The organism is Microcoleus sp. BR0-C5 (assembly GCF_036705045.1).
In the GTDB taxonomy this organism is placed as follows: Bacteria; Cyanobacteriota; Cyanobacteriia; order Cyanobacteriales; family Microcoleaceae; genus Microcoleus.
On the sequence record NZ_JAUBTR010000022.1, the window covers coordinates 1 to 41875 of the forward strand.

General features: G+C 46.1%; 30 protein-coding genes. 14 read left to right on the plus strand and 16 right to left on the minus strand.

The window, feature by feature from the left end:
* Nucleotides 1–195 (plus strand): hypothetical protein (locus tag QUB08_RS12885; RefSeq protein ID WP_333225078.1); only part of this gene is annotated, 195 nt, incomplete at its 5' end.
* A gap of 179 nt (nucleotides 196–374) precedes the next feature.
* On the opposite strand, the gene QUB08_RS12890 is transcribed toward QUB08_RS12885, so the two are convergent.
* Nucleotides 375–860: a hypothetical protein gene (locus tag QUB08_RS12890; protein ID WP_333225079.1), complete on the minus strand. Its 486-nt coding sequence runs from the start codon at nucleotides 858–860 to the stop codon at nucleotides 375–377.
* A gap of 415 nt (nucleotides 861–1275) precedes the next feature.
* On the opposite strand from QUB08_RS12890, the gene QUB08_RS12895 reads away from it, so the two are divergent.
* A complete protein-coding gene (locus tag QUB08_RS12895) occupies nucleotides 1276–3207 on the plus strand; it encodes an ATP-binding protein (protein ID WP_333225080.1) in 1932 nt (643 codons plus the stop codon).
* 252 nt (nucleotides 3208–3459) lie between these two features.
* Nucleotides 3460–3990 carry a hypothetical protein gene (locus QUB08_RS12900; RefSeq protein WP_333225081.1) on the plus strand — a complete coding sequence of 177 codons (531 nt, stop codon included), beginning with the start codon at nucleotides 3460–3462 and terminating at the stop codon, nucleotides 3988–3990.
* 115 nt (nucleotides 3991–4105) lie between these two features.
* On the opposite strand, the gene ilvD is transcribed toward QUB08_RS12900, so the two are convergent.
* On the minus strand, nucleotides 4106–5791 hold the full coding sequence (gene ilvD, locus QUB08_RS12905; protein ID WP_333225082.1) for a dihydroxy-acid dehydratase: 1686 nt from the start codon (nucleotides 5789–5791) through the stop codon (nucleotides 4106–4108).
* Between the two features lie 420 nt (nucleotides 5792–6211).
* On the opposite strand from ilvD, the gene QUB08_RS12910 reads away from it, so the two are divergent.
* Both QUB08_RS12910 and QUB08_RS12915 read left to right on the plus strand, forming a co-directional pair.
* Entirely contained in the window at nucleotides 6212–7054 is an 843-nt protein-coding gene (locus QUB08_RS12910) for a pentapeptide repeat-containing protein (RefSeq protein ID WP_333154369.1), read from the plus strand.
* A gap of 115 nt (nucleotides 7055–7169) precedes the next feature.
* Complete coding sequence (locus QUB08_RS12915) at nucleotides 7170–8033, plus strand: sulfite exporter TauE/SafE family protein (RefSeq protein ID WP_333225083.1); 864 nt, start codon at nucleotides 7170–7172, stop codon at nucleotides 8031–8033.
* Nucleotides 8034–8126: 93 nt separating this feature from the next.
* Here QUB08_RS12915 and QUB08_RS12920 read toward each other — a convergent pair whose 3' ends face one another.
* Complete coding sequence (locus tag QUB08_RS12920) at nucleotides 8127–8927, minus strand: hypothetical protein (RefSeq protein ID WP_333225084.1); 801 nt, start codon at nucleotides 8925–8927, stop codon at nucleotides 8127–8129.
* A 330-nt stretch (nucleotides 8928–9257) separates the two neighbouring features.
* On the opposite strand from QUB08_RS12920, the gene QUB08_RS12925 reads away from it, so the two are divergent.
* Together QUB08_RS12925 and QUB08_RS12930 are read left to right on the plus strand one after the other, a co-directional pair.
* Nucleotides 9258–9584, plus strand: coding sequence for a hypothetical protein (locus QUB08_RS12925; protein ID WP_333077206.1), 327 nt, complete (start codon nucleotides 9258–9260; stop codon nucleotides 9582–9584).
* Nucleotides 9585–9643: 59 nt separating this feature from the next.
* Nucleotides 9644–10183, plus strand: coding sequence for a GIY-YIG nuclease family protein (locus QUB08_RS12930; RefSeq protein ID WP_333225085.1), 540 nt, complete (start codon nucleotides 9644–9646; stop codon nucleotides 10181–10183).
* Between the two features lie 382 nt (nucleotides 10184–10565).
* Here the strand turns inward: QUB08_RS12930 and QUB08_RS12935 are convergent, their stop codons facing one another.
* From QUB08_RS12935 to QUB08_RS12955, 6 genes are all read right to left on the minus strand, one after another.
* Nucleotides 10566–11888, minus strand: a complete 1323-nt coding sequence (locus QUB08_RS12935) for a response regulator (protein WP_333225086.1) — start codon at nucleotides 11886–11888, stop codon at nucleotides 10566–10568.
* 106 nt (nucleotides 11889–11994) lie between these two features.
* A complete protein-coding gene (locus QUB08_RS12940) occupies nucleotides 11995–16125 on the minus strand; it encodes an ATP-binding protein (protein ID WP_333225087.1) in 4131 nt (1376 codons plus the stop codon).
* A 72-nt stretch (nucleotides 16126–16197) separates the two neighbouring features.
* Entirely contained in the window at nucleotides 16198–16683 is a 486-nt protein-coding gene (locus QUB08_RS12945; protein WP_333225088.1) for a DUF6887 family protein, read from the minus strand.
* Nucleotides 16670–16909 carry a DUF6888 family protein gene (locus QUB08_RS32150; RefSeq protein ID WP_445300915.1) on the minus strand — a complete coding sequence of 80 codons (240 nt, stop codon included), beginning with the start codon at nucleotides 16907–16909 and terminating at the stop codon, nucleotides 16670–16672. The genes QUB08_RS12945 and QUB08_RS32150 overlap by 14 nt, the downstream gene beginning before the upstream one ends.
* Nucleotides 16910–16983: 74 nt before the next feature.
* Nucleotides 16984–17235: a hypothetical protein gene (locus tag QUB08_RS12950; protein WP_333225089.1), complete on the minus strand. Its 252-nt coding sequence runs from the start codon at nucleotides 17233–17235 to the stop codon at nucleotides 16984–16986.
* A 7-nt stretch (nucleotides 17236–17242) separates the two neighbouring features.
* Nucleotides 17243–22360 carry a PAS domain S-box protein gene (locus QUB08_RS12955; protein WP_333225090.1) on the minus strand — a complete coding sequence of 1706 codons (5118 nt, stop codon included), beginning with the start codon at nucleotides 22358–22360 and terminating at the stop codon, nucleotides 17243–17245.
* 229 nt (nucleotides 22361–22589) lie between these two features.
* On the opposite strand from QUB08_RS12955, the gene QUB08_RS12960 reads away from it, so the two are divergent.
* A complete protein-coding gene (locus QUB08_RS12960) occupies nucleotides 22590–26402 on the plus strand; it encodes a sugar-binding domain-containing protein (protein WP_333225091.1) in 3813 nt (1270 codons plus the stop codon).
* Nucleotides 26403–26453: 51 nt separating this feature from the next.
* Here the strand turns inward: QUB08_RS12960 and QUB08_RS12965 are convergent, their stop codons facing one another.
* The 5 genes from QUB08_RS12965 to QUB08_RS12985 form a co-directional block, all read right to left on the minus strand.
* Entirely contained in the window at nucleotides 26454–26699 is a 246-nt protein-coding gene (locus QUB08_RS12965; protein WP_333124564.1) for an HNH endonuclease, read from the minus strand.
* A complete protein-coding gene (locus QUB08_RS12970; RefSeq protein WP_333225092.1) occupies nucleotides 26696–27136 on the minus strand; it encodes a KGK domain-containing protein in 441 nt (146 codons plus the stop codon). Before QUB08_RS12970 ends, QUB08_RS12965 begins: the two co-directional genes overlap by 4 nt.
* Before the next feature lie 205 nt (nucleotides 27137–27341).
* Nucleotides 27342–29777 carry a dynamin family protein gene (locus tag QUB08_RS12975; protein ID WP_333225093.1) on the minus strand — a complete coding sequence of 812 codons (2436 nt, stop codon included), beginning with the start codon at nucleotides 29775–29777 and terminating at the stop codon, nucleotides 27342–27344.
* Between the two features lie 140 nt (nucleotides 29778–29917).
* Nucleotides 29918–30856 carry an Rpn family recombination-promoting nuclease/putative transposase gene (locus tag QUB08_RS12980; protein ID WP_333225094.1) on the minus strand — a complete coding sequence of 313 codons (939 nt, stop codon included), beginning with the start codon at nucleotides 30854–30856 and terminating at the stop codon, nucleotides 29918–29920.
* Nucleotides 30857–30962: 106 nt separating this feature from the next.
* Nucleotides 30963–32096, minus strand: a complete 1134-nt coding sequence (locus QUB08_RS12985) for a J domain-containing protein (protein WP_333225095.1) — start codon at nucleotides 32094–32096, stop codon at nucleotides 30963–30965.
* On the opposite strand from QUB08_RS12985, the gene QUB08_RS12990 reads away from it, so the two are divergent.
* Nucleotides 32080–32259, plus strand: coding sequence for a hypothetical protein (locus QUB08_RS12990; RefSeq protein WP_333225096.1), 180 nt, complete (start codon nucleotides 32080–32082; stop codon nucleotides 32257–32259). The genes QUB08_RS12985 and QUB08_RS12990 overlap by 17 nt on opposite strands.
* A 102-nt stretch (nucleotides 32260–32361) precedes the next feature.
* Here QUB08_RS12990 and QUB08_RS12995 read toward each other — a convergent pair whose 3' ends face one another.
* Nucleotides 32362–32712, minus strand: coding sequence for a four helix bundle protein (locus QUB08_RS12995; protein WP_333225097.1), 351 nt, complete (start codon nucleotides 32710–32712; stop codon nucleotides 32362–32364).
* A 182-nt stretch (nucleotides 32713–32894) separates the two neighbouring features.
* The gene (dnaK, locus tag QUB08_RS13000; protein ID WP_333225098.1) at nucleotides 32895–35003 is read right to left on the minus strand and encodes a molecular chaperone DnaK; all 2109 of its coding nucleotides are present in this window, start codon (nucleotides 35001–35003) and stop codon (nucleotides 32895–32897) included.
* A gap of 277 nt (nucleotides 35004–35280) precedes the next feature.
* On the opposite strand from dnaK, the gene QUB08_RS13005 reads away from it, so the two are divergent.
* The 5 genes from QUB08_RS13005 to QUB08_RS13025 form a co-directional block, all read left to right on the plus strand.
* Nucleotides 35281–35535, plus strand: coding sequence for a hypothetical protein (locus tag QUB08_RS13005; RefSeq protein WP_333225099.1), 255 nt, complete (start codon nucleotides 35281–35283; stop codon nucleotides 35533–35535).
* A complete protein-coding gene (gene vapC / locus QUB08_RS13010; RefSeq protein WP_333225100.1) occupies nucleotides 35532–35942 on the plus strand; it encodes a type II toxin-antitoxin system tRNA(fMet)-specific endonuclease VapC in 411 nt (136 codons plus the stop codon). The genes QUB08_RS13005 and vapC overlap by 4 nt, the downstream gene beginning before the upstream one ends.
* Before the next feature lie 74 nt (nucleotides 35943–36016).
* A complete protein-coding gene (locus QUB08_RS13015) occupies nucleotides 36017–36808 on the plus strand; it encodes a Uma2 family endonuclease (RefSeq protein WP_333225101.1) in 792 nt (263 codons plus the stop codon).
* 104 nt (nucleotides 36809–36912) lie between these two features.
* Complete coding sequence (locus tag QUB08_RS13020; protein WP_333225102.1) at nucleotides 36913–40338, plus strand: helicase-related protein; 3426 nt, start codon at nucleotides 36913–36915, stop codon at nucleotides 40336–40338.
* Between the two features lie 333 nt (nucleotides 40339–40671).
* Nucleotides 40672–41875 (plus strand): hypothetical protein (locus QUB08_RS13025; protein WP_333225103.1); only part of this gene is annotated, 1204 nt, incomplete at its 3' end.

The window sequence follows — 41875 nt, forward strand, 5'->3', positions numbered from 1 at the left end:
GAACCGTCGTCCACAATCCTTGCAAAGATAGGTCTGAATCTTTTGTCCAGTGGATTGGTCTTTGCCGTTCTTGACAACGTTCTTGACAACGTTCTTGACAACGTTCTTGACAACGTTCTTGACAACGTTCTTGACAACGTTCTTGACAATATGTGCACTCTCGCAATATACACAGTTCATGGCTCTGTAACCTAAAGGACACAAACATTATACCAATCACGGTGATTCAGGGCAGTGCCGAGGTAACGAGGGTTGGCAACAGTTTCGCCATCACTGTCGGTATAGAAGTGATTCAGTCCCACATCTATTCTGATAGCTTTACCAGTGGAAATAGTTTCCTCTTTCCGCTCCACGTTGATACAAAAGTGAGCGTATTACCCATCAGCACGACGCACAATTCTGATTCGTTTTATCTCACCTGGCGCATAAAAATGCAAGTCTCGACTACCGATTAACTTGAACTTTCCAGCAGCAAAACCATCTTTGAGTGTCAAACATCTTTTGTCGGTACAAATTTCCCAACCCGAAGTTTTATACTCAACGGATCGAGTATGTTTCTTGAACTGCGGGTATCCTTTTTTCCCTGGTTTCTTAGCTTTACAATTAGCAAAAAAACGTTGAATAGCAAAAATGGTACGTTCCGCCGAGGCTTGACGTGCCATCGAATTAAGTTTACCTGCCCATTCAAACTCTTTTGCCATGATGGCGCATTGTTTATATAGGTCTACTAACTTAACTCCTTGATTTTCTGTCCAATACTTTAGAGTTTTATTTCGGACAAATTGAGCTGTTCTGATCATCTCGTCGATGATCCGATATTGCTCTGCTTTGCCCTTTAACTTAAACTCTAATACTATCATGGGAATAGTTTACCACTTCTACAAATACTTTTACTTGCAAATCTGTACACTCAACAATTCTTCATAGTTTGACGAATTAAAGCCGTCCTATAAGGACGGGGCTTTAGACCCAATTATTTGGTAACTCGGCGTAAAAAAAAACGAAGTATGTTAAAAAAATAAGTGAATACAGAGAATGTTTCTACTGAGGCAACTCAATATATGGGCGCTATATTAACAGAAACCCAGTTTTTTAACACCAGTGCCTCCTGGAAGCTCCGAAAGTAGAAACCAGAAACCGGGTTTCTTAGGCAAGGTAAGAGCGTCCTAATTTACAAAAATTATCACATTAAATATCAATGCGGTGATCTCAAATCAGCCGCGAGTTAAGTTAGACTGAATTGTCAGTGCGTGAATTATTCACAGGTTAGCATCTATGCAGCTCAAACATTTGAATCAGCCTTCACAAGAACTCTCTACCTCTTGCGAGCATAACATCAAAGAGACTCAACCACCAAAGCCCAATTATTTCGGTCACATAGCCCGTTCCTTCCGCAACCTCAGTATTCACGACAAAATCTGCCGTGGCTACGCACTGGCTCTTTGTGTTGCTATTGGGGGAACGACTGTCGGGATGTTGGTGGGCACTCATTACTATCGAAAAACTAATAATCAAGTACACATCGATCGCGAAAGTCAGCTTTTAAATAAGTTGCAGGTGGCTTTGCTGCGGATACAAAACAGCCAAGAGTGGCTGATTTACGGGCTCGACAAGCCAGAAATATTTGACAGGAAATACCAAGAACTACAAAACAATATCTACAGTTTTAAATTTTCCCTATCAGAACTTAATAATCAGAAACACAGGGACGAACAGATAGAAGGTTTACAAAGTTTTAAACAAACTTACGGTTCGCTACTGTCTAATTACATTGACCAGCTAGAAGTAGTTAATAAAAAAATAAGTAATTTGCCCAAAAAAGCCGATCGAAAAAGTGTTAAACGCAAGTTGCTGTCTAACTTGGAGCGAGATAAAATTGGGTTGCAACTAGATAGGGCGGTCAATGATATAGCAGAAATTATCGATCGCGCCGCATTGCAAGAAGATGCAGGGCGGGAGGATCTGCTGCGAGCCCAGGCGCTGCGGGTGCAAATAATTTTGGGTAGCATGGCACTGTCGATCGTCGTTGCAGCACTGCTGGCGGGCTTCACCAGTCGGGCGATCGCCAAACCCCTCGCCGCTGTAACTAAAATCGCTCAGCGAGTGACTGAAGAATCTAATTTTCAGTTGCAAGTACCAGTTACCAGCACCGATGAAGTAGGAGTATTAGCAGCTTCCCTGAATCAACTGATTCAGAAAGTAAATCAGTTGCTCAAAGAATTGAAATCTGAACAAGAAAGCCAGATACTTCAAAATGAGAAAATGGCAACTTTGGGGCGGATGTTAGCCGGTGTTGCTCACGAAGTTAACAACCCAATCAATTTTATCTATGCCAATATCGATCCGGCCAGAAATTATGTTGAAGATATTTTAGATTTGCTCAAAACTTACGAAACAGAAATTTCCAACCCGCCTGCCGCAGTGCTGGCGAAAGGCGAAGAAATAGACATCGATTTTCTCAAAGAAGATTTGATCAAAATATTGGACTCAATGCAAGTAGGCGCTGAAAGAGCAAAAGCTATTATCTTAAGTTTGAAAGATTTTTCTCGCCTCGATGAGGCAGCCCCTCATCCCGTCGATTTGCACGCCTGCATAGACAGCAGTTTGCTGATTCTCAACAGCCGCATTAAACAAGGCATTGAAGTGGTGCGACATTACGGCAATATTCCGAATGTGGAAGGCTATATGGGTTTGCTTTACCAGGTATTTGTGAACCTTCTCAACAATGCACTAGATGCTGTGGAAGAGAAAGCAAAAATTGAGAAAGCCAGCTCAGCGGAGGCGAAAAAACAATCGGCTTCGGACTCACTCCAGGAAGCACCGAGTTTTTCGCCGAGGATTGTGATTGCTACAGAATACTTGGACGACGACTCAGTGGTAGTGCGAATTTCTGATAACGGTACGGGAATAGCACCAGAGAGTCAAGAAAAAATGTTTGAAACATTCTTTACTACTAAACCGAGAGGTGTAGGTACTGGTTTGGGATTGGCAATTGGTCGCGAAATTATCGTCAAGAAACACCGGGGGACAATTAACTTTTGGTCTGAGGTGGGAAGGGGGACGGAATTTGCGATCGCCCTGCCGATTAAGCATGAGGGTTTCAGGCAAAATACGCTCTTACAACCTCCAGTTGCTCGCGAATATAATTCCCTAGGCAACGAGAACGTGCCCACCAATCCCCAAAAAAGAGGAACTGTAAAAACTTAAAAATCCTCAGTTTTTATCCCTGTTTAAAAAACAATGCAACTGCCAGCAAGCTCCCCACTCTGATGTCCGAATTCATTCCCCATCTAAAATCTCAAATCTCAAATCTAAAAGGGTATGAGATTGCTTACTGAGTGGCTGTCGCTACCCCACCCACTGAGTGATCATACCAAAATAAAAACTATTTTCCATCATCTTGAAAAACAGGATTTGCTATAATTTAAAGTTGAGCAATCACTGTACGGAGCGAAAATTATGGGACTATTTGACCAAATTTTGAGCGCGATCGACAATCCCAACCAACAAGCAAACCCCAATCAGTTGGGCAACATTCTCGGTGCGGTAGAACAGTTGAGCAGCAACCAGGGCGTCAATACGGGCACGACTCAGCTAGCAATGTCGGTTTTGGGCGGATACGTGCGATCGGCATTACAAGACGTGCGATCGCAGTCAGGAGACGCACAAGCTCAACAAGTTGTCAACCAATTTAGCGGCACAAATCCCAATCCGCAAGCGGTACAGAGTTTGTTCGGCGCAGGCCAACTCACGCAGATAGTGAACGATATCGCCCACAGAACCGGTTTGAATAACGCCACAGTGCAGGCGATGATACCTGTTTTGGTGCCGCTCATACTGAATTTGCTACAAACCGGCGGCAACGCCCAAAATCCAGTCCAAGGCAGCAATCCCGTTTTGAATACATTTTTAGATTCAGATGGAGACGGTGATGTAGATATTACTGACGCCATGTCGATGGCAGGCCGCTTTTTGAATCAGCCCCGTTAATTTGGGAATTTTGTAACCGCAGATATCAGCGGATGGACACAGATGAACGCAGATAAAATTGTATCTGCGTTCCGAAGCGTTTATCTGCCGACCTCTGCGGTTAAAATTTCCTACTTTAACCCAAACCTAAATCAGTCACAGCACCGATACTGCTAGAAGAAACCAACTTAGCATATTTAGCCAAAACGCCCCTAGTATAGCGAGGTTTAGGAGGCTGCCAAAGAGCGCGCCGCTGCTCCAATTCTGCATCAGAAACATTGAGCTGCAACAAGCGATTTTGAGCATCAATCGTAATCGAATCGCCCTCTTTTACCAGAGCAATTGTCCCGCCAACTTGCGCCTCTGGTGCAACGTGACCGACAACCATGCCGTAAGTTCCGCCAGAGAAGCGGCCGTCAGTAATTAATCCTACAGAATCGCCCAAACCGGCGCCAATAATTGCCGAAGTTGGTGCTAACATTTCGCGCATTCCCGGCCCGCCTTTGGGCCCTTCGTAGCGGATGATAATCACATCTCCGGCTTGAATTTTGCCGGCTAAAATTGCATCCAAACAATCTTCTTCAGATTCAAATACCCGCGCCGGACCGGTAATTTGCGGTTTTTTAACGCCTGTAATTTTAGCAACTGCTCCTTCTGTTGCCAGATTTCCCCTGAGAATTGCTAAATGTCCTTGGGCGTACATCGGATTATTCCAAGGACGGATGACATCTTGGTCGGTGCGGGGTTCGGCGGGAATATCTGCTAACACTTCGGCAACAGTTTGACCGGTAATTGTCAGCGCGTCTCCGTGCAGCAAACCCTGTTCTAGCAGCATTTTCATTACTTGAGGAATGCCGCCGGCTTTGTGCAAATCGGTTGCTACGTATTTGCCGCTGGGTTTGAGGTCGCACAGCACTGGCACTTTTGCTCGAATAGTTTCAAAATCGTCGAGGGACAGTTCAACTCCGATCGCATTGGAAATGGCCAATAAATGCAGCACAGCGTTGGTTGAACCGCCGACTGCCATGATGACGGCGATCGCATTTTCAAAGGCCTTGCGTGTCAAAATCTGGCTCGGTAACAACTGTTTGCGGATCGCTTCCACCACAACTTTTGCAGATTCGGCAGCGCTGTCAGCTTTTTCGGCATCCTCAGCAGCCATTGTCGAAGAATAAGGCAAACTCATGCCCATCGCTTCAAAAGCGCTCGACATCGTATTTGCTGTAAACATTCCGCCGCAAGAACCCGCACCCGGACAAGCTTTGTGTTCCACTGCATTGAGTTCTGTTTCGTCAATTTTGCCCGCGCTGAATTGGCCGACTGCTTCAAAAGCGCTGACAACGGTTAAATCCCGTCCGTTGTGGTGTCCTGGTTTGATCGTGCCACCGTAAACAAAAATAGCAGGAATGTTCATGCGGGCGATCGCAATCATCGCCCCCGGCATATTTTTATCGCAACCGCCGACAGCCAGCAACCCGTCCATACTTTGGCCGTTGCAAACAGTTTCTATCGAATCCGCAATCACATCTCTCGACACCAGAGAATATTTCATCCCTTGAGTTCCCATCGAGATCCCGTCGCTGATAGTAATCGTACCGAACATCTGTGGCATGGCGCCTGCTTCCTTTGCACCCGCAATAGCCCGCAAAGCGAGCTCGTTCAATCCCATATTGCAGGGCGTAATCGTGCTGTACCCGTTGGCAATCCCCACAATCGGCTTAGTGAAATCGCCGTCACCAAAACCGACTGCCCGCAGCATTGCCCGGTTGGGCGCGCGCTGCACGCCCCCAGTCACAGCTTGGCTTCTCAAATTTTCAGGCATTTTAAAATTTCCTTTCTCTGTTGACAGTTGACAGTTGACAGTTGACAGTTGACAGTTGTTCAGTTGTCAACTGCCAGCTCGCCCCAAAACGGATACAAGTTTCCGATAATCGTCGTGGTGAGCCCATAATTTTAGACCAAATTTCCGGCTCCCAGATGAATCTGTGGAGCAAATCTAAAATCTCAAATCTACAATCGACTGACTCAGTGCCCAGTGCCGATAGTTTTACCCTATTGTTGATTTTCTCAGAAGCCTTGATATTTGTCAGGCCCTTTAGGAGCGAGTAGCACAGCATTGCCAGGAAAACAGTGCAAAGATTCTACAGATAGTACAGCGTGCAGAGTGAATACCGTAGTTATCTGGGATGATGTGGTAACACCCATCACTCTAACGTTTAAAAAAAATTGCGAGGCGAATGACATGGAGGCCGATCGAATTCTGAGGCAATATGCGGCCGGAGAAAGAAATTTTCGAGAGATTAACCTCGTCGGGGCAGACTTAAAAGGGGTAAACCTCAGCGAGGCTAACTTTACCCGATCGAATTTCCAAGACGCAAACCTCAAAGGCGCTAACCTGACGGGAGCGAACTTGCGCGAGGTGAAATTGGCAGGGGTGGACTTGACGGAAGCCAACCTCAGCGAAGCAAATCTCATCGGTACCGATTTGAGCCGTGCCAATCTCAGCGGGGCTAACCTTATGGGAGCCAACCTGCGCGGCTCAATGGCGAGAGAAGTCAACATGACCAAGGCTAATTTGACCGAAGCTAATTTGACCGAAGCCAACTTTACCGAAGCGAATTTGTTTGCGGCCAACTTAACCGACGCTAGCATGATTCGCATTAATTTGATGAAGGCAAATTTGAGTTGGTCAACTCTCAAAGCGGTAAACCTGACAAATGCCATCCTCAGCGAGTCGCTTTTAGAAAGAGCTAATCTGACTCAGGCAATTCTCAGCGGGGCGATGGTGAGCGGGGCCAACTTGGCTGGTGCAGACTTGCGCCAAGTAACGATGGTTGGAGCTAATCTCACCGACGCTAATCTGAGCAATGCTAATTTGAGAGTTGCTAATGTGAGTTGGTCAACGCTGGCAAGAGCTAATTTGAGCGGTGCTAATTTGTACCGGGCAAAGCTGTGCTGGTCTAATTTTAGCGGGGCGGTTTTGGTGGAAGCGGTTTTGATTGATGCTAATCTCAATCGAACTAACTTCCGCGATGCAGATTTGAGGCGGGCAATTATGCCCGATGGCACGACTAATGATTCTTAAAATTTGATTGTTGATTGTGGACTGTTGACTGTGGACTGTTGACTGTGGACTGTTGACTGTTAACTGTTAACTGTTAACTGTTGACTAATGACTACTGACTACTGACTAATGACTAATGAGTATCACTGAATTATTGATGTTGGGTGCGGCGGGAATTTTTGCGGGAATTCTAGCTGGATTTTTGGGTATCGGCGGCGGTACGGTGCTCGTGCCTTTGTTGGTGGCTCTCAATTACGCTCCGGTGGAAGCGGTTGCTACTAGCGGTTTGTCGATCGTCATTACAGCTATTTCTGGCAGCATCCAGAATTGGCGCATGGGCTACCTCAACTTGAGCCAAGTCGCAGGCATCGGATTTCCCGCCGTCATCACAGCACAAATCGGTGCTTATTTGGCGGGGATATTTCCGCCTTACTTGCTGTTACTTACTTTTGGGCTGTTGCTGTGGGTGAATATTTATTTGATTGAAGTTCGCAAGCGCCTGACAGCTAAGAAGAAAGCGGAAGCAGAACAAGGGGAACTAGGAGGAGAAGCCGGACAAGGAGACAATGCTCAATTACCAATTACCAATCACGAATTACCCAATAATTCAAATATTTTATTCAATCCAACTTTTGCTAAAATTGCCACCGGCAGTGCGGCGGGTTTATTAGCGGGTTTGTTCGGTGTAGGCGGCGGTGTAATTATGGTTCCGCTGCAAATTTTGCTGTTAGGAGAAAGCATTAAAACCGCAATTCAAACCAGCTTGGGCGTCATCGTCATCACGGCAATTTCGGCGACGGCGGGACACGCGGCGCGCGGGAATGTTTTGTGGGTTGTGGGGTTAATTCTGGGCGGCGGCGGTTTGTTGGGCGCGCAGGTGAGCACGCGGTTTTTGCCGAGATTGCCCGATCGTATTGTTAGTTTAGCTTTTCGATCGCTCTTGGCAGTGTTATCGATTTATGTTTTCTGGCAAGCTTGGCAAAAATTTAGTAACGGGTAATGGGTAATTGGTAAGGTGCGCGGCCCGGCGCACCCTACAAAAGACTGCGGGAAGATGCCCGCGCTGCACCCTACGAAAAACGAATAAGTAAGACTAATTTGCTGATAGTTTCTTCACGGCGCGAGTCAGACGCTGCAAATAAGGCTTGACAATTTCTTGATTTTGCCTCTGCAACTCGGACACTTGCTGCTGCAAATGCTGAATCTCGGTTTGCAGCATCCCTGCATCTATTGTGGGTCGATCGAGCAAGTCCTGCAATTGCTTGAGAGAACCTTGGATTTGATCCAAGTCTACTTCGTTCGATCGCTCCTGTAACTGAGCCGTAATAGTTTTAACTTCAGTTAACTGTTCGCCCATCAATAAAAATCGGACGTTGACATTTTCCCAATCATGCTCTCTGAGGGCGCTATTTTCCAAAATGCGGAGTTTTTGCTGCAAATCGGACAGTTGCGTGTGGAAATCCTGAGAATCTGCAGGCAGCGCCTGGGCTTGGCGTTCGAGGGAGGCTACGGCAGCTTGTACCTCGGCGATGACGCCGGATTCCAAGCCCAGGAGTTTTTGCTGCAAGTCGGAGACAGCGGTGTAGAGTTCCGCAGGTTCTCCAGGTAGTATCTGAACTTGCTGCGAGCGACGTTCTACTGCGGCTTGTACGTCTGTAATCGCAGAATTTGCCTTTTGTTGCATTTGTTGCTCGAAACGCTGGCGATTGGCGAGATTTAGCGAGAGTGCTGCGGTTAAGGGGGCGGCAGCGTAGACAATTTGGCCCGACAATCCTGCAGCAATCGTGCCAATAGCGGAACCAGCAACAGAGGCGTATTCTACCAATTCTAGCCAGTCCGGCTGGTTCGGGGCACTTCTGGAAGCTGGGAATGATGCTTTTTCAATCTTCTGCATAGCCTTTTAGTCGTAGTCGGATAGATGGCGATACCGACATGATAAAAGCGATCGGCAAATAAATCAGGGCTAGTGGTCAAAATTTCCTGATTGTGGTATTTTTATTTACCGAAAGCATCCAGGATACAAGCCCCCGACTTTATCCGTGGGGTCAATGCTTCAATTCTTTAATCTAAAATCTAAAATCTAAAATCTAAAATCGATTGACCTCCTGCCGCATACTTTCTGCCTTCAAAACGGCCAATCTCAGGTAAAATTCAGGATTAAGTCGATCGCTCAAAACACTTAACCGATAACCGTTAACCGCCGTCTGTCAGGAGTATACAGAAAATGGGTCTTAAGATTATTGAAAGCTACGATAGCAGTTTTGTCCTCGAACCCGATGCTAAAACTGCACTGTTCGGTTTATTAACCGGTGAAAGCTTTGTCAAACAAGTAGCGCTACAATTGCAATGCTCGCGCATTGAGTTTGCCGAGTTACTTTTTCAGCCAGTCCCTTACAGCAGCGAGACGCCGAAGGGAATGCCTGCGGAATTTGAAAAGTATCACGAATCGAGCGATTTTGCGATCGTCAACGTCCCGCCTAATTTCATGTTCCAAGCCAAAATATTTAAACCCAGCCGCCTCTGTGCAATCTATCGAGTTTTTAAGAGTTAGGTAAAGGCTGGTTAATCTGTGGTTAGATCTATAATCTAAAATCTAAAATCTAAAATCGGATGACAGAAGACATTCAATCTCTCGCCAGCTTAGAATTCATTCCCTACATAGACTCCGAGGGAAAATTGCCCGATTTTCTCCAGGGAAAAATCGGCGTTTACGCGATTTTTGACAGCGAGAAAGTGCTGCAATTTGTCGGCTATTCTCGCGACATTTACCTCAGCCTAAAACAGCATTTGGTACGCCAAACCCAATATTGCTACTGGCTGAAAGTCCAAACTATTGACAAGCCCAGCCGCACCATCCTAGAAAGCATTAGAGAAAGTTGGATTGCCGAAAACGGTTCCCAACCCCAAGGTAACGGTGCCGATGCTGGCAAGTGGAACGATCCCATCGACACCAAAACTGTAATGACTGCCCAAGAAACGGCAAATTATGAAGGTATCTTCGCCGATGAAATTGCAAAAGATAAATTGTTGAAAAATGTCGCGCGGCGCGTGGAAAATGAAATTTTTGCGCTGCTGAAAGCTCGCGGCGTAACTGAAGAAATCCGGTTTAATCCCAAGCTGAAAACTAGCGGATTGCTGGATTTAAAGTAAATACGCTCTCTGGTCAATTCCCCACAATCAGCCCCTGTTTGTAATGAGGAATTCTATCAAATCCCGTAGCATGGGAATTAATATTACCCACAGCTTTCGAGACTGCGCCGTGCCCATTGGTCTCAACTTAAGCTTTTAGTCCGCCAGTCCTCCCACTCACCCGGCAGTCCGCCAGGGAATGAATTCCCTGTCTAATAGCAAAAGTCCTCTAAAAGAGGACTGGATAATTTATTAGTCCTCTTTTAGAGGACTTTCGCTTTGAGGCAGGGGTTTCAACCCCTGACGGACTGACGGACTATCGGTTTTACCTTAAACAGATGCTCGCGTACAATCTATCTCATATATTCTCTGGGTCTGTTAAAGTTTAAAATGTTGAAATTTATTAAAATTTAACAGATATCGGAATCTGCACAATTAACTTGGTTCCTCGGCCCGGAGCAGAAATACAACTTATTTGACCTTGATGTTTTTCCACTACAATATCGTGACTGATTGCCAACCCTAATCCAATACCGCGGCCTACAGGCTTCGTAGTAAAAAATGGGTCAAATATCTGGTGGCGCACTTCCTCACTCATCCCACAACCGTTATCGGCAATGTGAATAACAACGGATTTATAGTTGTGAGTGGCTAATTTTGAATCTTGATTGTGCAGGGCCGATTCTGACTCACAACTTACGGAAGTGCTGATGGTAATTTTTCGGGGAGACGGTTGATTTTCCAGGGCATCAATAGCATTAGTTAACAGGTTCATGAACACCTGATTTAACTCACTGGCGTAACAGGTGACTCTGGGCAGTGGGCTGTAGTTTTTAATAACCTCTATCTCACCAGCTTTGTTTGTTCCCTTTAGCCGATGTTGCAAAATAACTAAAGTATTGTCAATGCCTTCATGAATATCGACTCGCTTGTACTTTTGTTCGCCAAGGCGGGTGAAGTTCCGCAAAGACGTCACAATTTCGCTAATCCGAGAAGCACCCTCTGTCATCGACTTCAGCAGTTTTGGATAATCCTCTGCGATGAATTCGGGTTGAACCTCATCTAATTCGCTGATAATTTCTGCAACGGGGTGCGGGTAGTAATGTCGGTACAATTCGAGGAGGCGAAGCAAATCTCGTGCATAGTCCGCCGCTAGAGCAATATTACCGTAGATAAAGCTGACGGGATTGTTGATTTCGTGAGCAATTCCTGCCGCTAGCTGACCTAAAGAAGCCATTTTTTCCTTCTGTATTAACTGAGCTTGAGTTTTCTTTAGTTCAGTTACGCTTTGTTCGAGTTGCTTGGCATAGGATTGTGTTTGCTGGAACAACTGGCGCTGCACGAGTTGATTTGAGACGCGGGCGATAACTTCTTGTTCGTGAAACGGTTTTGTGATATAATCTATACCACCAACTTCAAAGGCTTTGACTTTATCTAATACTTCATTCAAAGCACTGATAAAAATAATTGGAATGTCCTTGGTTGTGGGAGAAGCTTTCAATGCTTGGCAGACTTGGTAGCCGTCCATACCGGGCATCATGATGTCGAGCAAAATCAAGTCAGGAGGAGTTAACTCGATCGACCGCAGCGCTAGTTTGCCGTCGGGTGCGGTGCGTGTTTTGTACCCTTGCTGCGAGAGTATTTGAGCTAAAAGTTGCAAATTAGCCGGAATATCATCAACAATTAAAATATTCCCTTTTAAGACGGGAGTTGGTTCGTAATTCATATCTAGTTCGGTAAAATAACCTTTATAGGTTTGTAGTGAGTACGATCGTCCTAGCGGGTTTTATGAGGACGGTCATACTCACTACGAACCGGGTATAATATCATTTCTATTTCGTTTCGGGATGGATGAGAGCTAGTATTTGATTGAAATGAAACTCGTTAGCCAATGCGGCTAGGGCGCTAGCTAAAGCGTCATTGCGATCGCGAATTTGCTCAATTTGGATCAGAATTAACTCTAAATCGCACTCAATTGTGGCTTTCTCTAAAGCTGCCAGCCAATCTGCGGGTAAAGCTGCAAGAGTCTCTGGAGTCGGAGCCTCGATTTGAGTTGAATCGGGAACACTCTCCGGTTCACCGTAAATGTAACGCACTCCCAGATGTTTGTGCAGGGTGGCAAAAATTTCTGTATCTCGAAAGGGTTTGTGGATAAAGTCATCGCAATCATCTGATACAGTAACGGTTTTCGCTTCTTCCGCGTTACCGGCACTCACGGCAATAATTGCCGTAGCTTGACCTTTAACGGTGGCTTTAATGCGTTTGGTTGCTTCATGTCCATCCATCACGGGCATCCACATATCCATAAAAATTAAGTGTGGCTCAAAACTCGACCACATTTCAATAGCTTCCATGCCATTGCTGGCTTCTTCGAGTTCAAAGTTAAAGCCAGCGAGGAGTTTGATCAGCAGTTGGCGGTTGTCCGATCGATCGTCCACAATCAAAATACGATAGCGTGGCTGGTTGCGTTCCAGCGCTATCACCCGACGCGGTGGCTGTACGGGTTGAGTCGGGGGGGCATCAACGGCGGTGACGGGGATATCAAACGCGAAGGTGGTGCCGCGTCCTACTTCACTGCGTACAGTAATGATGCTGCCCATCAGCTTGATAAACTGTTGGCTGATAGCCAGCCCCAAGCCTGTTCCTTGCTGAGATTTTGTTCCTGTTTTGGTTTGCACAAAGGCTTGAAAAAGCTTATCTAACTCATCAGCAGCTATGCCGGCACCCGTGTCTTCTATTTCAAAATGTAATTGGTAATTACTGATGGGTAATTGCTGATTTTTACGGTCTATAAATGCACTTACTCTTAACCTAATTACTCCTTGTTTCGTAAATTTAATGGCGTTAGAAAGCAGATTAATCAAAACTTGGCGCAACTTAAGTTGATCGGTTTGCACGTATTCGGGAGTTTCGCTAGAGCAGTCAAATATTAACTGCAATTGTTGCTCCCGTGCCTGGAGTTGAAACATCTCTTCCACCTCGTTCAGCAGGCTGCTTAATTGAAATTTTGTTGGGTTGATTGTAATGCGTCCCGCCTCTATTTTGGCTAAATCTAATATTTGATTGATCAGAGCTAGCAAGTGTTCTCCGCTGCGGTTGATGATACGGATATTTTCCTGTTGTTCGCGAGTGAGGTTGGTAGAGCGCTGCATCAATTGGGAGAATCCCAGAATTGCGTTTAGCGGGGTGCGGAGTTCGTGGCTCATATTTGCCAGGAAAGTGCTTTTGGCAAGGTTGGCGGCTTCTGCGGCCCCGGCGGCTTGTTGGAGCTGTACTGCTTGCTTTTGAGTCGCTTCGAGCAATTGAGCTTGTTGTAAGGCGACTCCCAGTTGAGTGCTAATTTGCAGCCCAATATTGATTTCTGCTTCGCGCCAAGTGCGGGGTGCAGAATTTTGATAGCTGGCGAGCAAACCCCAAAGTTGACTGCCGCAAAATATGGGGAAAATAACGTAGGCTCTAGCTTGAAATTGCTCTAAAAGTTGCAGGTAGCAAGGACTCAAGCCAGCGCTGTATATGTCTTCAATTATGCGGTAAGGAACGCCTCTAGCATACATACCACCTTGATTTCTGTGTAGATAGGTATCCTGCACTGGTTCACCGGAGGCTTGCATAGTTTTGACGGTACAGCGAGAGTCTTCGACGAGAGTGTTTGGCACATTACAATTGTCGGGTTGTTGCATCAGAGATATCCAGCCCGGAGCCATTGACTCGGCAACAAATTCCCCGCTCCAATCAGGATTAAAGCGATAGATACCGACTCGATCGCATTTTAGGGTTTGTCGCAGTTCAGAGGTTGTGGTTTTGAATATTGTGTCAATATCTAAGGATTGGCGGATGCGATCGATCGATCGGGCGATGGCTTGTTCTCCCTGGGCGCTTTCTCGCAAAGCTGACTCGGCTTGTTTGCGCTCGCTAATATCCAAAACAGTGCCGAACAAACGGAGCAACTGCCCTTTTTCATCATAAACAGGTTTCCCTCGGACTTCAATGTAACTGAGGGAGCCATCTCTTCGGAGCAGCCGCAGATCGATTTCAAAGCTTTGCCCCGACATAGCTTGATCGCGCACCATTGCCAGATAGCGCGATCGATCTTCTGGATGAAAACGCTCGATTAATTGTTCGTTTGGCAGCGGTTTTTGAGTCGGATCGAGCTCATAAATGCGATAGAGTTCTTCACTCCAAGTGGTTGTTGCTGTGGCAATATCGTATTCCCAACTGCCAATACGGGCAATTTTTTGGGCTTCCAGCAGTCGGGATTCCGCCAACTGGCGATCGCTAATGTCGCGCGCTACCCAAACAGCGGAGCTATCGGAAAGTGGCGAAATTTTAGCAGCAAACCAAACTTCTTGGTTATTAATCGGGAGACTGTAATCAAAACTAATAGTTTGTTTGGTTTCCAATGCCTGTTTAACTTGAGCGAAATAAATCTCCTCGCTTTCCTCCTGAAAAAATTGTTCTATGAGGGAGTCGAGCTGATTCGTCTGATAGTTGTATTGAAAAATTCCCTTAGTGGGTATAATTTGGATGGTTTTTTCTTCATAGTCAAAAATCAATACAATATCTGTAATCGACTCAAATATTTTCACTACTTGCTCAGTAGAAGTGTAAAGTTTTTGTTCGAGCAATTTGCGCTCGGCAATTTCATATTGTAATAATTCGTTAGCACGAGCTAAGGCGCCGGTACGTTCGACCACTTCGGCTTCTAAAGTGTGATTGTAGTCAGTTAATATTTTTTCCCATTGTTTGCGCTGTGCGATGTTATAAAAAGCATTGATGGCATAAATAATATTTCCGCCTTCGTCAAAAATTGGTGTGGCGCGCACCTCAAAAGGAATAAATTTCCCATCTCGATGAAGTTCTACATCTTCAAGGAATACTGTTTCACCGCGCAGTGCTCGGAATGCGGGCAGTTCTTCCGTTGGATACGGCTGGTTTTGACGGTAGATTTGATAAACTTCTACTGCTTCTTCTAAATTCGAATCGGGGATAGTTTCTACGCCGAGCCAATGCTTGGCAGTTTGGTTGAAGTAAACGACTTTACCGGAGGCATCGTGGATAGATACTCCTGCAGGTATGGCTTCGATAAATTGCTTGAGTTGGCTCTCGCTCTGCGCTAAAGCTTCATTTAAAGATTTTTGGTCTGCAAAAGCCTGTTGCAGTTGCGCTGCCATAAAATTGAAGGAATTGGCGAGTTCTCCGACTTCATCGAAGCGTCTAATTTCTAAAGGTTGATCCCATTCGCCTTTTGCAACTTTTTTGGCGGCGGTATTCAAGCGCATAATTGGCTTTGTTACCCAACGGGAAGTCAACAATCCGATCGCGATCGCCAGCGGCAGTGTACCGGTTAATAACCACAATGTATTGCGCGTATTTGCTTGAATGCGAGCCATGAAATCAGACTCTGGCACCACCACCACAATCAACCAATCCAAGCCCCGGAAATCTCGATAGGGAGTGACACGGACAAACTGCCTATCGCCCTTGTTCGCCAAGGTAAATCGCTGGGTTGTTTGCAGCGTGCGGAAGTTGCCAAATCCGTTGGTGAGTTGTCGAGCAATATCTCGCGTTCGGGCATCCTTGCTGCTGGTGGCTAGCAATGGCGTCGGTTGCTTTTTTGTTGGCGTCACCAAGGGTGTTTCTAGTGTGGATGTGGCAATCAGATTGCCCGATCGATCCATAATAAAAGTTTGTCCTGAAGCCGAGAATTGCAGCCTAGCCAGAAAGGTATTGATTGCCGAGGGCCCATTATTATCGGTGAGGCGATCGCGGGTACGTTCTCCTACTTGTTCGATTAGCTGATGCGCTACATCCTCGACTGATTCCTGACTACTTTTGAAAGAAAGAAAGCCCACTAGCCCAACTACACTTACCGTTTGCAAAACAAAGGGAACAATCAGAACCCCTCGCAGGGGAAGCTTGCTGAAAAGTTTGGCGACTGGGCGGTTGAGGGGATAAATGGGCATGGATGTGAACCAATTGCGCTGATAATCCTATTTTAACTGCTGTAGCGTGCCTTTCCCTCCAATTGGCGCGCCCTACAGGCTCTGAAATGTTCCTCCGGGTTCAATATAGCCAACTACCAGCGAAGATTGGGCCCTGCTGTCAAAATTTGCTTCTGTCAGTTCTGTTTCTAGCTGTTTGGCATTTGATTCATTTTTACTTACAAAAACTGTGATAACTTTTCTAATTTCTTTTTGTCTCTCGGCGATCGTGTCGTTAATTAAAAGCTCTATAAATGGCTTATTGGTTGGCAGAGAACTGCCCATATTTTGAATTTTAACTTCTGTTTTATTTCCCTCGGAATCGGTCAAACTCAAGCTAGAGCAGCTTTCGGGAAGTTTATTAATAGTTTGATTCGGGTGCTGGAAGTGCAACCATTTAACAACTGCTGCCTCTGTTACGGCTACAGATTCATGCAGCCGATCGACAAAAGCATAGAAAGCCTCATTATCTTCTCGGTGAGCAAGTACGTAAGCTCGCAATTCCTTTCTGCTCATAGTTTGAAAATTAGGTCTGTTCATCAGAGTATCTCCATTGCCCGTTAGGATAAATCTCTATTTCGATAGTTTCACCAGCCAAAATGTAGACGTTATTTGTGCGTTCATCGAGCCGCACTATGTAGATAGGCTGATACATATTTGTTAACTCGTAGCAAACTACAAAGCATTTGAGTAACTGCGCTGCTGTAGGAATAATCTTTGCTCCTTCACTCTCCCACTCTTTGTTTTTTAGTATACAGCAGTCAATCGATTTTAGATTTTAGATTTTAGATTTTAGAGTGAAGAATTGACCCCTGATAAATCCGGTGGCGCCGGATTAAATTACTTTTGGTCAGAGTTTGCAGTAATGCCCGATCGCCCTAATGCAAATTTGTTAACTTGGCTAAAACGCTGGCGAAGAGAGCGGGTTCGATCGGCTTTGTTCACGTGTTCGTCGTAACCAGTGGCGATCGCCCGATCGCGCTCTTCTTCGCTAGCATAAGCTGTCAGCGCCACGGCCGGCAAGCGCTTGATGTTGTCGGATTCGGACGATCGCACTTTGCGGATCAGCGAGTAGCCGTCCTCAACGGTCATACCGAGCTCACTGACTAAAATATCCGGTGGCGACTCCTCTCAACTGCCCCTTCTTACTCCGAGGCTGTTTGAGTGGCAGTGTCACCGTAAATGTCGCACCCTGGTCTTTACCGGGGCTTTCTGCCGTCACAGTACCCCCGTGGAGTTGCACCAAGTGCTCGACGATCGCCAATCCCAGTCCCAAACCGCTGTCAGCCTTAGTTTTCGAGGCGTCTGCTTGTCGGAAGCGGTCGAAGACGTAGGGCAGAAACTCAGCAGGAATGCCCTTTCCGGTATCGCTGACAATAATTTGCACGTAATTGGGTGATGAGGAATCGCTAACAGCCACCGCAGACAAGCGCACTTGCACATTTCCCCCCGAATGCGTAAACTTCACAGCGTTAGTCAGCAAATTCCACACTACCTGCTGCAACCTCTGGGCGTCGCCCCACATCAAGCTGACTGCGGGGTCAAGTTCTAACGAAACGGTGACAGACTTGGCCTCGGCTGCCGAACGAACTGAATTATGAGCCTCCTCGATCGTCCTTACCATGTAGAACCAGCCTGGTTTCAGGGCCAGCTTGCCTTGAATAATCCTGGAAACGTCGAGCAAATCTTCCACTAGCTGCATCTGCACCTTCGACTGACGCTCAATGGCTTCCAAACCCGAAGCTAATTTATCTTCGTTGTAGGGGTGGGCGCGCAGAATCTGTGCCCACCCATGAATCACATTTAAAGGCGTTCGCAATTCGTGGGAAAGAGAGTCTAGAAACTCGTCTTTCCGGCGGCTGATAGCTTCTGCTTCCGCCCGCGCGGCCTGTTCGCGCTCGAGCAACTGAGCGCGCCCGGCCTCGACTTGCTTGCGATCGCTGATGTCGGCGATGATCGACATACAGTTGATATTGCCGTTGCTATCGCGGACTGGAGTTGCCCACAAACTGATGTCGATCAAGCTGCCGTCTTTCCTTTGGCGCTGGGTTTCCATGCCGGCGATCGCGTTTCCTTCGCGAATTCCTTTCAAATTAGCCGTGAATTCCTCCCGCTTGTCTGCGGGAACGCTGGGCACAAATTGACCTACCGCCTCTGATTCATGCCAGCCAAAAATCCTCTCGGCGGCTGGGTTCCACATTTTGACAGTGCCGTCGTCGCAGTCCAAAACAGTAATTGCTAGGGGACAAGCCTGAATCAAGGCTTCTAAAGTTTGATGGAGGTGCGATCGCGCTGCTTCTGCTTGTTTGCGATCGGTGATATCGACGTTCACCCCGATCATCCGCACAGGCAAACCGCGATCGTCCTGAAATACCTTAGCCCTGCAAGCAATCCAGCCCACGCTTTTGTCCGCGCGGCAGATGCGGAACTCTATGTTTAATTCCTCCCCGGACGCTCCTGCAGCTTGCACCTGTTGTTCGGTAACAGTGCGATCGTCTGGATGCACCATTTCCACCCAACTTTGATAGCTGTCTAAACCGCCTGCAGGCAGCCCGTACAAAGCCTCTAATTCAGGCGTCCCCGCGATCTCATTGGTTTGGACGTTCAATTCAAAAGTTCCGATTTTTCCTGCTTGCTGAGCGATTTGCAGCCGTTCTTGATTGTGTTTGAGTTCTGCTTCCACCCGCGCGATCTCGGTCAAGTCGATGTAGAATGCGACGATCGTCTCTGGTTCGCGATCGTCCGGGCACAGGGTTGTCCCGCCCATCAGAATCGGCACGCGGCTGCCATCTTTGCGGATGTACTCTTTCTTGAAAGGAGTTGCGACTCCCTTAGCCCGCAGTTCTTGGGCTGCCACGGCGTCGAGGTGCAGGTATTCGGGGGGGGTCATGATGTCCCACCGCATTTGACCGGAGAGCAAGTCTGAGCGGGTATAGCCGACCATGTTGAGCAGGGATTGGTTGGCGTAGGCGATGCGGCCGCTAAAATCGCCGATCGCGACTCCAAAAATATTGGAATCTAACAGCCGCCGGAATAAAGATTCGCTTTGCTGCATTACCCGTTTTGCTTGTTTGCGATCGGTGATTTCGGCAATCACGGTGCTGACTCCCAGCAGTGTTCCTGATTCATCGCTCACTGGGTAAAAGCTGATTTGCCAATCCCGCAAAACTCCAGGCTGTTGCTTGGTTTTGGCCTTAACTTCCAAGTCGAGTACGGGGGTTTGCGTCGCCAGCACTTGGCGGTAAATCCGCTCTACCATATCAGCCCATTCGGGAATCACTTCTCTAACGGTGCGCCCGATGTGATCTGCGATCGATCTGCCGTTGATCGCAGCGAGGCATTCGTTGATGCGGATGTAGCGCAAATTGGTATCGACAAAGCACAGCCCGACTGGTGTGGTGTTGTAAACTAAGTCGAGTTCTGCTAGTTGGCGGCGAATGCGTATTTCGTTTTCTCGAAGTTGATTTTGGGCTTGTTTGCGATCGGTGATATCTAGTACGAAGAATGCTCCTTTGTCTTGGCATCCTTGGAAGTTTCCGCCGCCGACTAAAACTGGGAACCGGGTGCCGTCTTTGCGGACATATTCTTTTTCAAAAGGTGTGCAACTTCCTTCTGCTTCGACTTGCGCGAGGGCGATGCGATCGAGTTCTCCATATTCCGGCGCGGTGAGTTCGAGCCAGCGGATCTGTCCCGAAACTAAGTCTTCCCTCGTATATCCGATCATTTCCAGCAAGGCGTCGTTAGCGTCAGTAACTTGGCCGCTGGCATCCCAGAAACCGATGCCGATCATGTTAGATTCTACCACGCTGCGGAAGCGCATTTCGCTTTCCCGCAGAGCTAATTCTGTTTGTTTGGCTGCGGTAATATCTGTGATAATTAGCCCGACTCCCATTATTTCTTCTCTTTCATTTTTCACTGGATAGTAGTTGGCTAGCCAGTAACCGAAATATCCCGGTTTCCCATCAGGTTCGCCGCTCATTTCTAAGTTTAAAACAGGCTGACCGGTTTCTAAAACTTGCTGAATTATCGGCGCAAATTTGGCTGCATGTTTTGGCAACAATTGCCGGAAGTCTTGGCCGAGATGCTGTTCTATCGGCAAACCGTTGAGTTCTGCTAATACTTGATTGATACGGATGAAGCGCATTTCGCTATCCAGAAAGCAAATCGCTAGGGGAGATGCTTCTAACAGCGCGTCAATTAAGGCAAAGGATTGCGATGTTTGAGATAGTGCTTGCTGCGCTTCTGTGTAAAGTCTGGCGTTGTCGAGGGCGATCGCCACGCGGTATGCTAAATCTTCTAGCATTGCCATGTCTTCTGCACTGTAGCGGCGGCCCAACTTTGAGGTAAAGCAAGTGATGGAACCCATTACACGCCCGCGAGCCCTCAGTGGTACGCAAGCGTGAGATCCGATATTGAGCGATCGCAATTTTTCCAATTCTGCTGCATTTTCGGCTCCTGCTGCTAAAATCTCCTCATCCACTTCGGCAATTAATTCGGATTTTCCGCTGCGGATTACCAGCGGATAGCCGTTAACAGCATTGTCGGCGATCAGACTGCGGAGTCTCAAGTTATTCAGACTATCAACTATAGAGGGTTCTGCGTGAGCAGCAGCGACTCGGCGCACTTTTGAGTCGGTTTCGGTCAAATGAATGCAGCACCCGTCCGCGATCGAATTTATTGCTAATTCTGCTACCTTTTGCAGCGCCGTTTCCCCATCAAACGCAGCAGCGAGCATTTTGCTGACTTCTGCTAAAAATGCCGAGCGCTGCTGTTCAACTTCCGCTTTTTCCCTCGCTGTTTGCTCGATTGTTAACTGCAATCTTTGAGTTTCCGCAAGTTTTATTTCTGTAATATCGCGGGCGACAATTAAGGCTGATTCTGGTATGCCATTTTTGTCAAATTCGGGAACTACGCGGGATTGATAATTTCGGAGGCCGTTGATTGATAAAGCCTGAAATTCGACAATTTCTTCTTGACCTGTTTCTAACACTTTTTGCAGGGTTTCATCCCATATCTGGCACAGTTCCGGCGGCATTCCTATTTCTTGAATAGTTTTACCCAGGAAGAATGAAATCGGTTTTCCTTGGCTTCTTTCAACTGCTTGATTGACATACATAGAACGCAGTTCTTTGTCAGTACGGATAATAATATCTGGCGTATTTTCTAGCAGCGTTCTCAGTTGCTGTTCGCTGTTTGCCAAAGCTGCTTGCGCTTGTTGTCTTTCCGTGACATCTCTCACCGTGCCCACGTGTCCGATGAGTTCGCCGGAGTCCGAGAACATCGGCGAGGAACAAACGTTAATCCAGCGGACAATTCCCTGTGGTGTTTGCAGGCGATACTCGATCGCATATTCCCCACCTTGCCGAGTATAATCCAGCCATCGGCTCAATACGCGATCGCTGTCTTCCGGGTGAATGCAATTCTCCCAACCGTTTCCTAAAATTTCTGTCAAACTTAAGCCGAAAATAGCCTGACAGCGTGGGTTTGCATAGGTGTAGCGCCCCTCAAAATTTGCCATGAAAATGCCGACAGGCGAACAGGAACTTAAACAGCGAAATCGTTCTTCTTGAGCTTGCAGCGCTTCTTTCGCTACTGTTAGTTCTGCTGTGCGTTGTTTGACGCGGCTTTCTAGGTTAGTGTAGGATAAACCCAGGGCTATTTCTGCTTCCTGGCGGTCAGTAATATCAATGCCAGTTCCTATCACATATTCTACCGAACCCTCGTTGTCGGTCGTCACAGTATTCGACCAAGAAATTAAGCGTTTCGATCCGTTTTTACTGCGCCAATAGTTTTGATATTCGCTGTTAAAATGTTCGACTTTTAGCTGGGTAAAAACTGTTTTAACCGGTTCTATTTCTTCGGGGATTAAGAACAAATCCCAAACATATTTATGGATAACTTCTGCTGTCGAGTAGCCGGTAGTTTTTTCGCAAGCTTGGTTAAAGCGGACAATCCGTCCTTGGCTGTCGAGAACTACTATCAAGCAAGCTGTCGTGTCAATTACTTTTGAAATAATATTACGTTCTATTTCTAGTTCTTGTTCTGCGGACTTTAAGCCAGCATACCAAGCGATAACGGCAGCGACTAAAAGTAAGATTGCAGGAGCGGCCTGGAAGGAAAACAGTAACAGAGTTGTCAGCAGTAAAGCCGTGCCGGCGCTAAATGTAGCAATGCTGTAAGATTTAAGGGGTAAGGGCAAGACCTGAAACCGAGTCATTTTTGTTGACCTGTAGCGATGGCGCGATCGCACTATTGCTGATGTCGATGAAACAACCGTGTGAAAACTAACTTCAAACTAAGTATTTATTTTTTCTATACAGAACCACATTTGTCTGCCCTGTGCCATCTTCCTAGAGACAGATTGGCTGCGGGATTGCTGCTGAAGCAACTGCTATCATAGATCAAGAGACAAATTAGATTATCTAATTTCTGGGAGAAATAAGCGAGTGAATCACAAGCTGGCCAAAATTATCGGATTATTTTTCGCAGCCGCCATCCTCTTTGGATTCGTCGGTTACGCGCTGCAAAATCCCAACTTCGCCAGCAGCTCAGCGATATCGATCGGCTTCCCCAATCTTACCATCGCGACTGTAGGCGCGATCGACAACAAACGATCCCAAATTTATCTCAACGGAACTTGGCAATTTGTCCCCGCAGTTGGCAACCCCCAAAACCCCCCCGTCTCCCCAAGTTGGGGCTCCATCCAGGTGCCCGGAGACTGGCAAAAAGAAAACAACCAATCCGTACCCGGAATCATCACTCGCGGCACCGACCAAGATTGGGAAAACTTCAACAGCAAACAACTATCAAAAGCTTGGTATCAGAGAAATATAGACATTCCCGGCAACTGGACAAACCGCCGAATTTTTCTCGACTTAGCCAGAGTCAGCACCGATGCAGTCATCTTTGTCAACGGCATTAACTGCGGTCAAATCTCATGGCCCTACGGCACTATTGAAATTACCAAAGCAGCCAACCTAGGTCAAAACACCCTATCTATTTTAGTCCTGGCAGTATCCGACGAAAAGGAAAAAGCCGTCATCATGGGCCCCACAGAAATCTACACAGAAAAATCCCAGTTGCAATCGCGGGGAATCATCGGCGAAGTGCGGCTTCTAAGCGTTCCCCCAGGCCCGCTAATTAGCGATGTTTTCGTCCAAACTTCCACCCGAAAAAAGCAAGTTAAATTAGATGTAGAACTCAAAGACGTTGCCCAAAACGGTCAAGTTGAATTAATCGCGAAAATGCTCGACGAAAAAGGCAAAGTACAACAAAAATTCACCGCAAATGCCAAGGTTCAAGCTAAACCCATTCAAACCGTACAAGTTCAGTGGAATTGGCCAAATCCCCGTCTTTGGGATGTCGGGCAACCCAACCTTTACACCCTGCAATTAGAAGTAAAAGGCAGCGGCATAGACACGCAATACAACCAACCTTTTGGATTCCGCGAATTTTGGATAGAAGGGCGCAAATTTTTCTTAAATGGAACTGAATTTCGGCTGCGACCAAACTTGCACTCCGATTCTTGGCAAGGCGGGATATTAGAAGTCTCGGACAGGCTAATTGATGGCTACGTCAAGGCCGGTTTTAACATAACAGAAATGTGGCCTTGGAATCACGACGAACGGGGTAAATGGCACTTCCGAGAGTTATTTGCCGAAAGAGCAGACCTCAAAGGTTTTCCAATTATGGCTCCCGCTTTAGACATTGGTTCTGTCGCTTTGAAAAGCAATTGGAAGAACCCCCAGTGGAAAGACCGCTGGAAAGCCCGAATGGTGACTGAAATGCGCCGCTACCGCAATCATCCATCAGTATTAATGTGGGCGACAAGTCCTAATTTTTTCGGCAACGGTGACGACCTAAATCCCCGTCGCATCGGCAAAAGCAAAGTAGAAGGAACTCTCAGTCCCTCCGAAAACCAGCGTTTGCGGGCTAACACTCCCCTAGGAAATGACGCTTTAGCTGCGATTAAATCGGCAGACCCAACCAGACCTGTGATGATACACCAAGGCGCAAACTTCGGCGATGTTTATGCGCTGAATTCTTATTTAAATATGATTCCCTTGCAAGAACGGGAAGAGTGGATTTCTGAGTGGACTAAAACCGGGGAAAGACCCTACATGGCAGTCGAGTTTGGGACTCCTCTGCACGCAACGATGATGCGGGCCCGCAAAGGTTTTGGTCAGGCGATTCTCAGCGAACCTTGGATGACTGAGTTTGCGGCAATTTATTTTGGCAAGCAGGCTTACGAGTTGGAAACTGCCGCTTATAAATCTAAAATTCGGGAGCAATTTGTCAAGGGTCAGGAGTATCAAAGCTGGCATTTTAAAAAAGAGTTAGATTTTGCCCCAGCTTTTCAAAAGTTACAGCAGTTATTCAGTACAAATACTTGGCGGAGTTGGCGGACTTTTGGAATCTCTGGGGGAATGATTCCTTGGAATGACGGACATGGTTGGGAACTTTCCGAAGCTGGCAGAAAAAAGGTGGATATTGGGGCATTTCAACCGGGTCGCCGGGGAGTTTATTTGAAGCAAGTCTCGAATAATCTTTTGAATTATTACCAGCCCGAAGCTTACACTGTTCATCCTGGGGGTGAGGCAATTATCAATAATAATAGCTCGACTTTGGCTTGGATTGCTGGTGCTAGCCCGGTTTTTACTGCGAAAGATCACAATTTGTTTGTGGGCGGAAAACTGGCCAAGCAAGTAGTGTTAATTAACGATACGCGGACGGCGCAAGAATTTTCGTTTAATTGGCGAGTTTTGGTGGCGGGCAAAGAAGTAAAAAAAGGCGAGCAAAAAGGGATGATTGAGCAGGCAGGAACGCTGTTTTTCCCAATTGAAGTAAAATTGCCAAATACCATTTCTAGCAAGGCTGACGGCGAAATTCGCTTGACGGCACGGGTGGGCGAGCGATCGCATTCTGATACATTTGCTTTCCGCGTTTTTGCCAATCAAGCTAAAAGCAAGGATACGCTGACAATCTTCGATCCAGCGGGCAAAACATCGGCAATGTTAAAACAGTTAGGTCATCAGCTTGTACCGTGGAATGGTTCGCAAGTTTCATCGCTTTTAATTATTGGTAGGGAAGCATTTTCTAGCGGGGAAAATTTGCCGGGAAGTTTAGAAAATTTTGTGCGAAACGGCGGCAAAGCAATTGTGTTTCCTCAGCGCCGGGAATGGCTGGAAAACATGGGTTTCCGGGTTGCCGGTCACGTCAGCCGCCGCGCTTATCCAGTTGACAGCAACCATCCGGCAATTAGCGGTTTAGACAGTGAAGATTTGCGGGATTGGGTGGGGGAAAGCACGCTGGTTGAAGCTTATCCAGATACGATCCAAACTGGTCCTAATTTGAGTCCGGCAAATAAACATTGGTACGGCTGGCGTTGGGGAAATCGCGGCGGTGTCAGTAGCGCTTCAATTGAGAAGCCGCACCGCAGCGGTTGGCGCCCAATTTTGGAATCAGAGTTTGATTTAGCTTATTCGCCGCTGATGGAATTGGATTACGGAAAAGGGCGGCTGATTTTAAACGAGTTGGATTTGGAAGACCATTATTCTGTAGATGCTGGGGCGGCGCAGTTAGTGCAACAAATTGTGAGTTACGGGATGAATTCTCCGGTACTAGGAAAGCCGGATCAAGTGGTTTTAATAGGGGGAGATGGAGATGCCCAAAAGTTGGACAGTTTGGGGGTAATTTATCAGCGCGCTAGTTCGCTTTCTAATGATGTTGGTTTGGTGATTGTGGGGAGAGAAGCGAATCTGAAAGATGCAGATTTGCGCGGTTATTTGAATGCTGGTGGGAAGGCATTTTTCTTGCCGCGTCCAGTCCCTGCTGCGGGTTTGGGCGTGGGTTTGCAGCCAGCGCAGGATTTTGGGGGTTCGCTGGCGGTTCCGAGTTGGGATGAGGTGAAGGGGGTTAGTGCTTCAGATTTGCGATCGCGCTCTTTTTATGATACTTGGTTGATTAAGTCTGGGGGAGAAATCGGTGCTGACGGTTTGTTAAGTCGGATAAAAGTGGGCAAGGGTGTGGCGATTTTTTCTCAGATTGAACCGGACAGTTTGAAGGCTGATACTAAGACTTATTTGCGTTTTACTCGCTGGCGGCAAACCCGGGCAAATGCTCAGATTTTGGCTAATTTAGGGGCAAGTTTTAAGGCGGATGGAGATATTTTTAACGGTGCGAGTCGGGAGTTTTATCACTGGGATTACAAGACGGAGTTTGAGAATGGGGACGATCCTTATCGGTATTATCGATGGTAGAAGTTTTTAACCGCAGATTAACGCGGATTAACGCGGATGTTATGGAGGATATTACAGGTCAAAGTGACGGCGGAAGCGGGGGTCGAGTTTGTCTGTTTTCTTTTGGTTGCAGGTGCCACAGAGGGTTTGCAAGTTGCTGATGTCGTTGCTGCCGCCGCGCGCTAGGGGGATGATATGATCGATCGTCAGTTCTGCTTCTAGTTTGGTTTGGCCGCAGCTTTGGCACTGGTATTTGTTGCGGGTGAATACGTATTTTCTGACTTCTGGGGGAATGCGAATTCTGGGGGTTTTAGTCATGAATTGTTCGGTTGATTTTCTTGATTGAGAAGTTGGCGGCGCAAATCGTCAAGTGGAGATTCTGGTTTGCTAGTTTCTGATTCGTTGTTTTCTGGTGTTTCTTCGACTTCGGGTTCGTCGGGGCAAAACTCTATAGTGACATTGAGTTTGAGCTTAATCTTTCCTTTCTGCCAGCCCTGAGCACCCACTCTGAGAATTTCACAATCTATACCTTTACCAAACCAGTTTTCATATAAATAACGTGTTTGGTCAGTAGTTAAACCGACATCAATATCTAGATTCTGTTGGCTTAACGAACGATTGAGTGTCTCTCCTAACCCATTTTCAGGCAAAACTTTATTTACTGTTTTCTTGAGTGTTTCTATTTTAAGCATTGCGTTACCAAAAGATAAAGCATCATCATTACCGCAGTTGTGAAAATCAAATTTATCTTCCATATTGATATCTAAGTTTTTTAAACTATCATCCTAACTATTTTAGAGTAGTATCTCTCTTTTGGCAATAATCCCGGCGAATAGAATTCGCGGCTATACAAACGATGTCCGCCTCCGCGGACTAAGAATGTTTTCAACCCGCGCAGGCGGGTTTTGTCTGTGTAGCCGCGATTTCCAATCGCCTGGTTTCCAATCGCCTGGTTTCCAATCATTCACCATCCACCGAAACGCTATCATTTTGTCCAATTACAGGCAACAAATGCTCGTGCAACTTCATCGCCTGCAAACAACTATTAATCCCAGAAACTGCCCGATCGTACTCTTGAATCTTCTGCTCGTTCTCAGCTTGCAGCCGCAGATTCTTAGCAATCTTTTCCTCCGCCTCCTGTGCCAAAGTTTGCTCCAAATAATCGCGGGCTTGACTGTATTTCTGCAAAATATCATCAGCTTGCTTTTGGGCCATCGGTAACAAATGCTCTTTCAGGGTTTGGTTGACAGTTTGGCGGAAAGTTTGCCGAATAGTTATAGATACTTTCGGCTCAAAATCCAGCCGCAATAATTGCCGAATTGCCGGTTGGGCATCTACCATGTTTTCGCAGTCGTAACCTTGAGATGTTTGCTGCAATGTTTCCCGGAATTGATAAATTGAAAATGTGCCTTCGTCGTAAAAACGGGGACTTTCTCGCACGTAGCGATCGCACTCAACGCCCGCCGCATTTACCAAAGCATCAGAAACCCGCTTTGATAACTCCTCTAACTGCTGTTCAATTCCCCCGTCGTTCCCCAACAACCGATAAAGTAATCGATAGTATTCCGACTTGCGAACGCTATCTTTTAAATACTGGAAATAATTATCAACCAGTGACTTAGTAGCCTCTACTAAAATATCTTCCAACTGATTCGCTAAATAATAAAGTGCTTCAACTAAAACAGCAATTAAAGGTGCTGTCGCATTGCGGGGATGATTCCGCAAAGTGCGTCCGTAAGCCGCCTCAACAGAAAATCCGTCTAACAATTCATCCAAGCGCCGGATCATCCGAGATTGCAATTGCCGAAAGTCAATATCGAAAATATCGCATTTGTTCATAATCATTTCATTGACTTCTGCGGCGATATGTTCGCGAAATTCCTCCCCAACTTGCTGCAATTCTTGATTTAGCCGCAAAAGTTCCTGGGCTTTCATTGCTTCAATTTCGCGGGGCTGGCTGTCCAAATTGCGCTGAATTGTTTGGTAATGTTTCCGCAGTTGAATGCACAAATCTTCTAAATCGTCAGCTAGATTTTTGAACAGTTGCGGGCGTTTTTCTTCTGTGAGGTAACGGGTGATGGCTGTGCGAAAATCTTCGATTCCGCTATCTTGAATTAATTGAGCAATTAATGGTTGTCCTTGCTCTGCCAGAATCCGCACGTAGTTTTCATTGGGTGTTTCGTAGCTGTTCACTGAAATGCGAAATTTGCTGGGAGATAACTTGCCGGAATTCGCACAGTATCGGTTAAATTCGCTAATAAATTGCGGAGTTTCTTCACTATAACCGAGCAATTCTGAATCTAATTTATCATCTCCAGAAACTCGCTCTTGACTGGTGGCAAAGATTGTATTTAAACCAAAGCGATCGCGCCCTGTGGTACTTTTAATCAAACTGCCGTAAAATCCCAACAATCCGCTAGTTTTGTAAACTCTCGCAGTATCGCGAAAGTCAGAATTAATCAGATTTTCTAACCGCTGTCGCAGTTGCGTGTTGTACCAAGTTTCGTCGATCCGGTTGAAAATGTAAAACAGCCGATCGCGAATTCCTGGATTTCCCCGTGTTTTTTCCATCAACTCGGTTTCTTCCGTCGTCATTTCCCCAGACGAAGCTGCTTTCAAAACGCAGACAACCGCCGAAGTATCGGGGCTTTCAATCTTATCATAAGTCAATTCTGCATCCCGTTGCACTGGCGCATCAATTCCCGGCGTATCGATAATAATATTGCCATCTTCCAGCAAGGGATGATAACAGTAATATTCAACTCGCTTGAGTACAGCACTGTTGCTACCGCGACGGGCATAACTAGCAGCTTCTTTGAGATTGGAAAAGTTAAACTGTTCCATCGAGTAGGTAGCGTTTTCGAGAGTTTGGATGCGATCGCGATTTGCCTCAAAACCTTCTAACAGCAGCATCAAAGCCTTAGCTTTTTTGGCTACCTCGGATTTATTTTCGCCACCTTCCGTTTCAATAATTATGTTACATCCCTGAGACAACAGCGACACTACATCTGTTTGATTAATATTAAGTTCAGTAGTTAAACCTAACTGATGGCAAAGCACAGAAGCTTGCTGGCTAATCTCAAACTCGCTCAAAAAAGTTAGAACAACGCGCTCTTTTTCCGGCTCAGCAAAGGCGATATAACATTCCGTACCTGTCGCGTGTCCCTCTGCACTGTAGAGCAATTCTCGCTCCAGCAAAGCATTAATTAACATAGATTTTCCCGCACTGAAAGCGCCAGCAAACACAATTTCAAACTCAGGAGAAATTGCCTTTTTCAGAGAAGCTTGTACCGCCGTGATATCTTGTTGTCGCAAAGAGGATTCCTGACGCAGCAGTTGCAGTAAAGAATCAACTTGCTCTTGCAGATTGTTGCATTGAGGGGGCATTTGAGTCATCGCGGCAGACTGCTCCTGATTGTGGGAAAATTACCTTAGTATTAATTCTCTGCTAGTTCAGGAAGAATCACAACAGTAATTTTACTTATGCGATCGAGGATTGCTGAAAGTGCGCTCCTCTTCGAGGGCTCCGCTAACGGCTATTCGGCGGGTAAATCTTGTGTTTGCAGCCAAGCTGTTAAATCTGATATGTCGTTAAAATTTAACAAGGCTTCTCCTAAGTTTTCCAATTGGTCGATCGACAATTCCCCTATTTGAGTTTGAACTTCGGGAGTGACAGCACCTACACGACGTTCTAACAGGCGAATAATTAGTGCTATTTGTCCTGTTTTGATTCCTTCTTCTCTGCCTTTTTCTGTTCCGATTCGCACTGCTTTAGAGATTGCACCTCGCCGATCTTGGATATAAACTTCCTGTCTTTCCAAATCCTCTAACTCATCACGATTTAAATTAGCTTTACTTGCTATGGCAAAGGCTTTGTTAATTTCTGGTACAGCTTCCATCGTTTCAGGTACGGCATTTAAATCTCTAGCTGTTTTGAGGAAATAAAGCCACTTGTCGGTCAATGTTTCTAACTCGTTAAGACCTTTTTTGAACTTAGGCAACTCGACAAATACCAATTCAATATCGTAACTCAGATAGTCACTCAAGAACTCTCTTTCCTTAAGAACAAACCGCGAAATTACTTTACTGAAATCCTCGAACATTTCAAAATCAGTAATTGTCAAGGCAATCACTGGATTCAACAGTACATATTGTTCTGCTGTGTCTAATTGCGTGGAATAAGCTTTAGCTGCATTGTACAAAATCCGCTTTTCAAAAGCCTCTACGTTCAAAACCTGCATCTCGATAATTACTGATGTGCCGTCATTTAACTTAGCTTTCACATCTAAGTAAGTCTCCTTGAGACCTCGAATTCGCGGAGCTGAATAAGGATCGAAAATTTGTAAACTTTCGATGGTGGGCTGACTGTCATACAGCAAGGCATTCAAAAAACTAATGAGAATGTCTTTGCTATTTTCAGAACCGAAGATTTTTTTGAAGGCAAAATCAGTCTTAGGATTGATAAATGTGAACATATAGGTAATGGGTAAATTTGTAATAGTTAAGGCTTGAGGTGCGGGAGGCGCACCCTATTACATTATACCAACAAGGTCTCCGGTGCGAATCGCGCACCCTAAAAAACTATACCGACAAATCCTGACGTGGTTTAAAAGACTCAACCTGCCGCAACTTTTCGTATAATTCCCGTTCCTCTTCACTAATTTCTTTGGGAATTAACACCTGAATTTCTACCAATTGATCGCCCCGATCGCCATTTCCGGTCGGATAGCCCTTGTTAGCCAGCCGCAACCGCTTTCCAGACGTTACTCCAGGTGGCAATTTCATCCTTACCAGGCCGTCCAGCGTCGGTACTTCCACATCTCCACCCAACACCGCTTCGCTGGGAGTCAGTGGCAATTCGCAGCAAACATCCGACATTTCCAATCGAAAAAATGGATGGGGAGAAACTGTGATTTTTAAATATAAATCTCCGCCGCCAATACCTTGATTTCGCAAGCGAATTCGCTGGCCTGATACCATAGCAGGAGGCATATTTACCTCGATTGATCGCCCATCTTCCAGACGAATTCGCTCGGTACCGCCCGAATAAGCCCTTTCCAAAGGCAAAGTCAGCTTAGCCTCAATGTCTCTTCTAATTTCGCGATCGACTGTTTCCCGTCGCATTTCGCGATCGTCCATATCCCGTCGAATTTCGCGATCGACTATATCCCGTCGAATTTCGCGATCGTCCATATCCCGTCGAATTTCGCGATCGTCCATATCCCTTCTATCTTCCCTAGAATTAGCTACATAACTCGTTTTCTTAGAAGCCGTACTCCACGGTTCATAGGAGGCTGCTCGCGGTGCATCATTTGCAGTCGCCATCCTGACTTCCCGGCGTCTTCCGAGCACTTGATCCAGAAATTTATTAAAGTCAGAGTAATCGCTAAAATCGACCTCTTCGGCGGGTTTTTTCCGGGTAGATTTACTGTTTCCCCAGCTTTTAAAATTGGGAAGCCGCACCCCTTGCTTGCCTTGAAATCCTTTTTGTTTCCAGAATTTACTAAACTGGTCGTATTGAGCCCGCTTGTCAATATCGGAAAGAATATCGTAAGCTTCATTAATATCCTTAAACCTATCTTCAGCCGATTTGTCCCCCGGATTTACGTCAGGGTGCAACTGTCTAGCTAGCCGTCGATACGCTTTCTTAATCTCATCAGCCGTGGCATCTTTGGGCACTCCCAAAATTAGATAGTAATTGCGAAAATTCTGCATAGTTAGAGAAGGAAGAAGGAAGAAGGAAGAAGGAAGAAGGAAGAAGGATGAGGGAATAAGGAAGAAGGAAGAAGGAAGAAGGAAGAAGGAAGAAGGAAGAAGGAAGAAGGAAGAAGGAAGAGGGAAGAAGGAAGAGGGAATAAGGATGAGGGAAGAAGGATGAGGGATGAGGGAAGAAGGAAGAGGGAAGAAGGATGAGGGATGAGGGATGAGGGATGAGGGAATAAGGATGAGGGAAGAAGGATGAGGGAAGAAGGATGAGGTTTTATCCTTGTAGTTTGTTGATTGTACTGACAATTAATCGTGTGAGTTCATCTGCTTCTTTGATAACGGGTGAGATTTTTTCTGGTGCTGCTAACCCTACTCTTTCAGAAATCACTAGATGAGTATCCAGTTCTCTGAGCGAACCGAGAGCTATTCGCAAATATCGAATATACTGTTGTCTAGTAACACGCCCATATCCCTCCGCAATGTTAGCTGGTACTGATACAGATGCACGGCGAATTTGACTGGTAATACTATATATTTCCGAGGAATGAAAATATTTAGTTAATTCGTAGCAAAGTTGACAAAGATAAATACCCCGCTGCCAGATGTATTGTTCTCTATGGGTCATACCACATAATTTTCTCCTTACTTATCATAGTAATCTTTATCTAATTCAAAGAAGTCTAGTTTAGGAGAGGAGAAAGAAAGGATCCCAGAAGAATTAGGAAAAGAGCCGTCACACATTCTCTGCTGAAAATCCGCTATTTTCCTTCTTCCTTCTTCCCTCTTCCTTCTTCCTTCTTCCTTCAATTACAGCCAATCGTCGTCATCATCCCAATCGTCGCTTTGATTTTGATAAGGGCGAGTGGGGCGATTAGCACTGCTTCTACGATCGCCCATGCGATCGCCCATACGATCGCCCATGCGATCGCCCATACGATCGTTCATACGATCGCCCATGCGATCCGGCAGTGGATCGACAGTCGATCGCCTGTACGGTTTAGCATTGGTATAATAGCTGCTGTCATCGCTGCGCCGCTTAGTACCGTCGCCCGTAAAAGTCCGCTTCACAGACTCAAAGAAATCGTCATCATCGTCATCATCAGCAAAAGCTGAAACTTCCCGGCTCAAATCGTAAAGAGCATCTTGCAAATCCGAACCAACTTGGTCAACTCCCCGCTCATCATTGCGTTCCAAACTGTCTCGCAATTCCCTAATTAAAGTTTCAATTCGCTGGCGGCTTCTTTGAGCAAACTGCATTCCGCGATCGAGCGCAACTTCTCGCAACTGCCGCTCGGCTTGATAAGCTAAAGCTTCAGCGCGATTGCGTTTTTCTACCTTTTCCCGCTGCAACTTATCAGCTTGAGCAAACTGTTCCGCATCGCGAATCATTTGATTCACTTCCTGCTGAGTCAGCGTCGAAGCACCTTGCACAGTAATGCTTTGTTCCCTGCCGGTAGTTTTGTCCAAAGCAGTCACCAACAGCATCCCGTTAGCATCAATATCAAAAGCTACTTGCACCTGCGGAATCCCTCGCGGTGCCGGCGGAATTCCAGTTAGTTTAAACCGTCCCAAAGACTTATTATCTCTGCCTAATTCCCGTTCCCCTTGGATCACGTGAATTTCTACCACAGTTTGGTTGTTTTCAGCAGTCGAAAAAATGTCCGATCGCCTGACGGGAATAGTAGTATTCCGAGGAATCAGTTTTTTCATCACCCCGCCGATCGTTTCCAAACCCAGCGACAGCGGCGTCACATCCAACAGCAGCACATCGCGGACATCGCCACCCAAAATCCCTGCCTGAATTGCCGCACCCACCGCCACAACTTCATCGGGATTGACATTTTGATTCGGTTCTTTATCAATCAGGTTGCGAACAACTTCCTGCACCAAAGGAATGCGAGTCGAACCGCCGACCAACACAACTTCATCAATGCGAGAAGGACTCAAACTTGCATCAGCCAAAGCTTGTTTGACTGGCCGCCGTAGCCGCTGCACCAAATCTGTGCACAGCCCCTCAAATTGACCGCGAGTTAGTCGCGTTTCCAGATGCAAAGGCCCGTCTTCGTTCGCATCAATAAACGGCAAATTAATCTCGGTGACACCGACTCCCGACAGCTCAATCTTGGCTTTTTCTGCCGCTTCGATCAAGCGCTGCAAAGCTTGGCGGTTGCGACGCAAATCAATTCCTTCTTTTTCTAAGAATTGTTCTGCCAACCAATCAACAATTTTGGAGTCAAAATCATTGCCGCCCAATTGAGTATCGCCGCTAGTTGCTTTAACTTCAAATACTCCATCTCCCACGTCTAAAATCGACACATCAAAAGTACCGCCGCCCAAATCAAACACTAAAATAGTTTGACTTTCTCGCCTCTCCAAACCGTAAGCCAAAGAAGCCGCTGTCGGCTCATTTAAAATCCGTTTGACTTCAAGTCCGGCAATTCGTCCAGCATCCCGCGTCGCCTGCCGCTGCGAGTCGTTGAAATAAGCGGGAACAGTAATTACAGCCCCCGTTACCTCTTGTCCCAGATAGCGGCTGGCTTCATCGGCCAGTTTCCGCAACACCATCGCCGAAATTTCCTCTGGGGCAAAATCTTTTTTCAGGCGCGGACACTTGATTTTGATGTTCCCGTTTTCGTCGCGGCGAGTTGTGTAAGGGACGCGCTTTGATTCTGGAGTCAGTTCGGTATATTTGCGTCCGATGTACCGCTTGACGGCGTAAAAGGTGTTTTGCGGGTTGAGAACAGTCTGGCGTCTGGCCATCTGTCCCACCAGGCGTTCTCCTTCCTTTGTGAAAGCAACTACCGAGGGAGTTGTCCGCATCCCTTCTGCATTGGCAATCACAACCGGTTTGCCGCCTTCCATGACGGCTACTACTGAGTTTGTTGTTCCGAGGTCAATGCCAACTACTTTACCCATGCGTCTGTTGTCTCCTGTGGCGTTGTGTGTAACTTTTTCAATATAAGCGTTAAGTATGATTGCACTTATTGTACCGCGTCGAGAAGCGGGGGCTGCAGGGGGATTGCCTCACCTGCGGTTCAGGTTGCTGGGGTTGGCTGGGTACGCGCGGCGGGTTGCAGGCGCGTGTAGGTGGAATTTGCGTTAACCCGGATCGGCATTATGTGTTGGGTTTCATTGCACTGGCCCAACCTATGCTGTTTAAACTAGAATAGAAAGCAAATTTAGCGGGTTAATTATGCAAAGTATTAAAGTACGATCGCGCGTTGGTTCCGACGGGATGTTGCATTTGCAAATCCCCGGTGGTATCAAAGATACAGAGTTGGAAGTTATTGTAGTTTTCCAGCCCATTGTACCAGCAACTGAGGCTAAAACACCGGAAGATTTAGGCTGGCCGCCCGGTTTTTTTGAGACAGTAATAGGAAGTTGGGAGGGAGAACCGCTTGTTCGTCCTGAGCAGTTGGAATATGAAATCCGGGAAGAATTGCTGTGATTTATCTTTTAGACACCAATACTTGCATCCGTTTGTTAAATCCAGACCGCAACTCATCGGTATCTCGCCGACTAGCAATGATGCGCTCAGGTGATGTAGCAATATGCTCTGTAGTTAAAGCAGAACTTTACTGGGGTGCTTTTAAAAGTTCTCGTCAAGATAGCAATCTAGCTCGACTAGAACTTTTTTTCAATGAGTTTGTAAGTTTGCCTTTTGATGACCAGTCTGCCCTAATTTACGGTCAAATTCGCGCTCAATTAGCTGAATCGGGGACACCCATTGGTCCTAATGACCTTTTGATTTCCTCTATTGCTCTTGCCAACAACCTAATCGTGGTAACTCACAATACCCGCGAGTTTAGCCGCGTTGAGGGTTTGCATCTGGAAGATTGGGAGATAGAGGCATGAGTTAGATGTATCGAGTTTGCCTACAATCAAAATCACAATCTCGCTCCAACAATGCCCGCGATCGAAATAAAATTATGAAATTCTCCCTCGATGTCGAAAACAATCCCGCAGGATGGCCGGATCACACTCAATTACCAGAATCAGACGGCACTTTTGTGAAGAATTTTCAAGAACATCCCCAAAGCATTCTGTTAACCGATTCAATTACTCCCGTCTTCCAAAGCATTCATTCAGATGGTAACTATTGTATCGGTCAAGACAGCGGTATTTATTGGCGATTAACTGACCCGTTAGAAAAGGGTGCAGAAGCGCCAGACTGGTTTTATGTGCCGAATGTCCCGCCCGCACTAGACGGTCAATTGCGCCGTTCTTATGTGATGTGGCAAGAATTTGTAGCACCGTTAATTGTGTTAGAATTTGTATCGGGCAATGGTGCAGAAGAACGGGATAGAACGCCTTTGTTGCGATCGGGTCAACAGGAAACTAAGCCGGGAAAATTCTGGATTTATGAAAATGTCATCCATCCGGCATTTTACGGGATTTATGAAGTAACTAAGGCTAGCGTTGAAGTCTATCACCTGATCGAAAATAGGTATCAATTAGTTGCTGCAAACGATCGCGGTCATTATCCCATTGAACCGTTAGGAGTGGAATTGGGAATTTGGCAAGGAGTGTATCAAAATGTGGAATTACCTTGGTTGCGCTGGTGGGATAGTGAAGGGAATCTGTTGTTATCTGGATCTGAAAGAGCAGAACAAGAGCGGCAAAGAGCCGATCGCGAACAAGAAAGAGCTCAACAAGCAGAAGACCAATTAGAGCAATTGCGCGCTCAGTTGCGATCGGCTGGAATTGAACCGGAATTGTAAGCAGGTTTGTAGTGAGGACTTTACTCCTTCCCTGTGATTTTTTAATGACTAAAGTCCTTACTACAAACTTTTTTAGGTACAACTAATATAACAGAGGAAACCAAGTGCCGCGCATTTTTGACAACATTCAACTGCCGCTGCTACAAGCATTGCGAGACACCATTAAACTCTCCTATCGGGCAGATTTTTGCGTTGGCTATTTCAATCTCCGGGGATGGCGGAGAATTGGCGATTTAATCGAAGCCTATGTCGGAAACCAAGGAGCCTGCTGCCGCCTTTTAATCGGAATGCAAAGGTTGCCCGCCGAGGAATTGAATGCTAGTTTTAGCCTCATTACCCATCACAGCGGGATTGACAATAATGCCATTATTCGCCTCAAAAAACGGATGGCTGAGGAATTTCGCCAGCAGTTGACAATAGGCGCTCCCAATGATAGCGATGAAGCAGGATTACGCAGGTTAAGCTATCAAATTAAAACCGGAAAAGTTATTGTTAAATTATTTTTAGCTTATCCGCTGCACGCTAAGCTGTATCTCGTTCACCGCAACGACCCAATCACTCCAATTGTAGGTTTTTTAGGTAGCAGTAATCTGACTTTATCTGGACTATCAAAACAAGGAGAATTGAATATTGAGATTCCCGATCAAGATGTTTGTAATAAGTTGCAAAAATGGTTTGACGATCGCTGGGAAGAATACGGCTGCGTTGATATTTCTAAAGAACTCGCAGAAATTATCGATCGCAGTTGGGCGAGAGCCGAACTAATTCCACCTTATCACATCTATCTCAACATTGTCTATCATTTGTCGCGCGAGGCGATCGCAGGTATTGCTGAGTTTCAGATTCCCCGCGATTTTAAGGGTTTATTTAAATTTCAAGAAGAATCGGTTAAGTTAGCCGCCCGTCACATTACCAGACGGGGAGGCGTGATTATTGGCGACGTTGTAGGGTTGGGTAAAACTTTAGTCGGTACGGCGATCGCCAAAATTTTACAAGAAGACTGTCTCTTGGAAACTCTGATTATTTGTCCCAAAAATTTGGTAAAAATGTGGCAGGAATATGCAGATAACTTTCGCCTGCTTGCGAAAGTCTTATCGATCAGTCTGGTACAGCAAGAATTGCCAGAATTGCGCCGCTATCGAGTTGTGTTAATTGATGAAAGTCACAACCTCAGAAACCGCGAAGGCAAGCGATATCGCGCGATTCAAGAATATATTGCAATCAACGAAAGTAAATGTATATTGCTTTCAGCAACTCCCTACAACAAAACCTATTTAGATTTATCTTCTCAGTTGCGGCTGTTTATTCCTGAAGACCAAAATTTAGGACTGCGGCCCGAAGCTTTGCTGAATCAATTGGGCGGAGGCAGTCAAGGAGAGTTAGAATTTATTAAGCGGCATCAATGTTCCGTGCGCTCTTTAGCTGCTTTTGAAAAAAGCGAACATCCTGATGATTGGCGAGATTTGATGAAGCGCTACATGGTGAGACGCACTCGCTCGTTTATAAAAGAAAATTATGCGGAAACTGACGCAGAGAAGAAGCGCAAATATTTAGAATTTGCAGATCGCACGCGATCGTATTTTCCCGATCGCCTTCCCAGAACCATTAAGTTTTCCTCGGAAACTTCCCAAACTAACTCCCAGCTTGACTTTGAGGAAATTGTCGAAGTCATCAATGCACTAAATCTGCCGCGTTACGGACTCGGAAATTACATTGCCAAAAAACCCAAACAAAAGCCGACTGAAGCAGAACAGCGGCAGTTAAATGCCTTATTCCGTGGGGGTCGCCGGTTAATGGGATTTTCGCGGACAAACCTGTTTAAACGCCTAGAAAGCAGCGGTAGTGCCTTTATTCAGTCGATCGAGCGCCACATCCTGCGGAATTTTATCTACTTATATGCGATCGACCACAACTGCGATATTCCGATCGGCACCCAGGATGCAGAATTGTTGGATACCCGCAACAGCGATGAAGATGCTGATTCTGTGGTGGTTAGCAGTTTTGAAAGCGAAGAAATCGAAGATGATGCGGGCGAAGTTTTAGATATCGAAGCCGAATTGCTGTTAACTCAAAAGAGTTTTCAACAGCGGGCAGAAGTTGTTTATCGAGAATATCAAACGCGCTACCCGCGCAGATTTAAATGGCTCAAATCAGACTTTTTTGATACCAAGAAGTTAAGACGGGATTTGCTAGAAGATGCCCGCTGTCTGATAGAAGTCTTGCAAAGTTGCGGTGAATGGCATTCTCAACCCGATGAAAAGTTAGCTGCTTTAGTGAAATTGCTCACAGAAACTCACCCCCATGAGAAAGTATTAATTTTTACTCAGTTTGCCGATACAGTCCGCTATATAACTGATAATTTAGCTAAGCTAAATATTGCGGGCGCTGCATCGGTGACAGGTAAATCAAAAGACCCCACCGAGCTCACATTTCGGTTTAGTCCGACTAGCAACGGTAAGCGTGACAAAATCTCCCCAGAACGAGAATTGCGAATCTTAATTGCCACCGACATTCTGAGTGAAGGTCACAACTTACAAGACAGTGCGATTATCGTTAATTATGACTTACCTTGGGCAATTATTCGGTTAATTCAGCGGGCGGGAAGAGTGGACAGAATCGGTCAAAAAGCCGATCGCATTTTGTGCTATTCGTTTTTGCCAGACGAAGGAGTCGATCGCATTATCAACCTGCGCGAAAGACTGCGCCGACGCTTGCAAGAAAATGCCGAAGTTGTTGGAACTGATGAGACATTTTTTGAGGATGACTCACCTCAAGTCATTCTCGATATTTACAATGAAAAATCAGGAATTTTAGATGGCGAAGAAGATGCCGAAGTTGACTTAACATCGGAAGCTTTTCAAATTTGGAAAAATGCCACGGACAACAACCCAATTTTGAAAAAAACCATTGAGTCAATGCCAAATGTAGTTTATTCAACTCGCAATCATACTCCCGCACCCTTGCAACCCGAAGGAGTTTTATTGTACATGAAAACCGCCGAGGGAAATGATTCGTTAATTTGGGTCGATCGCGATGGCAATAGCGTTAGTCAATCGCAACTCGCAATTTTAAGAATTGCCGCCTGCGACGAAGCAACACCAGCCATTCCCAGAGACAAACAGCATCACGAATTAGTCACAAAAGGTGCAGAGTTGATAGCAGAAGAAGAGTTAACTGCGGGCGGACAATTGGGCCGGCCTTCCGGGGCCCGGTTCCGAACATACGAACGTTTGAAGAGTTACTTTAAGGAAATGAATGGTACAATATTTGCATCCGATGATTTGTCAAAAGCCATCGATGAAATTTACCGCTATCCCCTGCGCCAGTCGGCAATTGACACGTTAAATCGGCAGTTAAAAAGCGGTATTGGCGATCGACAATTAGCAGAATTAGTCGTGGGTTTGCGGATGGATGACCGTTTGTGTATAGTCAATGAAGACGAAGACAAACGGGAACCGATGATTATTTGTTCTTTAGGCTTGTTTCAGGAGAAAGCTGTCAGTCCGCCATTCCTCTCACCATCCAGCTAGTCCGCCAGGGAATGAATTCCCTGTCTAATAGCGAAAGTCGTCTAAAGACGACTCATGAATTGAAAATTTTTCTTCTCAGTCCTCTTAAGAGGACTTTCGCTTTGAGACAGGGGTTTCAACCCCTGTCGGACTGTCTAATAGCGAAAGTCGTCTAAAGACGACTCATGAATTGAAAATTTTTCTTCTCAGTCCTCTTAAGAGGACTTTCGCTTTGAGACAGGGGTTTCAACCCCTGTCGGACTGTCGGACTCTCGGTTTAACGTTAAGTTGACACGCCTTGGGCACGATGCCGTGTCCCTACTACAGTTCTCCCTTCTTCCTTCATATATAACTATGCCGCCCACACTTAAAGAATCCCGCGAATTTCTTCAAGACTTTGAATTCAACAAATTATTCGTCCAAAAACTCGGTTGGGATAATCCATCCTCCCACAAAACCGTACCTGTAGAAATAGAAGGCGAGACTTATTCCCGAAAGGCAATCGCCCAACTTAACGGAGTAGTTGTATATGAAATTACCAGCGCTAGCGGAAATATCCCCAACAGCGCCGAAAGACTGACGATTTATCGCGAAATCGTCCAAATTTCCGCCGAAAATCTGTTGATTTTTATTGATGAAAATCGCACCAAATGTCTCTGGTATTGGGTGAAGCGCGAAGGTACAAAGCTTTATCCCCGCGATCATGTATACGTGAAACGGGAACCTTGCGATTTGCTGCTGAGTAAAGTGACAGCTTTAAAGGTTGATTTAGAAGAATTAGAAACGCTTTCGGTGATTGATGTCGCCCAAAGATTGCAGGCTGGCTTGGATGTCGAACGAGTAACTAAAAAGTTTTTTGAAGAGTTTAAACAGCAACACGTTGAATTTTTAAGTGTGATTCGCGGCATTGACAAAGAAACAGACAGACGCTGGTATACTTCGGTTTTACTCAACCGTTTGATGTTTGTTTATTTTTTGCAGCGCAAAGGGTTTATCGACAGCGGCAAAATCCTGTATTTGCAGGATAAATTAGCCGAAAGCAAGCAGCGGGGAACGGATTTATTTTACTCGCAATTCTTGAAAACACTGTTTTTTGATGGATTTGCTAAACCTCTGGATTCGCGGGAGGAAGGCGTTACAGAATTAATCGGCGATGTTAAATATTTGAATGGGGGACTGTTTCTAGAACATCCCATCGAACAAAATTATCCGAATATCGCCATACCCGATGCTGCTTTTGAGAAAATATTTAATTTATTTGCCGCCTATTCTTGGAATCTCGATGATACAGTGGGCGGCAAGGAAAACGAAATTAACCCGGCGGTTTTGGGATACATCTTTGAGAAATACATTAACCAAAAAGCCTTTGGGGCTTATTATACCAGGCCGGAGATTACTGAATATTTGTGCGATCGCACAATCAACAAACTAATCCTCGATAGAGTCAACCAATCCCTTAACTCTTCCAACTCTTCCTCCCCCTCTTCCTCTTCCTCCCCCCTTACTAATGTGGAATCTCCCTCTTCCTCCCCCCTTACTAAGGGGGGCCGGGGGGGAT

Coding starts and splice junctions, on each gene's coding strand:
- QUB08_RS12890 (WP_333225079.1), bottom strand. CDS start 860: ATGATAGTATTAGAGTTTAAGTTAAAGGGCAAAGCAGAGCAATATCGG.
- QUB08_RS12895 (WP_333225080.1), top strand. CDS start 1,276: ATGCAGCTCAAACATTTGAATCAGCCTTCACAAGAACTCTCTACCTCT.
- QUB08_RS12900 (WP_333225081.1), top strand. CDS start 3,460: ATGGGACTATTTGACCAAATTTTGAGCGCGATCGACAATCCCAACCAA.
- ilvD (WP_333225082.1), bottom strand. CDS start 5,791: ATGCCTGAAAATTTGAGAAGCCAAGCTGTGACTGGGGGCGTGCAGCGC.
- QUB08_RS12910 (WP_333154369.1), top strand. CDS start 6,212: ATGGAGGCCGATCGAATTCTGAGGCAATATGCGGCCGGAGAAAGAAAT.
- QUB08_RS12915 (WP_333225083.1), top strand. CDS start 7,170: ATGAGTATCACTGAATTATTGATGTTGGGTGCGGCGGGAATTTTTGCG.
- QUB08_RS12920 (WP_333225084.1), bottom strand. CDS start 8,927: ATGCAGAAGATTGAAAAAGCATCATTCCCAGCTTCCAGAAGTGCCCCG.
- QUB08_RS12925 (WP_333077206.1), top strand. CDS start 9,258: ATGGGTCTTAAGATTATTGAAAGCTACGATAGCAGTTTTGTCCTCGAA.
- QUB08_RS12930 (WP_333225085.1), top strand. CDS start 9,644: ATGACAGAAGACATTCAATCTCTCGCCAGCTTAGAATTCATTCCCTAC.
- QUB08_RS12935 (WP_333225086.1), bottom strand. CDS start 11,888: ATGAATTACGAACCAACTCCCGTCTTAAAAGGGAATATTTTAATTGTT.
- QUB08_RS12940 (WP_333225087.1), bottom strand. CDS start 16,125: ATGCCCATTTATCCCCTCAACCGCCCAGTCGCCAAACTTTTCAGCAAG.
- QUB08_RS12945 (WP_333225088.1), bottom strand. CDS start 16,683: ATGAACAGACCTAATTTTCAAACTATGAGCAGAAAGGAATTGCGAGCT.
- QUB08_RS12950 (WP_333225089.1), bottom strand. CDS start 17,235: ATGACCGTTGAGGACGGCTACTCGCTGATCCGCAAAGTGCGATCGTCC.
- QUB08_RS12955 (WP_333225090.1), bottom strand. CDS start 22,360: ATGACTCGGTTTCAGGTCTTGCCCTTACCCCTTAAATCTTACAGCATT.
- QUB08_RS12965 (WP_333124564.1), bottom strand. CDS start 26,699: ATGACTAAAACCCCCAGAATTCGCATTCCCCCAGAAGTCAGAAAATAC.
- QUB08_RS12970 (WP_333225092.1), bottom strand. CDS start 27,136: ATGGAAGATAAATTTGATTTTCACAACTGCGGTAATGATGATGCTTTA.
- QUB08_RS12975 (WP_333225093.1), bottom strand. CDS start 29,777: ATGACTCAAATGCCCCCTCAATGCAACAATCTGCAAGAGCAAGTTGAT.
- QUB08_RS12980 (WP_333225094.1), bottom strand. CDS start 30,856: ATGTTCACATTTATCAATCCTAAGACTGATTTTGCCTTCAAAAAAATC.
- QUB08_RS12985 (WP_333225095.1), bottom strand. CDS start 32,096: ATGCAGAATTTTCGCAATTACTATCTAATTTTGGGAGTGCCCAAAGAT.
- QUB08_RS12995 (WP_333225097.1), bottom strand. CDS start 32,712: ATGACCCATAGAGAACAATACATCTGGCAGCGGGGTATTTATCTTTGT.
- dnaK (WP_333225098.1), bottom strand. CDS start 35,003: ATGGGTAAAGTAGTTGGCATTGACCTCGGAACAACAAACTCAGTAGTA.
- QUB08_RS13005 (WP_333225099.1), top strand. CDS start 35,281: ATGCAAAGTATTAAAGTACGATCGCGCGTTGGTTCCGACGGGATGTTG.
- QUB08_RS13015 (WP_333225101.1), top strand. CDS start 36,017: ATGAAATTCTCCCTCGATGTCGAAAACAATCCCGCAGGATGGCCGGAT.